We start from the raw sequence: 52,218 nt of genomic DNA, 5'->3' as shown, positions 1-52,218 counted from the left end.
GGGAAAATGGGAAAGAAGTGGCATGAAACACTTTTTAGGTAACCGTTAAAATGCCCTGTTTATAGGGATTGATGGAACATTAAGGACTCAAAAATGCCCTATAAACAAGGGTGGGAAACTTTAGTTATATGAGCCTACATCAGCATGACATTAACGCCATGCCTCTATGGACTTATTTCCAGAGCGTATTGCGTTGGGCTATGGATACCTTCAACATGAAGAAATTTAAGAAAATAATGAAGGGCTTGGATTGGGCGAAATTCTATGACGAATATCATGAGAAGGTACTCGATATCAAGGCGATGGAAAAGCAAATCATCGACTTGATAGGAGATGATGAAATCCAAAAACAGCAAGGCATCATCCCGTATGTTTTGACGGGTGATGAGCATTACCTCGACCTCCGTGCTTTTCCCGACAAGATTAAGCTTGCCGTATGGGAAAAGCAGAACCATAAGTGCGCCATTTGCGGCAAAGAGTTCGATTATCAATTCATGGAGGGCGACCATATTTCGCCTTGGCGTGACGGTGGAAGAACGGAGGTTAAGAATTGCCAAATGCTTTGTAGGGACTGTAACCGCAGAAAGGGAAGTAAGTAACGGTCTATAATAAAAACATCCTTCACCATAAGTCTTTGATATTTAGAGGTATTAAAGAAATGATGAAGGATGTTTTTATTTTGAGCTTATAAGGTAAAGTTGTCCCCTTGTCATATAACAATCCCTTCCCTTGTTACATTATGATTAAATAAGGTATGGCGGTTTTCTTCCCATTCTTTTTGTGAAAATAGTACAGGATTGATAGTTTCATCAATATCCCATCCTAATTCTCTTAGTGGATAGGAATACTTGTCGTAATCTTGCAGAGTGACCTTTGGCTTGTCGAGAAGAATAAGAATGTCCCAATCGCTTCCTTCGTGTTCTGTACCTCTGGCGCGAGAACCGAAAAGGATAGCCTTTGCGTGAGGGTCTATCTCATACAATTTGTTGTGCATCGCTTCTATAATTTGGTTCTTCTTCATACGCAATCATTCTCTATTTCACCGCAAATTTATATACTCATTTTACGCCTTGTTGGCCAATGGAGCTGCTTGGGTATAGACTCTTGCGCCAAGCTCCTTGTCGAGCATATAGAGACCATAGCCGTTGTCCTTGATCATGCGAAGGTTGTCGATGATGTTCTGGGCGTTCTCTTCTTCCTCCACCTGCTCATCTACAAACCACTTGAGCATGCTCTGTGTGGCATAGTCATTCTCCTGGGTAGTGAGAGCGAAGAGGTTGTTGATGAGGGAGGTAACCTTCTGCTCGTGCGCCAAGGTTGACTCGAAGACATCCAATGGATTCTCCCATGTGGTAGGAACGGCATCAATAGCCTTCAATTCCACGTGACCGCCACGCTGGATGATGTAATTGAACATAATCTTGGCATGGTCTTGCTCCTCCTGAAACTGAACCTGAAACCAGTTACCCATACCAGGGTTGCCGTTGGCATGGCAATATGCCGCCATAGACAAATATAGGTAAGCTGACCACATCTCTGCATTAATCTGGGCGTTGAGCGCCTCTTCTACTTTCTTATTTAGCATGGTTTTCTAAATTTAAAGGGTTAGACTTTTTGTTTGTACCATATATGAAGAATGGCAATTCTTTGCCTTTTCTTACAAGCACATCGCAAAGTTACGGATTTTATTTGAAATGACAAAAAGTATTAGGAAAATTTTATTCCTGGAAGATTCAATTTCTGAAAGTATGGTTACTCAACTTTCGCGTGTACGAAAGTTGAGTTAATTATCTGTAATAAAACAATACCATAGAGTGGTAATCAAATAAAATCATGTACTTTTGCAGACGAATATTCAGAATAGCTTATGAATAAAGAAAAAGACGATTTCTTCCTCCATTCCAACGAGGTGAATCATATCAACAGAGAAGATTACGAGAAGATTGAATTATTGGTGAATGCGGCAAAGGCCTTTGCCCGCAGCACCTACCAGTGTGTCTATATCATCGACTATTTTCATCAGGACTTCATCTATGCATCAGATAACCTCGCTTATCTCTGCGGATTGGAACCGGAGCAGTTGATGGACGCAGGCTATCAGATGTATATCGACCATGTTCCGGATGCTGACCTGCAGATGCTGCTCGAAGTGAACAAGAAAGGTTTTGACCTTTTCAACGAATTGCCCGTAGGCGACCGCCTGGACTATACCATCTCGTACGACTTTCATCTTACCAATGGTAGGCATAGCCGATTGATTCATCATCACCTTACTCCGATACTTCTTTCTGATGATGGAAGAATCTGGCTTGCCCTCTGCACCGTATCATTGGCAGCAACCGATGAACCGGGACATATCATCATGCAGAAGAATGGTGAGCGTAGCTATTTTGAATATTCCACATTGCGCCACAAGTGGGAAAAGAAAGAAGGCATAACCTTGAGCGAGACAGAGAGAGATGTTTTGAGATTGTCTGCCCAAGGTTACACGATGAATGATATTGCCGACCGACTATGCAAGTCGGTGGATACGATAAAGGCTTGCAAGCGCAACCTTTTCGCCAAGATGGGCGTGAAGAACATTGCCGAAGCGCTGTTTCATGCCACGAACTATCAGATGATATAATCGCAATCATATCTCTTCCAACAATGGCGAGAGATAGAACTTGGGGAAGTATTTCACCTCCTTGCCTTCCGCAAGGTTTGCGAGAATGTTGGCACAGTAGCCGGCGGCAATATATGCCCCGATGCCCTGTTGCGGGAAAGACTCCTCAGAATAATGTCTGATGGCTTCATCCACCCAAGGCACAGGCATCTGCCAGAACATACCGTACTGCGAGATATACTTGCCCAGTGAGCAACGGAAATCATCCGTTCCTTTTTTCACTATTTCGCTGAATGGATAGCCTTTCGGTTTCTCTACAGCGAGAAAGGCAGCCTTGCCAAGATTGACAACATGGATAACGGTGATGCCCCGTTCCTTGCATTTTTCATCGAAAGCAAACGAGGCTTCGTTGTCATGCAAGGTTGCATTCACCGCATACCGGATGCCCGACAAGTCGCATGCAGCCACATCTTCCATCGTCAGCGTATCCTTTTCTATGCGATAGATATGAAATCTATCTTCCTGCCGATGGCTTTCATGGAAGTCATAGCGCAAGGCACAGGAAGCTATCAAGCCTCCCATGTCTGCGCCACTAATCAACAATTTTATTGGGTTGTTCATTTATAGAGAGATTTATTGTCATTACACCATTACCGGATGCTGCAGACAGATTACATTCTGTTCTTTTGGCTTTCTCCAGCACCCGTACCCTTATATTTGCTTCTTGTAGTGTTGAACTTATACCGTACAGTAAGCGAAACTTTGCTTGTTGACAGTCCATCATACACCATTTCCTTTATTTTGCCAAAATGAGCAATCATGTGGCTATCGTTTGTCCCGAACAAATCATAGATGAAGAGCTGAAACGACAAATGGTCTTTCAATAAAGCCTTATATGCGGAAACATTCGTGCAAAACATTGGCTTGTACAGATACTGATTCTCATCATGGCCTTTCGTGATATACGACATCATCCACGTAAACATTCCTAATTTGGTGTTGAGCGTATTGTCAAAACGGAATGAAGCCATTGGCTTGTTGAGTGATTTTCCATCGTGCGTCTCCATGCCAAACCATTGCTTGTCAATGGATGCTGTAAGCGAAGGATACCAGATGCCAAACGAAGGGCGCAAGTTGATGGATGCAGCTACGTCATTATACGAATTCCCATTTACTGGCTTCATCAAGCCTATTGCAGGATTATCCTTATAAGTCTCCACTGTTGGCATAATTGGATGTGAAGTATGACTGTAGGTCATGTCGAATGTCAACCATTTGTAAGCCAACTCGTAGTTGAGATTTCTGCTTATCTGAGATACCAGAAATGGATTTCCCGTTTCATACGTGTATCGGTTATCATACTGAATGCCACTGCGCAAATTATGATAGGAAGGACGATTAATGTCGGCTGCATAGCTCAGCTGCATCTGTACCTTGCCCACAGGCATCGATAAGCTGAGCGATGGGAACCAATTGCCATACGACTTGCTTTGTCCTGGCACATACTTGCCATATTCATAGTAATTGAAGTCGATGTACTCGTATCTCATACCTGCCTCCAAACTCAGATTACCGAAATCTCTTGAATAGGTCAAGAATGAAGATGTCATACTTTCTGTAATACGGCTGTCGTCATCCGATACCAAGTTAGTTGGCACCACTTGATACTTTGAGGTACGATGGGTATTGGAATATTCACCACCCAAAGACAAATTACCTCCTGATAATGGGTAAGAAAGCACCAGTTTGGAAGCGAGCAGATGATAGTCCTTGTTAGTCAAGCTATGAGCCGTTTGGCTTTGTGCATTCATCCCCACTTCCTGGTATTGCTCTTTGGTAACATCGTTCTGGTATTCCTTCGACCATAGCCAATCTGTATTGAAATCGATGCTGAGCTTACCAATCTTTCCTACATAGTAAATATTGCTTGAAAGATTATTCTTCTGCCAAAAGAAATCAGCATGACTGTCAGAATTTTCAGACAATTCTTCGTCTTGCAATATAGAAGAACTCATATCGCCGTTCCATGTTTGCTTAGGATTTCTAAGAAAACCAAAGTTGGCACCTATAGAGTTGTTGGCATCCAACTGGTAGCTGGCATCCAGGCGAAAGTTCATGGCTTCGATAATACCTACTTGTCTTATCTCACTTTTCTGGTTCCAAGTCTTGTCAAGATAAGTCTTCTGCTGTAAGTCTTTATTGTCTGGCTGGTATTGTCTTGCTCCAAAGGCGTATGCACCCAGCTCTAAGCCATTCTTGCGATAGCTCATATTCAATTGGCTAAACCCGCCGAAGTTTTTCTTTTCATCATATTCACCAGTAGTCTTCGCATCGAATCCGAATCCTTCACCCTGTATCTTCTTCGTTGTGATACGGATGACCGCCTTGGTGCTGGCTGCGTAACGAGCACCAGGGTTAGTGATAACTTCCACCGACTTGATGTTGTCGGAATGCAAACGGTCCAGCTCGCTCTTGTCTCTCATCTGTCGTCCATTGATATAGATAACAGGCTCACCGCGGCCGAATACCTTGATGCTGCCATTCTGGGCAGAAACGTTAGGGATGCGGTCGAGCAGGTGCTCCATTGTTCCTGCCTTCTCAAGTACGGATCCGACAACGGTTGTCGTCATTCCGCCATTCTTCAGGATAGTCTTAGGCAGGGATGACTTCACGACAACTTCGCCGAGCATCTTACTGTCTTCTTCCATCTTGATAATGCCCACATTCTCACCTGTGCAATCCTTGCAGATTGTCTTATAGCCTACAGATGTCACCTTGATGATTCCGCCGTTGCAGGAAGAGTCGATGGCAAAGCTGCCATCCTTTCCACTCACTGCGCCCTTGATGAAAGCCGAGTCTGTTCTATTCAATAATACTACATTGGCAAACGCCAAAGGTTCTCCCTTGGTGTTCATCACCTTGCCGATGATATTCTGCGCCATCATTGGAGTCATAGCCGAGAGGCACAACGCTGTGGTAAAAATTACTTTTTCCTTCATATTGCTACAGTTTTGCTTGATTCTTTATTTTTCTGCTGCAAAAGTATAGCTTTATATGAAAAAGCCTTTGACACAAAAGTGTATTTCTCAAGAATGTGGCTTAAGAATTACACTTTTGTGTATAAAAAGAAAGGATAAATAGCGTTTGGTGATAGGGGATAAATAAGGTAAAAGCATTTTTATCTTATGCTTTTTCGATTACCCAATTTTCGATATTCCCAGTTTTACTGTCGAAGTTGATGCCGACCTTGGTTATTGGCTTGCCGCTTAGCGCAAATCGTTTGTGATAGTTCTTCAGGTTGATTTGCTGCATTGCAGACTTCGCACTCCTGTCCAGCTTAATCTCCAACAGGAAAAGGTCTGTATGGGTGAGCAATACGATGTCAACTCTGCCGTTGGGTGTATGAACTTCAACGTCCACCTGATAGTCTGTAAGCAGAGAGAATATGATGAAGAGCATCTGCTGGTAATGTCCCTCATAATGAGCGTTGTTGCAGTAAGGAACAGTTCCCAGGAATGTTTGGAGTAAGGTTAATGCCTCCTCCATATTCTGCTTATCCAATGCCTGTGCGATACGACGGGCTGTATTGGTTGTTGCAAGCGTATTCTGTGTGACGTATGATGGAATCAGTGCCTTGGTCAGTCCCATTTTTACCTCCTTGTTAGGAACATCAAGAACGTAATAGTTGTAGTCTTCATGATATTCCTTGATGGTGATATATCCACTTTGGTAAAGCAGCGGCATGATGGTTGGCATATTCTCCGTAGGAGCATCAAACTCACTGGCATCAGCCTCCACTCGTGTGATGACGTCTGTTGGAACTACCTGATATTTGCGCATCATATTGATGAGATAAGTTGGAGTGCCGGAAGTAAACCAATAGGATCCGAACTTGTTTTCTGCAAAGCAATTCAGCAGGCTATATGGATTGAAGATATCGGGTGAGAATCTTGTGAAATGATAGCCGTCATAATTCTCTTTTAGCTTGTCGATGACTTGTTCTTTCGTTATATTTCTTCTTCGGGCAAGTTCCTCAATATCTTCCGACATCTGCATCAGAAGTTCTTCTTTGGTGATGCCACAGATACCTGCATAATCATCATTCATGGATATGTTGGTGATGTTGTTCAGTTCGCTGAAGATGCTGACTTGCGAGAACTTGGTGATGCCCGTCAGGAAGACAAAGCGCAGTTTAGCTTCGCTGTATTTCAAAGGACTGAAGAAGTTGCGCATGATATTGCGCAAGGTATCCAACTGCTCTTGCTCGTGAGCCACATCCAGCATGGGCGCATCATATTCATCAATAAGCACGACTACCTGTTTTCCGGATTTCTCGTATGCAGTATTGATCAGTTCTGTCAATCGGTTATTGGCATCAATTTGTGGCTGTGTGATACCCCATTTCTTTTCTTCTGTTTCCAGAATGAATGCGAGATATCTCTCCAGCTGTTCTTTATTCATGTGTTTGCCTCCGCTCAAATCAAAGTGGAGCACAGGATATTCTGTCCACTCCTTTTCCAGCTTTTCGATGGCAAGACCATTGAATAAGTCTTTCTTGCCTTCAAAGTAACTCTGGAGGGTGGTGAGAAACAGGGATTTTCCAAAGCGGCGCGGACGTCCCAAGAAGAAATAGGTACCGCTGGTGTGCGTCAGGCGGTAAACGTATTCCGTCTTGTCGATATAGAGCTTGTTTTCCTTGCGGATTCGCTCGAAAGTCTGTATGCCTAATGGATATAACTTAAGTGCCATAATCTTCGATGTTTATATTTTCACCACAAATGTACAATTATTATTTGATATATGCAAATAATCAAGCGCTTTTATGTTCTTTAACAATTTTTCGTGCAGTATTCATGCTGGTTTCATATCTATATATGGATAAATTGTGCAAAATAATATACTCATGGATTCAAATATACAAACTTTAGTATTTAAAGCAAAACAAGGAGATAATAGTGCTTTCAGCACATTGTATCAGATATATTATCCTAAAATGAAAGGTATATGTATCAATATTCTTAAAGAGGACAAGGATGTCATTGATGACCTTGTCCAAGATGCATTTATACTAGCGCTTGTATCTTTGAAAGATTTGAAGAATCCTAACAGATTCGGTCAATGGCTTACAAGTATAACTTCTAATCTTGCATTAAAATACAAAGAAAAGGGTAATACATTTAGATATATTTCTTTATCAGATATAGATGAAAGTGTGATTGACAGCTGTGATGATTGTAGAAATACAGTATCTTCTATCCAATACGAGGATATTATGGCTGAAATTGATAAATTACCAGTTGGATACAAAAAGGTATTCAAGCTTTCTGTGCTAGATGGTTTGTCTCATCAGGAAATTGCAAAGTTGCTTGATATAGCTCCACACAGTTCTTCTTCGCAATTAGCGAGAGCTAAGGCTTTGTTGAGAAACAAATTGAGCAAGAGAACAATACTAATTATGGTATTGGTCCTCATCATTATTCCTGTATATAAGCAACTTATAACCCAAAAACAGCTTCTTTCAGAAAATGATACCAATATAACACGCAGACGTAAAATAAAAGGTCAAGTTAGTCCAGCATCAAAGAACGATGTTGACTCTACAAACTGTACCCCAAAGCAGAATCCATGTACTCATTATCACAAGATACTATCCATGGAGACTATAGCAGCAATGCGTGATGACACAACGGAAATAAAACATAATATAATTGCCAATATAACAGATACCTTGCAAGATGAAAAGCAGTTTGCTGTAAATAGAACTGATAGTATCTTGGTAAAAGATTCTATCATCGCCCCTAATCTCTATAAGGAATTATGGATTACAGAAAATATTGAGGTTCACAAAAGGAATAAGTGGCAATTACTGGCTGCAGGTTCTTTGGGTACGACTCTTGTACAGAGTGTATGTAAGTTTATGAAAAGTAACGATATTACTAATGATTTGCCTTCTGGTCCGGACCTGCCAACAGACCCAACCATCCCTTCTGGGAAGTATTTCACGACATGGGAAGACTATGCAAAAGAGCTACATCGCATATCCCAGGCAGACCCTACTACAGAAAATGTAGCCATGGCAGATATTGCAGACCACAATAGTGGAGAAATAGTAGAAGTAGAACATCATGACAAGCCAATAACATTGAGCATTGCTGTAAATAAAAACATAGGTAAAAGATGGAGTTTAGAGACAGGACTTCAATATTCTTATCTGAAATCATATCTCATTCTTGGTACTGGCAGCTATCGTGTTGACAAGGAACAAAAGCTCCACTATCTTGGTGCTCCTTTCAAACTGTCTTATCAATTTATGAAGTTCAAGAGATTGTCAACTTATGGTTCTGTAGGCACTGGAATTCTGATTCCTATATATGGAAAAACTGATGCAGATTATATCGTTGGAGATAAGTCTGCATACACAACAGATTGGAAACTGACGCTCCCGATACAGTGGTCTGTAAATACAAACATCGGAATCCAATATCAGTTTGCACCAAATCTGAATCTGTTTATAGAACCAACCATGAATTGGTACATTCCGAATGGTAGCAGTATTAAGAATGCTTGGACAGAACGTCCATTCACATTTACCGTTCCGTTTGGAATAAGGTTCTCTTGGTAAAAAGTCTCTTTTTGCATGCAGTCTTTTTGGCAAATTTGTATCTATATGATAAAAGGTCAAAACATTATATAGATATGCAAAAAAGACATACAGATAGAAAGATATACTTCCATGATTTGGAAATTACATCTAAAGAGTTTTACATCAGCTACTTGTCAACTTTCAAAAAGTTGACTTCGAAAAGTAGAGTATTAGAGGTGGGTTGTGGCGAAGGAGGTAATTTAGTTCCCTTTGCCCAACTTGGCTGTAGAGTTACTGGAATAGACATAGCTGAATGTAGAATAATAGATGCGAAAGCATACTTTTCGGAAATCTGCGAAAATGCCACATTCGTGTGTTGCGACTTTATGAAATACATTGCGCCAATCAATGAAGAGGAAAAGTTTGACGTGATTCTATTACATGATGTAATAGAACATGTTCCAACGAAAGGAGAATTTCTGTTACACCTCAAAAGTTTTCTAAAGTCAACAGGCGTTCTCTTTGTCGGATTCCCTGCATGGCAGATGCCGTTTGGTGGACATCAACAGATTTGCCGAAGCAAACTCTGTTCGCACTTTCCGTTCATACATCTGCTACCAAACTCTATGTATAATTCATTATTGAAACTATGCAAAGAGGAAGATGATACTATAAGCGAGCTGATGAGCATAAAAGAGTGCAGAACAAATATAGAGTTATTTGAAAAATTGATAAAAAGATGTGAATTTTCTGTTGTTGACAAGAAGTTTTGGTTTATCAATCCTCATTATAAGCAGAAGTTCAAGCTTACTCCAACGCTGTTGCCTCGTTTTGCTTGGAAAATTAAGTATGCAAGGAATTTCTTCACTACTTCTTGTTGGTACACATTGAATTTGAGCAATACGTAAAAGTAATACTCTTGTAGAGAGATAGAATATAAAAAGTAGAAAGAGAAATCTCATGCAAGTTTTGAAAACGATTTGCGTTTATTAAATAGTTATAACCCTTTAATATAAAGAAGCGTATGAAATTTAGAATGATTTTTATGGCATTAGCAGCTTTGCTTTGTTTGGCAAGTTGTAGCGATGATGATTCTGGAATCCAGCTCACTGAAGACGAAGTAACCGGTGATATAATTACTGGCAAGCAGATTGTTATTAACACTCTTACAACCTATACCGATGGTGGCTGCAAGGTGAATGTTAATGGAGCTAAAGGTAAAGTCTCAGCAACTTCTTCTGATGATAGTGTTGCCAAGGTTTCGTGTTCTTCAAATGAGTCAGAGAAGGAGATATACGTAAGTGGCGTTTCTGAGGGAAATGCTACTATAACCGTAACCGACTCAGACGGAAACTCTGCTATTTTAAAGGTAGAAGTAAAAAATTGGACTGCCCGTTGGAAGATATATAGAACGATGTATGTGGTAAATAGAAAATGTTTAGTTGAAGGCGTTTCTTCCGAGGATTCCGCTGCTATCGCAGCCGATGCCATAGAGAACGACAAGTACTATAAATATTATACTTTCCGTAATCCTACATACAACACTTTTTGTGTTAAAACCAAAAGACTTACCATAACTGACAGTGAAGGAAATATACGTATGGAGGGAGTTCTTAACATCCAACAAAATGCTGATAATACAGAAGTTTGGTATTTGTTGCCTTTCAAAGATTATAGAGCAGTTGTCTTGGCTACATTCTATAGTGACGGTGAGAGTATCTTTAAAAATGTGACAGATAATTATAAGAAGACTTATTCTCACATTAAAAAGGTCGAGCTACAAGCCATTTGCGCAATAGAGGAATTGGAGCCGGACAAATAAGTAAGAGTGTTTCTTGTAATATTTTTGTGGATAAATCCCGAGGAAAGATTTCTAAAGAAACGTTTCCTCGGGATTGTTGTATTAATACAATCCCAAGAGGCTTACGAGGATATCTTCAAGTCAGATTCATATGCCCCTAAAACTTTCCAGTCGTCTATGAGTTTGAACAGTCGGGGCATGGCTGGCTTGTAACTGTCGGGATAGGTGAGGGAATAGACGAAGAGTATTCTGCCACTTTTGATGAATTTATCGTAATGACTGTAGCCATCTACTCTTACTCCGTTTTCATAGACAGGACCGGAGAGGATGAATGCTTTATTCGATGCCTGCATCGTCCTCTCTGAATGAAGCTTCTGGGCAAGAGAATCGGCACAAGCCTGGAGGGTATTGCTATAGTTATGGGTAACGTAACTCTCCAGGATGATATTGGCATGATTGGTGAATGAGAAACGGGCATAGCCCTGGTATCCCGATACCGAAGTATCCTCCTGTTGGAAGAAGCAAGGATATTTGACAACATAGCCGAAGTCCGGATCATTGTATTCCTTCATGGGTGCCATCTCTACCTTGGTCTTGAAATCCGCCATCGGTGTATGCTTCTCTTTCGTAACCTCATGGTGATAGTTGATGATGAAGTTTATCATCATCAGCAAGACAACTGCTATCAAAAAAATCTTCTTCATTTTTTTGTTTCTTTGTTTTTAGTAGCAAAGTTATGAAGAAGATTGAAAAAAGCCAAATAACAAGTATGACATTTGGCTGACATTTCTGAACTTATCTGATAATCAGTCGGTAAGACTTGCCTCTTTCCGACTCAATCATGAGGTTGCTATTCTGCTCAATCACCGGTTTGATACGGCGAATCAAGGTATAGAGCGTTTCGCTGGCATCCGGTTTCTTGGGCCAAAGAGCATTACAAATCTCCTGTTTGGAGAGTTGATGATGCGTATTGTTGAAGAAGAGTTGCATCAGCTGGTGCTGCATTGGAGTAAACTTGATGGATTGTCCGTTTTCCTGATTGTAGAAGGAATCCTCGTTTTGAGAATAGCACATGGTGCCGAACATATCAGCCTCATGATTCCAGGGTTGTTTTCTGCGATGATAGTATAGCGATGCAATAGCCCAAATCATAGCCATGAGAGTAAGCGTCAAAGGTGTCCGCTGATTGCTCATGCAAAAAACATCTGCCATCGAACAATTGGCATAACTTTGTATGGAATGCTCGTTGAGGAGCATCTCTTTACTACTGAGCTGGTTGACGCTATTTACCAACTGGGAATTGTTTCTTCCTCTTCTTCTGTCTTCCATCACATAGCAGAGATTACTGGTCGATTTCAGCAGGTCGATGCTGAGATGTGAGCGGTAGCTCTGGATGGTATCAGGCGTAATCCATTGATATTTATTCTCTTGAAGTGTCTGAGCCAACGCTTTGTTCATATCTTGCACAATGGCATACTGAGCCTTGCGGTAGTTATTCACGCTGGAGAATACCGCAGACATCACGAGGATGGCGAAGATGAGAATGGAATGATATGCTTTCAACTTCATTTTTTATATCGTTTAAATCTGTTACTGTTTAACGAATCAATTGCAAAAGTACAGAAATTCAATGAAAGTTGGTGTAAGTTTTGATGTAATTTTCGTTAATTGATAAATGTCAGACTCATGTCAGTCATATTTTTCGCTTCGGTCTTCTCTTTTTGATACCTTTGCAACAGAAAACAAGTTTTAGAAAAGTATATGATGACAATGAAGAAAAGTAAATTGTTAACAGCCATGGTGATGCTGTGGGCATTGATCTCTTGTGCAGAAATAAGTGCCCAGGAGATTCAGCAGGTATCGAATGATTCTATAGCCTTGCAAGAGGTTGTTGTGAAGGCGGCACGAGTGGTCAACAAGGAAGATGGCAAGTTGATATTCCCAAGCGATATTCAGAAGCAGCGTTCTTTTTCTGGTTTTTCGCTTTTGGGAAAGTTAGCTTTGCCTCATATTAGGGTTGATGAGGCAGGCCGTTCTATTTCTGCTACCGATCATAAGGGAGAAGTGCAGATTCGTATCAATGGCATTCTCGCCAATATGCATGACGTGCAGATGCTGGATGTAGCTTCTATTATGAGTGTAGATTATATCGACAGTCCTGGCGTAAGATATGGAAAGAATATTGCATACGTGATAGATATTCATACCCGCAGGGCTTCATCGGGTGGCAGTTTGGGCTTCAACTTGACCAATGCGCTAACTACCAAGCTCGGTTCGAACGATGTCTATGCATCCGTCAACAGGGGCAAGAGCCAATTGAATATTTTATATGAGCAGACTTATGTGGATAATAAGGCATCCGAATATAATGAGAATGCTCAATATCTTCTACATGATGGTTCTGAGTATCAGATATCTCGAAAAATCATGAATGGGACAACTCAAAATTTTGATAATACATTGCAGTTGAAGTATAATCTGGCAGATTCTGCATTATATGTATTCCAGACAACGCTTAGCACGGATTTCTGCAATCAGCCTTATACATCGAATGAAATGTGGCTTTCTGAATCTGGAAAGCCTGCGTATCCTGTTTACAGAACCAGCAAGGGTAGGGATTTTACTCCTGCTCTCGATTTGTATTTCTATCATCAGTTGGGCAAGCATCAGTCTTTGTCGGCAGATGTTTTGGGCACTTATATTCGAACAAAAGGTGCCTATTCTGAAGATGAGGGCGAACCCTATCAATATCAGGTAGATGGAAAGACCTATTCGCTCATGGCCGAGGCTATCTATGAAAACCGGTTGAAACCCTTTATTTTTTCTGCGGGAACCAACTTGAACTGGAAATATATGGATAATCAGTATTTGGGTGATGTGGTTAGCGAGAATGGTATCCGTTCATTGGGTATTTATGGTTTTGCACAAATCAAGGGAAGTTTGGGACAATTCAAGGAAGGAACATCCCGTTTAACTTATGTGGCTGGCTTCGGGTTGAGTAATCAGTCTTATCGACAGGGAGATGAGAAATTTAGTTTTTGGCTTTGTCGTCCGAAACTCACATTGGCTTATTCCCTTTCTTCTTTGTTTCAGATCCGCTTGGGAAGTGAATTATCACAGCATATTTCGCAGATAGCTATGATTTCGGATACCCGTATTCGAAAGAACAGTATGGAATGGACTGTGGGTAATCCTTCGCTTAAGCCTAACAGTAGATATGAGAACTGGGTTGCGTTCTCTTTCAGTAAACCAAGGATAAATACTGATTTTACCTTGAATTATCGCATCAATCGTCATTGTAATTTGGCGAAATACACCCGCACGGAAGATGATCAGTTTCTTTATACCCAGGAGAATCAGCCCCATTGTAATATGTTGTATCTTACGAATGATACCCGGTTTGACATTATCCCCGACCACCTTATATTATCTGTGAACGCAGGTATTTACCGTTTTTTCAATAAGGGCGATGAGTACAGTCATTGTTATACCGCTTATAATTATGGTGGAACATTACAGGGGTATTGGGGAAAATGGACTGTGATGCTGTATGCTGATAATGGTTGGAACTTTATGGAGGGAGAGAAAATCGGGCATAATCCTCCTTCATTGGCAGCCTCAGCCAGTTATCATATAGGTGATTTCGATTTTACGCTCTATATGCATAATCCGTTTATGGCTCATCCGAAATCCTATTCTGCAGAAATCGTTAACGCATTACTCCGCAAGCAGGTTCGTGGTTATGACAATTCGGGAGGTAATTTGTTCCGTATCGGTGTTGCTTGGAATATCAATCGGGGAAAGGAATACCGTAAGATACAGCGGAATATCAACAATGAGGAGCGCGAAACGGGTATCTTGAAATAGGTGGCTTTGCTTTCTATATGGGTTGCATGGGCAATAGCCGGAATTTATTTCTTCCCTTTATTGATGATATAAATTCCGGCAGTAGCCAATGCGCCTGCTATCAGATACTTCCAGTAGAAGGTTTCGCCAAGACAGAGACAGGAGGTGATGGCTCCTACTACGGGGATGAGCGAATTGTATATCGCTACCTTTCCTACGGGATTGCAGCTCAATAGTTTGTTGTAGAGAGCGAAACTGATGGTTGAGATGGCAATGAGCAGCAGAAGGATGGTGATGCCCCAGAGGCTGATGACTGGCAGATAGCCACCCATTAACAATGCAGGAATCACCAGCAAGGCTCCACCGATGCTCAGCGAATAACCGGTTCCTACGAAAACATCCACCCTCTTGCTCAAGCCTCGGGTCAGCAGGGAAGCACTGGCTCCACACAGGGCATTGAGGATAATCATACCATCGCCCAGGAATGTGAAACTTCCGCTTTCCTTTCCGCCAAGGTTCAAGGCAAGGATGCCCAGGAAGCCGATGATGCAGCCTAAAGCCTTTCGCCACGTCATCCTGTCGCTCTTGAAGAAGATGCAGGCAAAGATAACCACCGTGAAGACGCTCATAGAATTGAGTATCGCCGAACGTGCTCCTGCATTATGCGAGAGTCCGAAATAGAAGAAGGCATAATGAAGGGTGGTGTTGAGGAGTGCATAGAGGAGAAGGAACCAGACATTTGTATTCGTCAGGAATTTGAAACTTCCATTCTTCTGAACATCATGATTCTCCTTCTGGACAGCTTTCTTCTTGAATCCGAATTTACGATGCGAGCTTCTGGCGATGGCAAGGATGATGATGCCGGAGATGAAGAAGCGGATGCCTGCAAAAAGCATTTTGCTTCCGGTCATGTCTGCTGTAATCTGATATTCCTCCATTCCCATTTTTATCAATGGGTAAGCCCATCCCCACGAGATCGCAGCCGTAAGGGCGAACAGGCTTACCCATACCGGGCGCTGAAATATACTGAGTGTATTTGTTTCTTTCTTTTCCATTATAACTTAATTGGTATTCCCTTGCTTCTGTGTTTGCTAAATGGCAATCTACAAGTCCCCCAGATGCCTTTCTATCGGAATTCCTCGGTTCTTGTCCTTGTCATCCTTGTTGATGTCTATCCAGTTGCGCAGGGTATCCATGGCGATGCGGGTGGCATGGCGAAGATGATCGCCATCCTTCAGTCTGCCCACGATGATGCTGGAGAAGATGTCGCCGGTGCCTGGGAACTGAACTGGGATTTCTTCGTAGGGCAGGAGAAAATACTCTTCTGTAAGATGATTGAAACCTACTACGGCATGCTGACCCTCTACGATGCACGAGGTGATGAGCACGGAGTGGGAACCGATGGCTCTCAGTTTATCTATCAGTTCATAGGCTTCCTTCTCCGAGATTCCCTCTTCCTTGTATTCAGAATCCGTCAGCAGGCAAGCCTCGGTATAGTTGGGAAAACAGAGATGCGATACGCTCAGCATCTCCTTCATGCATCTCACGGTACTCTCACTGGCTCCACCATAGAGCTTGCCGTAATCGCCCATCACGGGATCCACATAGATGTCGGTGCCCAGCGCTGCCTGTTCTCTGCAATAACGTGCCACTAACTTAGCCTGACGCTCCGAAGCCATGAAACCCGTGGTGATGGCATCGAAGTGAATGCCCAGTTCGTTCCACTTCTGCAGGGCTTCCTCGATATACGAAGTACATTCCAGAATGGCGTACTTGCCGTATGGGAAGGTATTGCTGATGAGCATGGTGGGCAGATTGAACACGTCGAGTCCCATATAAGAGAGGATGGGCATCTGAACGGCGGCTGATACCTTACCGTAACCACACATGTCGCTGATAATAAGGATATTACTTTTTGCTTTCATCGTTTTTTTCTTCTTTCTTTTCTTTGTTCTTCTTTGCTTCATCGCAAGTCTTTAACAAATATCAAATCCTAATTATCTTTTAATAAGAGGCTGTACACTTGATGCCCAATGCTTCTACTCGTTCCTTGATGGCATCGAGTACTTCCTTTGGTGCCTTTTCCAGCAACTTGTCTGGTGTTTCACGGGCGATGGTATAAACCATTACCTGCTGAGGCTGGATGTCTTTCACAGCCTCCAGCCAAGGAGCTACGAAATGCTCGCTGGTATTGTCCAATCCGTCACCTCTTAGGAACATGGTCTGGATGATGACGTGCCCCTTGAACATCTTCAGATATTTAATCACATCCTGCACGTTGTAGTTAGGTTGCTGAGGGCGGTCCAACTTTTTGATGTAGTCCATATCCACGGTATCCAGTTTCAGGATGTTGTTATCCACGAGCATCAGCGCCTCTCTCACTTCCTCCTTATATATATAGGTGGCGTTGCTGAGTACGGATACTTGTGCTTCAGGGAAATATTTCTTGCAGAGTTCCATCGTATCTTCCACGATTCCCTTGAAGTCTGGGTGTCCCGTAGGTTCACCGTTTCCTGCGAAGGTGATGTCGTCCAAAGGCTGGTTGTTGTCGTGGCGCTCTTTCAGAACCTTCTCCAATCCTTCTCTTACCTCCTCGCGGGTAGGGCGCTTCTTCTTAGGACGGAAGTCGGCGTTGAATCCGCATTCGCAATAAACGCAGTCGAATGAACAGACCTTGCCATCAGATGGCATGAGGTTGATGCCCAATGAAACTCCCAGACGGCGGGAATTCACGGGTCCGAATATCGGTGATGGATAAATAATCGTTGACATATTCTTATTTTCCTTTATCTAATCTATTCTTTTTTATCTTGGTAATACCTATTTTATACCAATCTTATTTACTTGTTTGTAATTTGGTGGGCAAAAGTACTAAAAAATGTTGGAATGAACAAATAAATCAACTGAAAATCGATTTATCCTTACCGTTAGTCTTCTATCTCCGATAGATTGTGTACTTTTGCATTCACATCCGGGGAGAATCTTGGTGATTTCGATTCGGATTTAAAGGAAAAAACAAAAAAGTTGATGTTTTGCTTAGTTTTTCGCTTGGCTCAACTGTATAGATAGTATATGAACAGAAAAAAGGACATAGAACAGTTATTCCGTCAGCATTATGCGAAGATGTACAATCTGGCCAGATGCATTCTTTCGGATGATGACGAGAGCAAGGACATCTCCTTGCAGGGTACGTATAATTTCAATGCCAAGCGCAGTAAGTATAAGGGTACGGGAGCCGGCAATGAAGAAAAGAGCCGCTTGTAGTTTTTGTTAGGAAGAAACTCTCTTAATACAACAATGAATATATGACAATCGGTCAAGCGAAGGCAAAACCATGTTGGTTTACTCTTTGCTTGGCCGATGTTTTTATTTTTCTTCAGTTAGATACTCCTTTATTTGTTGCTCTAATACCGGAAGGTCGTTTGTAATTACATCCCAAACAACGTTGTTATCAACTTGAAAATATTCATGAACGATATAGTTCCTCATGCCGTTCACTTGTTTCCAAGGAGTCTTAGGATGTGCTTGTCGAAATTCTTCGGTAAGCATATTCGAAGCTTCTCCAAGAATTTCTATGTTCTTGACTACTGCGTAATACATCATGTCATCTGCGATAAAATCCTCAAAGTTTTTACCTTTTTGTATATCGGCAGATTCTTTCTATCGCCTGGAGCATGTGCTATAGGCGGTTTTTATCTCTACTTCGTTCTCTCATATACTAAGATTTTATCACGTTCTACTGATTCCTGTGCAAAAGGGAGTAAGGTTCCTTCTGATACCAAATCAACTTTTCTACCTAAGAGTTCTTCCAAATCATTCCACATACCGAAGAATTTTAAACCAATAGGTTTGCTCTTGTCCAAAGAAACCATAATATCGACATCGCTATCCTTCGTTTCTTCTCCTCTGGAGAAAGAACCGAACAGCCAGGCTTTCAGTACGGGTTGGGTGCTGAAATAATGGCGTAAAGCTTCTATAATGGCTTGTTTATCCATATTGTAATGATGTTGTTTCTTAGCTGCAAAGATACACTTTTTATTCGAAAGTGCAAGCTTTTTCTAGTTTTTTATTACCTTTGCATCGGTTTTTCCAAAGGAAGTAGAAGATTTCTTCATTTTAGGGGTAATTGATTTCAGGAAAGCTTGTATATAAGAGTAGAAACAAGAAGAAAATGACTTGATGACAGAAGAAAATGAACAGCGGATGGAACGGCTGTTCCACGACCATTACGAGCAGATGTATCGCTTCGCCTTTGCCTTGCTCCATGATAATGAGGAGGCGAGGGATGTGGTGAGCGACGTGTTCTCCAGATTGTGGAATAAACAGCTGGTTCCAGACCGGGCTTACCTGATGCGGAGCGTGAAGAATGCCTGCATCAATCTTATAGCCAGAAAGAAGAGAGATGAAAGACTGAAACGGCTTCTCCCTTTCTCGGAAGGGAATTTGACGGAGGAAGAACCTTCTCGTCTGGAAGAGCGATGGCAGGCTGCCGTGGATTGCATCGACCACGACTTGACCGACCAGACTGCTTCCGTCATCCGATTGTGCTATCGGGAAGGAATGTCGTATAAGGATACGGCGGAGGAGCTGGGCATCAGCGTCTCGGCAGTGAACAAGCATATCGTAAAAGGTTTGCGAACGCTCAGAGAAAAATTGAAAGGAAAATAATAACCCTAAAATGAAGAAAGGAAAAGAAAATGAAAGATGAATTATCTGACATAGATTCTCAGAAGATGGATTCTCAGAAATGGGATTTGCTCCTCGATCTCCTGGAGCATCCCGAAAAGTATTCCGAAACCCAAAAGGATGAACTTCTGGGCGATGAGGAAGTGAACGAACTCTATCAGCAGTTGGTAGAGACCCGGCAGTCTCTGGATTTCGCCAAGTCAAAGGAAGGGATGAAGATGCCTTCGATTGATGCAGAATGGGAGAAGCTGAAAGATGAGATGAAGCTGAAAGAAGAAAAACAGCAGAAAGAAGAGATGAGTCAGAATGCAGAAACCCAGCAAACCGCCAAGTCGTTTCCTCTCTGGAACCCGATGAGAAAGGTGGCTGCCGTTGCAGCCGTCCTTGTCGTCTCCGGCATCACCTTTGCTGCCATTCATCTGGTAACCCGTTCTCATCAGGCATCAGATAAGCACAATACCGAACTCGTGTCATCCCGCAAGGATTCTATCCAGCAGGTTTCTGCTCCTCAGAAATCCAACATAGAAGAAAAGACAGATTCTGCAAGTCTTGCCCAGCTCCCATTGGTTTATGAAAACGCTGAGCTTCAGAATATCCTGACTCCTATTGCCGGGCATTTCCATCTCCAGGTAACTTATCAGAACGAGTCGGCTCGCCACATCCGTCTCTTCCTGCAACTGGAGAAGAACATGAGTCTGGATGATATCATCGAACTGATGAATCATTTCGAGAAAGTGAATATTCGTCATGAAGGTCAAACTTTAATCGTGGAATAAGATGAAAAGATTAAGATATATCATGCTGCTGGCAGGTCTGATGAGCCTTTCTCTTCAGACCATCTATGCCCAACGCATCACCCGCAACTTCCGCAACACTTCTATGTCAGAAGCGCTCACCATCCTTGCCAAGAGCACCAAGGATTATCGTATCAACTTTATTTATGATGAACTGGAAGATTTCACGGTTACCACGAGTATCGTGAAGCGAACTGCTCCGGATGCCATCCGCCAGATTATGGGCTTCTATCCGATGAAGATGACGATAGATGGCGAAAACATCTTTGTGGAGTGTACGCAGAAGACTCCCACCAAGATGATAGGCCGCATCATAGACAATAAGAAACGCCCTGTAGATTTCGCCAATGTAGCCCTGCTGAATGTTCGTGACTCTTCATTGATTAATGGCGGTGTGACAAATGAGAACGGCCAGTTCGTGATTCCCTGTGGAGCCAGAAAGGTGATAGTAAGAGTAAGTTGCGTGGGCTATATTACGACAAGCAATACATATAATACAGGTAAGATTGGTTCAATTACTTTGAAGGAGGCAACGATGAACCTGCAGAAGGTGATTGTGAAGGCGGTTCGCCCCAAGACAAAACTGACTCGCGAGGGATTTCAGACCCAGGTGCAGGGTACGATACTGAGTGATGCGGGTATGGTTGCCGACTTGTTGAAGCAGGTTCCAAGAGTGCGTGTGGATAAGGATGGAAACTGTTCGGTGTTTGGAAAAGACACACCGGAGATTTATGTCAATGGCAGAAAACTGACCGACAAAAATGAATTGCAAACCATATCTTCCAAGGATGTGAAGAACGTGACGGTTATCACGACTCCTGGTGCGCTGTATGATGCCCAGGTCAATTCGGTGATTCGTATAACCACGGTCAAGAAGCAAGGTTATGGATGGAGTGGTAATTTCCAGGCAAAATATGGTTTTGCCATAAAGAATACCTGGCAAGAGCAGGCTAATCTCAATTACCGTGTGGGTGGACTGGATGTATTCGGTGGATTGATGTGGTCAGATTCGTATTTCTATGATAAGTTGGGATTGGATGAATATATCAATGGAAATCAGCATCAGATATATCAAAAATCAGTAGGGCGCATTGATTCTAGAGATTATGGACCTGATGCCAATCTGGGTTTCAATTATGAATTCAACGAAAATCATACCATCGGTCTGAAATATAAGTTTGGTTCTGGCTATACCAAGTATTTTACTGTTAGGCAGAACTATTCCATCTTTCAGGATGGAGTTCACCAGGGAGATGTAAATTATCTCAACGATGAGTCAGATACCAAGCAGACTCCTATTCATCAGGCTGACTTTTATTATGATGGTAAGATAGGCAAGTGGAGTATAGACCTGAATGCATCAGCGTTGTGGAGGACGAAAGACCAGATACAGAAAGCCACCGAAACCAGTTCTGAGTTGGGCGACCAGATTGTATGTTCAGATAGCCATACCAAAGGAAAGTTGCTTGCCGGTAAATTGGTTGTTTCTTATCCTTTGACCGACCAGTTGAACATAGACTTTGGTTCGGAATACACAAATTCTGATAGTCATACCAACAACAAGAACGAGGGTGGTGTGGCTGCATCCAATGATTCCAAAATCAAGGAACAGAACATTGCCACCTTTGCTGAGGCTGCATGGTCGTTGGGAGATTATTCTCTGAATGCCGGTGTGAGATATGAGCATGTAAAATCAGACTATTATGCCGAAGGAGTGCTCAACCCGGATATGAGCAGAAAGTATGATAATGTATTTCCTAATGTATCCTTGGGATATGACAAGGGCAAGTGGCATTCTTCGTTGAGTTTCACGGCAAAGACCTATCGACCAAGTTACTTCCGTCTTTCCGGTTATACCCGATATACGAGTCGTCATTCCTATGAAAGCGGTAATCCTAACTTGCGACCAACGGATGCCTATCATCTGGAATGGGATGCGCAATATTCCTGGCTGAGTTTCTCTGCTGAATATATCTACAACAAGAATGCCTCGGTATATATGATGAAACCGTTCCAGGGCAATAAGGATATAGCCCTGTCATATTACGAGAATGTAGATAAGATTCAGAACCTGAAGTTCTATCTTGAGGCTACTCCGGTGATAGGCTTATGGCATCTTGACTATACGGTAGGTCTGGTCAATCAGTTCTTTGATGCCAGCAAATACGTCAGCAACTATAATGCCAACCGTCCTTCTCTCTATCTGGATTTGGAGAATACCTGGGTATTGCCGCATCATTGGAAGGCTAGATTGGAATACTCTTACCAGTCGCGTAATTATAGCGAATTGGGTGTCAACTATGCATGGAATTCCCTGGATGCGTCTATTTCCAAGTCGTTCCTGAACAACCGATTGGTTGTGAGATTGGAAGCTGAGGATTTGCTTCATGGACAGAACGAGAGTTGGAAATATAATAATTCGTATGCGCACTTCACCAGAACCGGTATAGATAATACCCGCATGTTCTTGGTCAATGTAACTTATAACTTCAATGCCACCAAGAGCAAGTATAAGGGTACGGGTGCTGGTAATGCAGAAAAGAGCAGATTATAGCTTCAATTTAACAGGATTTTTCCTCTGTTTCTTTGCCATCTCCATCTTTTTCCTTAATTTTGCAGCGGAAATTCTATAATAGATATTTGTAATGGCAATAAGAATGAAGATGAAACAGGAAAAGATGAGAAAGATAGGCATCGCTTCGGCTCTGGTCCTGGTGGCGCTCGTGATATTGGGACTGTATGGCGCCAGCAACTATATGCTCAATTATTCGCTCAACTATCCGAAGGAGGAGAGAATGACAGCCGAGCATTGGAAGAACAGAATGAAGAACGAGTGCCCCTGGATGATTGGCTGGATGGACTCCGTGTATCAGCACCATTGCGTGAAGGATACCTTTGTCACGATGCCATCGGGCTACAAGGCCCATGCCATCTATCTCTATGCACCGAAGACTACGGAAAAAACAGCCGTGGTGGTGCATGGCTATCAGGTGCGCTCCGAGGGAATGCTGCACATCGCCTATCTCTATAATCACGATATGGGGTATAATGTGCTCCTGCCAGATCTGTATGGACATGGAGAGAGCGAGGGCGACCATATTCAGATGGGATGGAAGGATAGATGGGATGTGATCAGGTGGTCGGAAATCGCCAATGAGATTTTTAAAGTGAAGAGTGAAGAACGAAGAGTGAAGAATACCCAGCAGGTGATTCATGGTATTTCGATGGGTGCGGCAACCACGATGGCAGTATCGGGAGAGAAGACTCCCGATTACGTGAAGTGCTTTGTGGAGGACTGCGGCTATACCAGCGTGTGGGATGAGTTTTCCGCTCAGCTCAAAGACCAGTTTGGCTTGCCTTCCTTCCCGCTGATGAATACCACTTCTGCTCTTTGCCAGTATCGCTATGGCTGGTCGTTTGCCGAGGCGCAGCAGATAGAGCAGGTTCGCAAGAGCACCAAACCGATGCTCTTTATCCATGGCGATAAGGATGCCTTCGTGCCATACGCCATGCTTCATCCGCTTTATGAGGCAAAGACGAAGGGCAGAAAAGCCATCTTCATCGCTAAAGGCTCCGTTCATGCTATGGCATATCACGACCATCACGAGGAATACACCCGCATCGTGAAAGACTTTGTATCGAAAGAGGAATAGCATTTGAATGGACGAAAAATATCAGTTCATTCTAAAGAACTCAATAAAAAAGGAGAAGATTCTTGTGAGTCTTCTCCTTTTTTATTGAGATATCTTGAAGTGTGATATCAGTAAAGTTATGCTTTTTCGATAATCCAATCTTTGATGCTGCCTGTTGTGCTGTCGAAGTTGATGCCTACCTTTGTGATAGGTTTGCCACAGAGAGCAAAGCGCTTGTGGTAGTTCTTCAGATTCATCTGGCGCATGGCAGCCTGGGCACTCTTGTTGAGCTTTAGCTCTATGAGGTAGAGGTCGGTCTGGGTAAGCAGAACCATATCCACTCTTCCTCTTGGTGTATGTACTTCCACATCCAGAACAAATCCCGTGAGCAGGGTGAAGATGATGTAGAGCATCTGCTGATAATGTCCCTCGTGATTGGTTACATGGCAATACGGAATGGTTTCGAAGTAATCCTGCAGGAGCTGCAGAGCCCCATCCATATCTTGCTTGCGGATAAGGGATGCCATCTTTGCGATGGTAACGCCTCCTTGCTGGGCACTCTTGCCATCCACGTAGTTGGGCAGGAGATTGTCAAACAGTCCTACTCTTATTTCCTTGTTCGGGATGTCGAGGGTATAGAGCTGGGTATCCTTGTTGTAATCCTTGATGGTGACGTATCCGCTCTGATAGAGCAGTGGGGTGATGGTCTTCATCTTTTCCGTCGGGGCATCGAAGGCAGATTCCAGTGCTTCTGTAGGAGCTATTTCGTTGGGAAGTATCCCAAACTTATTCAGCATATTGATGAGATAGGTAGGGGTGCCCGAACTGAACCAATAGGCACCAAATTCTTTTTCTGCAAAGCAATTGAGCAGACTGTAAGGATTGAAGACATCTGGTGATACCTTGGCAAAATGATAGCCATCGTAATGTTCCTTCAGTTTGGCAATGACAGCTTCTCTCGTCATGTCCTGTGATTGGGCAAGCATATCAATATCTTCCTGCATTTGTGTAAGCAGTTCTTCCTGGGTGATGCCGCAGATGCCTGCATAATCTTTGTCCATAGAGATGAGGGTGATATTGTTCAATTCGCTGAAAATGCTTACCTGCGAGAACTTGGTGATGCCAGTAAGGAAGACGAAACGGAGTTTTGCTTCGCAGAATTTCAGAGGACTGAAGAAGTTGCGCATGATGTTTCGCAGAGCATCCAGTTGCTCCTGTTCGTGTGCCACGTCAAGCATGGGTGCATCATATTCGTCGATGAGTACAACCACCTGTTTCCCTGTTTTCTCGTATGCCGTATAGATGAGTTCTGTCAGTCTGTTGTTGGCATCAACCTGCGGTTGGGTGATACCCCATCTTTTCTCTTCCATCTCCAAGATGAAACCGAGGTATCTCTCCAGTTGGTCCTTTTCCATGTGCTTACCTCCGCTCAGGTCAAAATGCAGCACAGGATATTCTGTCCATTCTTTCTCCAGATTTTCGATGGCAAGTCCTTTGAACAGGTTTCTCTTTCCCTCAAAATAGTTTTTAAAGGTGGAAACCAATAACGACTTTCCGAAACGGCGTGGTCGGCTCAAGAAGAAATATTTACCGTTGGTGTGAGCCATGCGGTAGATGTATTCCGTCTTGTCGATATACAGTTTGTCTTCTTCTCGAATTCGTTCGAAAGTCTGTATGCCTAAAGGATATAGTTTTATTGCCATAATCTTCTTTTTAAAATCTTACTGCAAAATTACAATAATTATTTGATATGGCAAGTTTTTTAGGGGAGAAAAGTTTTTGAGAAAGTGATAGAAAGCCCGAAGGCGAGGAAATCCCCCGCCTTTTATTCTCCGATATGTTGTCCCACCACATATCCCGTGGTCCAGGCGGCCTGCAGATTGAAGCCGCCGGTGATGGCATCGATGTCGAGCACTTCGCCGGCAAAGAATCCTGCGGCACCCCCACCGATGATTGCAATATGTAGTGTTTGTGGCATATTGTATTTTTGATGATTAGGATGCAAAGTTAGCATAAAAAGAAGACATGGCAAAATAAAACCGGATTTTTTTTGTCATTCCGATTTTTCTTCGTAACTTAGCGGCGCAAATATAATATCATGTAATCTGAAATATGGCAAAAAGAGAATATGTAGAGGCCAACAAGCGTTGGCTGGAAGAAAAGGCTCAAGAGGAAGGTGTGAAAGCACTCCCTCGTGGTATATATTATAAGGTGTTGAAACAGGGAGATCCAAATGGAGCACAACCAGGCAAGCGCAGCATTGTGACTGCTCATTATACGGGTTGGACCATCAATGGCAAGAAGTTTGATTCCAGCCGTGGCGGAACTCCGTTTGCGATGCGATTGAGCGATCTGATAGATGGTTGGATTGTGGCGATGCAACAGATGCACGTAGGCGACCAGTGGGAACTTTATATTCCTGCCGAAATGGGATATGGAAAGTTCTCTCAGCCAGGAATACCAGGAGGTTCTACTCTTATCTTTGAAGTTGAGTTGTTGGGAGTGGGATAAACGCACCTGTTGAAATCCCAAAGGTTTCTATTCCATCTTTAAATAAAAAAGTCCCATACGATTCCAGGTATTGCCAGATGGCATTCTGCGGATCGTATGGGACTTCTTTTATTGTCACTTTTTGTTGTGGCAATTATTTCTGCTGTGATTTCAGCAAGTCGCGAATCTCCATCAGAAGTTTCTCCTCAGCACTTGGTTCTGGTGCTTTTGGTGCCTCAGGCTCCTTAGGTTCTTCCTTCTTCTTAGCTAACTTGTTGACCGCCTTGATGAGCATGAAGATACAGAAAGCCACGATGAGGAAGTCGAAACAGGTCTGGAGGAAACTACCATAGTTGATGGTCGCAGTCTTGAATTCCTCACCGGCAACCTGTACGGTAGGCAAGGTCAACTTGAGGTCAGCGAAGTTGACGCCACCAATCAACCATCCGATAGGAGGCATGATGACATCATTCACAACAGAACTTACGATTTTGCCGAAAGCACCACCGATGATCACACCGACAGCCATGTCAAGCACATTGCCACGCATGGCGAATTCCTTGAATTCATTCAAAAATTTACTCATAACTTAATTCTTTTACTTTTGTTTATTTAAATGTTGATATAATTTTAGTATTTATACTTTGTCATTTCTTGCAGAATGATGATTTTTCCAATATATATAATAAGGTGTAAGGCATCATAGGGTTTGATTTCTTCATCCGATATGCATTTTTCATTCTTGTGAAAGGATTGAATTTTGCAATATGGAGTTGTCAGTCTGACATGTTAACTGCTTTTTTTATAGCAAGATTAAACCTCAACTATCCTTTTTTAATTTATTTAATACTCTTTTCGTGTGCAAAGTTAGAAAAAAATTAGTAACTTTGCGCTCGGAAAAAGAAAAAAATGCTTGAAAGCTTATTTTTTTGAATGTTTCAGCACTTCAGGATTGCTTGAGAGCTTAAAATATGGAATTATTTTAAACCATTAATTTTAAATATTAAAAAAAATGACAAAAGTTGCTATTAACGGCTTCGGCCGTATCGGTCGTCTGGCTTTCCGTCAGATGTTTGAGGCAGATGGTTATGAGGTAGTTGCAATCAATGACCTTACATCTCCAAAAATGTTGGCTCACCTTCTTAAGTATGATACAGCACAGGGTGGCTTCGCTGGTAAGTATGGCGAGGGCAAGCACACTGTAGAGGCAACAGACAACTCTATCATCGTTGATGGTAAGGAGATCACTATCTACGCTAAGCCTAACGCAGCTGAGCTTCCTTGGGGTGAGCTTGGTGTTGACGTAGTACTTGAGTGCACAGGTTTCTATACATCAAAGGAGAAGGCTTCTGCTCACCTTACAGCAGGTGCTAAGAAGGTAGTTATCTCTGCTCCAGCAGGTAACGATCTCCCTACTATCGTTTACAACACAAACCACAAGACTTTGACTCCAGCTGATACAGTTATCTCTGCAGCTTCTTGTACAACAAACTGCTTGGCTCCAATGGCTGACACTTTGAACAAGTACGCAGCTATCCAGTCAGGTATCATGTCAACAATCCACGCTTACACAGGTGACCAGATGATTCTCGACGGTCCTCAGCGTAAGGGCGACCTCCGTCGTTCTCGTGCAGGTGCTCAGAACATCGTTCCTAACTCAACAGGTGCTGCTAAGGCTATCGGTCTTGTAATCCCTGAGTTGAACGGTAAGTTGATCGGTTCTGCACAGCGTGTTCCTACTCCAACAGGTTCTACAACTATCCTCGTAGCTGTTGTTAAGGGTAAGGACGTTACAGTTGAGGGTATCAACGCTGCAATGAAGGCTGCTTCTAACGAAAGCTTCGGTTACAACGAGGATCCTATCGTTTCTTCTGATATCATCGGTATGCGTTTCGGTTCTCTCTTCGATGCTACTCAGACAATGGTTAGCAAGATCGACGACGACACATATCAGGTACAGGTAGTTTCTTGGTACGACAATGAGAACTCTTATACTTCTCAGATGGTTCGTACTATCAAGTACCTCGCTGAGTTGAAGTAATACCGCTGAAGCGATTTACGACAATATATATAGCCTGGCATTTTACAATGCCAGGCTTTTTTATTATTTATTTTTTGTCTAATGGCTTGAAGTTTTATAGCATAAAGGCATACTGATTCTCCTTTTCTTGCCTTGTTTTCCCATTTTTTTTATTTCTTTGTTTGTCTGTATCGGAAAAATTTGTATCTTTGCGCCATGAAACATTCTATGATTACCATATTGGGTCCTACTGCCAGTGGAAAGACTAATCTTGCCGCTGCACTTGCCTCGCATATCAATGGCATGGATTCTTCCATGTGGGGTGGCGATACGCATGGGGCTGAGATTATCAGTGCCGATAGTCGCCAGGTCTATCGGGGCATGGATATTGGTACGGGAAAAGATCTTGAGGATTATACGGTAGGGGGTAAATTGATTCCTTATCATCTGATAGACATCTGTGATGCCGGTACCAAGTATAATCTCTTCCAATATCAGCAGGACTTCTATGATGCCTATCAGGACATTACTCATCGTGGCGTACTTCCGATACTCTGTGGAGGTACCGGACTCTATATCGAGTCTGTCTTGAAAGGTTATCATCTTTCACCAGTTCCTCAAAATCCTGTTCTTCGTAGTTCCCTTGAAGGTAAAACGCTGGAAGAACTGACAGATATGTTGGTGGATTTGAAGGCGAAGAATGGTTCTAATATGCACAATCGCACAGATGTAGATACTGCGCAGCGCGCCATCCGTGCGATTGAGATTGAAACTTACAATCTCGAACATCCGATGCCAGAGCGGGAATTGCCTGCGGTTGATTCTTTGGTGATAGGAGTGAGTATCGACCGTGATGCCCGCCGTGATAAAATCACCCGCCGTCTGAAACAGCGTCTGGAGAATGGGATGGTAGAGGAAATCAAGGGACTCCTCGATCGTGGTATTCCTGCAGAAAACCTGTTGTATTACGGGTTGGAATACAAGTTTATCACAGAATATGTGATAGGAAAAACTTCTTATGAGGAGATGCTGAGAGGATTGGAAATCGCCATTCATCAGTTTGCCAAAAGGCAGATGACCTGGTTCCGTGGTATGGAGCGCAGGGGTTTTACCATTCATTGGATAGATGCACTTCAACCGATGGACCAGAAGGTAGAGCAGGTTCTTGAACTGATGAAATCTAATCAGTAGCAATTTATATGATTGATAGATATTTGGATAAGTAATAGATGGATTTCTGATTGTATATACATTATTTAATATAGAGAATATTATTATAGGAGAATAATCGACGTGGCTGTAAATGAAAATAAATGGGGCTTGCTCTATTGCCCTCGAGGAGGATGGAGGAGCAGTGCGCGCTGGACTAAGATAGAGAAAGTTTTGCGCCAACTTCATGTGGACTATGATTTCGTGCAAAGCGAGAATCAGAAAAGTGTAGAGCGTCTGGTTAAGATGTTTATCAACAATGGCTATAAGACAATCGTTATTGTGGGTGGAGATTCTGCCTTGAATGATGCAGTAAACTGTCTGATGCAGGTAGATGCTTCCGTAAGAAATCAGATTGCGCTGGGTATTATTCCTAATGGACTGATGAATGACTTTGCTCATTTCTGGGGATTTGATGATAGTGATTATGAACAGACTATCAAATGGCTCCAGCAGCGTCGTGTGCGTAAGATTGATTTAGGTTGTATCCGTTATCAGAACAAGAAGGGGGAAAACTGTCACCGCTATTTTCTCAATTGTGTGAATGTTGGTCTGATAGCTGCTATCATGAATCTGCGTCGCAAGACCCATCATGTATTTGGTTCCCGTACCCTGTCGTTCCTCTTCTCATTCGTGCTGATGATTTTCCAGCGATTAGACTATAAGATGCATATCCGCATCAATTCAGATGTCATTAAGCGTAGGGTGATGACCATGTGTGTAGGAAATGCATCGGGATATGGACAGACTCCTAATGCGGTGCCTTATAATGGTCTGCTGGATGTCTCTGTTGTTCATCATCCTGGTATGACCCAGCTCTTTGAAGGCTTTTATCTTTTCGTCAAAGGTAAATTCCTCAATCATAAAAGTGTGCATCCCTATCGCACGAGAGAGGTGGTGGTAGAGGATTCTTCTCATGCGATGATTGGTGTAGATGGTCGATTGATGAAGACGCCAGTTGGACCTTACCGCATCACGGTGGAGCAGGAAGTAATCAACTTCCTGATACCGCAGTAGTCAGATTGATCTTCTTTCAAGAATAATAAGGTTTTAAGAATAATAAGGTGTATCGGAATACAAGTTCCGGTGCACCTTTTTTCGATTGTGCGATTGTTGTAAAGAGGCTACACAAAACTGTGTGTATTCATCTAAGTGACTTAAAAACGGGGAATATTTGCCCTTTAAAAGCTTATAAAACATTAAATATAGCGATTTTCTTAAATTCTTTGCCAAAAAACTTTGTCGTTTCGCTTTTTTTCCTTACCTTTGGATGCAATAAAGTCAACAAAAAATATTAAAAACCTTAATATAGATCTATGAGTTATCTAAAATTCGAAAAGGCCCTGATGACCAACCTACAGGAGTCATTGCCGAAGGAGTTGCTTAGAACCAACCGCTCGGGTGCTTATTCGTGCTCTACGATTGTTGATTGTAATACTCGAAAGTATCACGGTTTGCTGGTTGTCCCTATTCCAGAACTGGATGGCGACAATCATGTATTGCTGAGTTCTCTCGATCCTACAGTCATTCAGCATGGCGCTGAATTCAATCTCGGATTGCACAAGTATCAAGGCAACAACTTTAGCCCGATGGGCCATAAATACATTCGTGAGTTTGATTGCGATAAGGTGCCAACAACGCTTTACCGTGTAGGTGGTGTCATCTTAAAGAAAGAGGTCGTTTTTCAGCATTATGAAGATCGCATCTTGATCAGATACACCATGGTGGATTGTCATTCAGCTACCACCTTGCGTTTCCGTCCATTCTTGGCATTCAGAAGCGTGCGTCAGTTTACCCATGAGAATAGTACAGCATCCCGTGAGTATTCTGCAGTGGATAATGGTATCAAGACTTGTATGTATGCAGGTTATCCTGACCTTTATATGCAGTTCTCCAAGAAGAATGAGTTTGTTTTTGCCCCAGACTGGTATCGTGGTGTGGAGTATCCTAAGGAGCAGGAGCGTGGCTATGCTTCCAATGAGGACCTTTATGTACCTGGTTATTTTGAGATGCCAATCAAGAAAGGTGAGAGCATAGTCTTTGCTGCATCTACATCTGAAATCAAGACCGGTACATTGAAGAAACTTTTTGATAAGGAAGTGGCAGAAAGGGCCCCTCGTGACAATTTCTTCCATTGTCTTGTCAATGCTGCCCATCAGTTCCACCGTCGTGAGAAAAATGATGACCGATACATTCTGGCTGGTTATCCTTGGTTCAAGTGCCGTGCGCGAGATACATTTATCTCTTTGCCGGGTCTTACCCTCTCTATAGAGGAAAATGACTACTTTGAACTGGTGATGAAGACTGCCATGAAGGGATATCAGGAATTCATGGAAGGAAAGGATATCACTGTGAATATTACCGAATTGGAACAGCCGGATGTTCCTCTCTGGGCAATCTGGGCTCTTCAGCAGTATGCTAAGGAAACCAGCAAGGAGGAATGTCTGAAGAAATATGGTAAGTTCATCAAGAGTGTCATGCTCTTTATCGAAGGCAATCACCATCCTAACTTAGAATTGCATCCTAACGGACTCCTTTACGCAGATGGAAAGAATAAGGCTGTGACATGGATGAACTCTACTGCCAACGGAAAACCTGTAGTTCCAAGAAGTGGTTATATTGTTGAGTTCAATGCGTTGTGGTACAATGCATTGTGCTTCTGTGCTGCTCTCTGCGAACTGGAAGGCAAGCAAGAGAGACAACAGCATCTTCTGGAATTGGCAGAGAAGACCAAGCAGTCTTTCCTCGATACTTTCCTCAATGAGTATGGTTATCTCTATGACTATGTAGATGGTAACATGATCGATTGGAGTGTTCGACCTAATATGATTTTCCCAGTCGCTTTCGACTATTCTCCTCTTTCTCAAGACCAGAAGAAGAAAGTGCTCGATATCTGTACACGTGAACTCCTGACCCCTAAGGGATTGCGCTCTCTTTCTCCTAAGAGTGGCGGTTATAATCCTGTCTATGTAGGTCCTCAGAGCCAGCGAGATTATGCATATCATCAAGGTACTGCATGGCCTTGGCTCGGCGGTTTCTATATGGAGGCAAGTTTGAAACTCTACAGAAGAACCCGATTGAGCTTCATTGAGCGCCAGATGGTGGGATATGAAGAAGAAATGTCTTATCATTGTCTCGGTACCATCAGCGAACTCTTTGATGGTAACCCTCCATTTGCTGGACGTGGCGCCATTTCCTTTGCCATGAATGTGGCAGAGATTCTGCGTGCACTCGAATTACTCGATAAGTATCAATATTAATAAGGAGGACTGCTATATGAAAGTATTAATGTTTGGATGGGAGTATCCTCCTCATGTATTTGGTGGTTTGGCTACTGCTAACTTTGGTATTTCTCAGGGTTTGCATGCCCAGGGTGACATTGAAACCATACTCTGTCTTCCTCATCCTTTCGGTGATGAGGACCGCAGTGCTTGTAAGATTGTGGCCATGAATAGTGTGCCTATCGCCTGGCGTGATGTCAATCATGATTACGTACAGCAGCGAGTAGGCAATATTATGAATCCGGATGACTATTTCCGTTATCGCGATCATATCTATGCCGACTTCAACTATATGAATGTCAACGACCTCGGATGTATGGATTTTGCAGGTGGTTATCCATCCAATCTCCACGACGAGATCAACAACTATAGCATCATTGCCGGTGTGGTAGCTCGAAGTGAGGAATTTGATATTATCCATGCTCACGACTGGCTGACTTTCCCTGCTGGTATTCATGCCAAGAGGGTGAGTGGTAAACCATTGTGCATTCACGTGCATGCTACCGATTTCGACCGTAGTCGTGGTAAGGTAAACCCTACCGTTTATTCCATCGAGAAGGATGGTATGGACAATGCCGACTGTATCATGTGTGTATCTGAGTTGACCCGACAGACGGTCATCAATCAGTATCACCAGGATCCACGCAAGTGCTTTGCTATGCACAATGCGGTATATCCATTGAAGCAGGAGTGGCAGGATATTCCTCGTCCTGATCATAAGGGCAAGGAGAAGGTGGTTACATTCTTGGGTCGTCTCACCATGCAAAAGGGACCGGAATATTTCGTTGAGGCTGCCAATATGGTGCTTCATCGTACCCGTAATGTGCGTTTCTGCATGGCTGGTTCAGGAGATATGATGGATCAGATGATTTATCTTGCAGCAGAGCGAGGTATTGCCGATCGTTTCCACTTCCCTGGTTTTATGCGAGGTAAGCAGGTGTATGAGTGCCTGAAGGATTCTGATGTCTATGTCATGCCTTCTGTGAGTGAGCCTTTCGGTATCTCTCCTTTGGAGGCCATGCAGTGTGGTACACCTACCATCATTTCCAAGCAGAGTGGTTGCGGTGAGATTCTTACCAACTGCATCAAGGTAGATTACTGGGATATTCATGCCCTTGCAGATGCCATCTACAGTATCTGTCATAATGAGAGTCTTTTCGACTATCTTTCTGTGGAGGGCAAGAAGGAAGTTGACCAGATTACCTGGGAAAAGGTGGGTGCCCGCATCAGGGACTTATACCTTAAAACCTTAGGATGGAAGTAGGTTAAGTGAAGAGTGAAGAACAAAGAGCGAAGAACTCTTTGTCTTTGCTTGTCATAAAGTTAAACGTTCAAATATCAAGTTTCAAATTATGAAGACAATTTGTTTATATTTCGAGATACATCAGATTACCCATCTGAAACGCTACCGCTTCTTCGACATCGGTACTGATCATTATTACTATGATGATTACGAGAATGAGCGTTCTATCAGCGAGATAGCTGAGAAGTCATATATGCCAGCGCTCAATGCCCTGTTGGAGATGATCCATCAGAGTAACAAGTATTTCAAGGTAGCCTTTTCACTCTCAGGAGTCGGCATGGAACAGTTGGAAATGCATGCTCCTCAGGTATTGGAAAAATTGCAGGAACTGAACGCTACCGGTTGTGTAGAGTTCCTCGCAGAGCCATATTCTCATGGTCTTGCCTCTCTCGTCAATGAGGATAGCTTTGCCAAGGAGGTTAAGCGTCAGGCTTCCAAAATCAAGGAATATTTCGGTAAGGAGCCAACTGTGCTTCGCAATTCATCACTCATTTACAGCGATGATATTGGTTTGCAGGCTTCTCAGATGGGCTTCGAAGGTATGTTGACCGAAGGTGCCAAGCATGTATTGGGCTGGAAGTCTCCACACTATGTTTATCATTGTCCGATAGCTCCAAATCTGAAGCTTTTGCTCCGTGATATCCGTTTGAGCGATGATATCTCTTTGCGTTTCAATAATAGTAGTTGGGATGGTTATCCACTTTTTGCTGATACCTATATCAATGAGATAGCAGCTTTGCCACAGGAAGAGCAGATTATCAATATCTTCATGGAACTGTCTGCACTTGGTATTGCCCAGCCATTGTCCAGCAATATCCTCGAGTTCTTCAAGGCATTGCCAGAATGTGCACGCCAGAAGGGCATCACCTTCTCTACACCTTCAGAGATTTGCAAGAAGATGAAGTCTGTAGGCGAGTTGAATGTACCTGATACATTGAGTTGGGTGGATGAGGAGCGTGATGTCAGCACATGGCTCGGAAATCCGATGCAGCGTGAGGCTTTCAACAAACTCTATAGTGTAGCCGACCGTGTACGTATTGCCAATGATCCTCGTATCAATCAGGACTGGGATTACTTGCAGGCAAGCAACAACTTCCGTTTCATGACTACCAAGCCAAGTAATGTGGGTCTTGACCGTGGTATCTATTCAAGTCCATTTGATGCTTTCACAAATTACATGAACATTCTGGGCGACTTCCTCAACCGAGTAAACTCTCTTCATCCAGAAATGGACAATGAGCAGCTCGATAATTACATGACCAGTGTCACCAATATGGAGGAGGAGATAGAGATGAAGGATAAGGAAATCACTCGTCTCCAGGCTAAGTTGGACAAGATAGAAAAGGAAGTAGAGAAACTGCGTGAAGCACAGAAGCCTGCCAAGACTGCGACAAAGAAGGCTGCGACAAAGAAGGCAGCTGCCAAGACAGCAGCAAAACCTGCTGCCAAGAAAACTACTGATAAGTAGGAATGAGATTCTTCAGGAAATCCCTGAAGAAAAAAAATATAAAACAAGGAGGGTGTGTCATAAGTCTGTGACGCACCCTCACGTTTTTTGAGTGATATAGTGTTTTATTACTTTGCAATATACTTTCTGTTGTTGTGGATATAAATACCCTTGTTGAGAGCCTGCAAATCGCTTGTAGAAGCGTTCTTGATTACCAGGCGACCGCTGAGGTCATAGACGTTGTTGTCATTCTTAATCTTTACATCAGATGTAATACCTTTGATACCATTAGTGTTATTTTTTGTTCCTTTGAGGGTGATAACCCATGCAGCTTGAGCATCCTGTGGAGTAAAGGTCATGACTCCTGTTGCAGGTGTAGCTAATGTGATATCGTAACTGGTATCTGTGCTTGTGGTTGTAGTACGGCTTGGAAAGCTGTATTTGTTAGAAGCATAATTGGCACCATCTAATTCGGACAAGTAGCAGATCTTATTATCTTCGTTAGTATAACCAGCAAATGTAGCAGAGGTAATTGTTACGTTTTCTGGTAAGTTGATTGTGAATTTTACTCCTTTGCTATACTTGATAGTATTGCTTTTAGCTGTGGCATAACCTTTGCCGGAAGTGATGGAACAACCATTGTTGAAGTTCCATGTGGTTTCTGTTGAACCATTTGACAAATTGCAGGTGTTTGCTGCCAAAGTATAGGTAACGTTTCCTGCTTCTCCTGGAGTTGGATCTACAGTTGAACTACCTGTATAATCACCTGTGAGATTTTTTACTTCATATTGGTTAGCAATAAGCTTTCCATCCTTGCTATTTGTAATCTTGCAACCATTTTTAAATGTTATACCATCCACAAATGCAAGGAACATACCTTTTTGGGCTTCTACTTGAACATTATCTAAGGTTATGTTCTTGACATAGCTTTCCGGTAAACCATAGATATAGATAGGGAAATATCCCTTAGCACTTGTATTGTATGGAGTACCTGTAGATGTCACATTCTGAATAAGAATGTCGCGGAAGGCAGGTGTCTTTGGGGTTACTTCTGCTGCTGTGGCTTCAGATGGAATTGGCTTTGTACTCAGATTGTACCAAGTTTCGATATAAATAGGGTTTCTCACTCCTGTCATTGTACAATTACGGAAAATGAGATTATATACATCGCCACTTCTATCACGTTGTGATTTCAAGCGGAATCCACTATCTGTATTATTGAAAGTGAGGTCCTCATAAATAATATCATGCATGTTATTGGTAAAACTGCCAAATGATGCACCATGTCCTGTACCCATTTTAGAATTCCAGACGTGTACATTACTGGGCATTATCATCGCAAACTACGTTGTCATCACCCGTACTGATGAAACAGTCGTAGATGTTTACATGGTGCCCCCAGATAGAGATTCCGTCTGTGTTGTGTGATGGCTGTTCTGTCTTAGTATCTGAGGCTGGATTATAAATCGTCACATCATGGATAGTTGCATGGCTTGCCTTACCACTATTGCTGACGGTAAGATTTACACCTGGGGTGTTCTGAATTTTTATATTTCTAACCATGAAACGAGAACCCTGTTCGAAGCGGATCATGGCTCCTGGATTGAAAGTCTCCTTGTTATCGCGAGCCTTCCACCATCGAGTTCCTTGTCCATCAATGATAGATGTCTCGCCTTCACCCTCAATAATGATATCATTTTGTTTTCTGTTCTTACAACCAATAAAGATAGTCTTGTTGTTAGGCGCCTTACCATATTCCACGAGCTTCAGGGTGGCACCTGCGCAAAGGTGGAGTACTGTTTTTGACTTGATGCTGAGCACCTCTGTCTTGCTGGTCATCTGGTCTGTGCTACCAAACATCCATGTACCAGCAGGTATTACGACCATACCGCCAGTAGTAGGAACAGCATCCAGGGCTTTCTGAATAGCTTTGGTGTTATCTGCTGCCGATGTAGATGCACCATAGTCTTTGATGTTAAACGTATTAGCTGATGTGATGGCTGGCATTTGTGGTAATTCAACTGCTGTCCATCCTTCAGGAGTATTCTGGGCATTTTGCTCAGAAGTAATACCAGTAAAAGTCTGGGACTTGGCAATGCCTGGCAGAGCCAAGAGTGCTGAAAGCACGATAGTTTTGATGATTGATTTTCTCATTGTAATTTAGGCTAAATTTTATTTGTGGCAAAATTACAACTATTCTTTATAAAATAAGGTATAATCATCTCAAAATAATACGAAAACGATTGCGTAGTAGAAAAAAGCGCAACGCACAAGTCGAACATTGCACTTTCTATGTGTTTATGAATTTAACTTTTTGATTTCCTCTATAGATAATCCTGTAGATTGGGAAATGATGTCTATTGGTGTATTTAAAGCAAGAAGTTTGAGGGCGATTTCTTTGGTCTTTTCTTTTTCTCCTTCTGCTCTTCTTTCAGCTCTTCCTTCAATTCTTCCTTCTGTTAGTCCATCTTGATAACCCTCGTCATGGCTGGTGTCAAAGAGACTCTTCATGTGTCTAACCGCTTCTAAATGACGGAAATAGGCTTGTTTGTCTTTTTGAGAGAGTGAATCTACACGCAGGCGTTCGCGTGTCTCTGGTAATCCTGCTGCAGTGGCTTTTGAACTGATAGAACCTGTTTTTAGAAATTCAATCCATTCATCAAGTGGAGTAGTTGCTACCTTGTCAAAATCATTGACTCGTAGTATGTAGTATTCTGGGAATAAGTCTCCCGCCCCCTTCCTTAGTTTTAAATCTTTATCCTTGATGCCAAAGAATTTCTCATTCTGTCGGATGGAGAGCTTAAGAGTATCATGTGGTTCGTGCTCACCGATGAACTCGGTTTTGCCATGGTAAACATAATCTTTGCCTTGTCCCAGTTTAAAATACACAATATAGATAGAATATACCTTGCTGACAGCTTCGTATGGTTTGACAAAACCAATATACTCTGTTATTGCCTTAGATGCACCATAGCGTATACGGTGGTAATAGGTTACTTCACGGCTATTTTGTACTTCAATGATGCATAATTGCCCATCTTCGCTTTCTGCCAGAATATCGGCTCGGTTATATTTATCGTATTCGTCTTCTTGGTTGCTTTCGCTTTCCAGAAAGCGGTGAATCTTAAATTTCTTTCCAAGTAATGAAGATAAGAAACCTTCAAGCACAACATAGTTTGCCTTGTTGCGCAGCAGACGTTTCATCGCCCAGTCGAATCTTATATAGTTTTCTCCGCTCATTGTCATTTCTTATTTGCTTAATACTTCGCTGCAAAGATACGCTTTTCTTTCGTGACTTCCAAGAAAAGTTTCAAAAAATATAAAGATGAGTATTTTTAAGATGTTCGCTGAATATAGTTTTGTTCAAAAACAAAAAAAAGACTATACCCATAGGAAATATACTCCAGAGGTATAGTCTTTAATTATCTCACTTTGTATGGTCTGGTCAAACGATACAATAACTCATCTTGATTTTTGCTTAATACCATCTTGGATCACCAAACTGGTATGTTTGCAAGATTTCATCTGTGATTGTGAAATCACCATTGCTTGGGTCCTTGAATGGATTTGCATCCAGAACTTTACCTTCCTTGTCGAATGCAGTCAAGCCTGTTTCTGTATTGTTTGGATCTTGTTCAAGCATATTCAAGCAATTATAATAATAGTTGTTGCTATATGTTGGAGTTCCCAATGCAGATGTATTGCTAAATCCACGTTTGTTGATAAAGTTGGCAACTACGTTGTTTGTAAAGGTATTTGTATTACCCTTGAAACGAATGTAGAAGAACATGTGGTTTGAACCACCATTACCAACATTATAGAATGTACACTTATCAACGTAAGTTTCCATCTTTGCATTAACAGAAGAAGATGCATCGTCGCCACGGAAGATCTGACGTTTTGGAGCACACTCATAGAAAGTAGAATTTGTTACGTTCAAGCTGTTCCAACCGCCCTTACGGCTATCGATGAAATCCTGTCCATTGTTTGTATCCATGTGGTGAATGAGACAGTTGTCAATTGTGATATTGTCAATAACAGCAGCAACATTGTTGTAGATAAAACTCTTGTTTTCGAAGTTGCGGATTTCACAACCCTTGAGGGTCAACTCGCTGTAGCTGCCTGCACCCTTAAACTCGATAGCAGAGTTTGAATTACCTGTACCATCCAAGATAACCTGATAGAGCATAAGTGATGCCTCATTGGTCAAGTGGATGTTTGCATTCAATATTGGTAAGCTTGCTGAATTCTGAGCACCAATCTTTACACTGTTTGAAATGACCAGATTAGTACCTGACAATTCGTAAGTACCAGGAGCCAATGCAATCTTGCTACCTGGAGCAGCATTCTGAATAGCACTTACCCAATCATCAGATGGAGTGATTACTGTAGCATCACTGAAATCGATGTTAGTTGTAAATGTAGCATAACCACGAGTCTTTTCACCCAACTTCAAAGTTACCTTATAAGTAGTTTCTGGGTCAAGACCAGATACCAGAGCAGAACCAGCTGCAATATCATCAGCTGTCAGAGTATAGGTAACTTTTTCTGCGGTAGAACCAGCACTTGATGGAGTGCAGATAATCTTATCAACCTGAAGACCAGCTAACCATGTCAACTTAACAGCCTTGCTTTGGATATCGCCAGACTTTACCTTGTTCATGTTTTGCTCAGGATTAGTTGTCTTCATAATTTCAACCCACTTAGAATTGCGGTTTTCATTATTTTCATCGAGAGCTCTTACACGAATGTAGTAATCAGTTTCACCGATTAATGAAGTCAGTGTACATGTGTTGCTTGTAGTTGTTGTCTTTACAGCTGGTTCGTTGTTGTCGTAATCATTGTTGTCTGCATAGGCTTCAATTTCATACGCTGTAGCACCTGTCATTTCATTCCAGTCAACAACAATATCAGTGTTGTTGGTAATACGAGCAGTGATACCTGTAGGGGAAAGTACTCTGTCAAGTACTAAGTCCTGGATATCATCAGGATCGCTGCATGAAGTAAATGCCGTGGTGCCGAAGCACAAGGCTGCGGCAAGGGCACTTATATAGAAAATATTCTTTTTCATTTTTTTATAGTCTTGAAGTTATTAATACCAAGAGTAATTTTTAAGACTTGCATTGTCATTGAGGTTGACATTGAAGATAGGCCAGTACTGACGCTTGTCAGGATCCTGTACGTAAAGATAATCCTTGACATCATCAAGCGAAGTAGCCTTAATCCATGTAGCAGCATCACCCTTACTGTCAGCATACTCTGTGTAACCTTCTGGATCCAATTCAGTTTCACCATAGTTCAAACCATAGATAACCAATTTGGCATTAGCAGTTGTGTAAGATACATCTCCACGTGACCAGCTATATGGTACACGCTTGTAGTAAACATGACCTGATAATTGGCTATATGGATGTTCTGCATCGTAATCCGCCAAGTTGACAATTGCGTTCATCTTTGCCTTAGCTTCGTCCATCTTGGTCTTCAAAAGTCCCCAGCGAATCAAGTCAGCCTTGCGGATAAATTCACCAGCAAACTCAAGACCACGCTCTTTTACGATAGCATTAAACATGGATTCTTTACTTGCAGAAACTTGATTGATATATGAGCTGACGTCACCACCCAAGGCACGCTTGTGAATTTTTTCGAGATAAGGAGCTGCAGCGGCAGGACCATTCAACTCATTTTCCAATTCAGCACGCATCAGAACAACATCAGCATAACGCATATAGAGTCTGTTGATACCATCATCATTACCAGCTGGGATCAAACGGTTGGTCCACTCATAGCGGAGTTTACCAAAGCTCCAACTCTTGAATGACTGCAACTCTTGTTTACCTTTATTCCATTGGAAAGGACAGCAGGTAACATCACGACGGGTGTCGTTCTTGTCATACTCAAAATAAAGAGTAGGAACAGGACCCACTTGGCTACCTTGCTTCATGGTTGTCATTTCATCTTCTGAGTTATGCTTGATACCGAATGTGTACATCATACGGCCACGAGCAGGAGCGTTGCTGTAACCAATCTCAAACAAAGATTCACTACCAGCTGCGATGATGTCACCAGAGATACCATTGTTGTTCCAGATATCTTCAAAGTTAGACTTCAAGGCAACATACTGTCCTTCAACACCCATTACATCCTTACAAGCTTGGAGGGCAATAGGATAAAGTACTTCCTTACTCAATTCTGGGTCTGTGCTTAAACGGTTTTCACCATCCATGCGTTGTGCATAACCTGCAGCCTGCATACAAACTCTTGCTAAGAGACCTTTAACAAAAGCCTTATTAACACGTTCAACGGTTTGAGTAGCCTCCAATTCGTTAGGCCATGCGCATAAGTCCTGAGCTTCTTGCAAGTCAGCTATAATCTGCTTGTAGATAATGTCACGATCAGAACGTTCTGCGTACATGTTTTCAGAATTTACAGGCTCAAAACGAGCAGGAACATCACCCCACATGTTAATCAAATCTACATACTGGAGAGCACGGAGAGTAAGAGCCTCACCTAAAAGCTGCTTGTTTTTTGCATCAGACAAATCTGCATGTTCTCTTAAACCTTTGATGGCAAGATTTGCACGCTCGATAGCTGCATACATTTTAGCCCAAAGGTCAGTACCTGTTGCTGTATTCATCTGGTCGTTAGCAGTTTGTGCATTGTATGTTGCCAAATCAGCTTTACCATCAGCCTTATTTGAGTTACCATAGAATTCAACATCGGTATTATAGCCATACCATACAGAACGAGCACGATAATTCTGCTCACCGAATTCTTGGTAGATATTAGCGATAGTTCCTTCAGCATACTCATAAGTGCTGAAAATATTCTTTCCATCCAAGGAAGAATCTGAACTTTGATTCAGAAAATCGCTACATGAAGTTAGACCGCCTGCCATCAATACAGCGGCAAAAGTTTTAACTATGATATGTTTCATTGTAGTGTCTTATTAGAAATTCAAGTTGAAACCAATAACAAACTGACGGCTCTTAGGATATGCAGAATAATCTACACCTGGTGTCAGAGCGGTCTTGTTACGAGAAGATACTTCTGGATCAAATCCAGAGTAACCTGTAATGCAGAATACATTGTATGCTGTTGCGTAGAAACGCAAACTGTTGATACCTACACGCTTTGTTAAAGTCTGTGGCAAGGTATAACCCAATGTGATTGTTGCAAGGCGGAGGAATGAACCATCTTCAATAGCCCAGTCTGTCAATACATAATTGGTATATGGAGACCACATTGTTGTGTTTGCATTCATAGCAGCTAACTGCTCAGGATCATTGCAGAGAGTACCGTCTGCATTGAGGTTGGTCCAACGCTTGCCATCAGCCATTATATCCAACATGTTACGATAGTAATATTGTGAAGCTGAAGTGTATTCAATCTTGTTTGCATTGTAAACATCATTGCCGATGCTATAAGTGAAGTTAGCATTCAAGTCGAAACCGTAGAGACGACCTGAGATATTGAAACCACCAGTTGCAACAGGATTAGTATCACCAATCTTAACGCGATCATTGTCATCTACACGATAATCTTGGTTTTCACCATCACCTTCGTTTATGTTTTGGAGTTTCAATGCACCTGGACGAAGGTAGCTTGCACCGATTACCTTGCTGTCATCAGATACACCTTCTTTGAGAATCCATTTTTTCTTAACTTCGTCATAGCCCTCAAAGTCACTTACTTCATAACGGCCTGCAACCTTATAACCATAGATTTCACCTACAGCACGACCAGGTTTAACAATGTAGTCGTCCTGAATCTGGGTAGAAGCCCAGTTTGAAGAAGCTTTGTATTGATCCAAAGAACCTAAGGTCTTCACCTTGTTCTTGTTGAAACCGATATTTCCACTGATGCTCAATGCATAATCTTTCTTGTTAATGGCGTTCCATGTAAGAGAGATTTCTAAACCCTTGTTCTCTGTTTCGCCTAAATTGCGATACTGGTAGTCATAACCAGAACCAGATACAGGGAAAGCAATCAGCAAGTCTTTGGTTGTATTCCAATATGCTTCAATGCTACCAGTCAACTTACTCTTGAAGAGTGTAAAGTCAAGACCGATATTGCGGGTAATCGTAGTCTCCCAAGTCAAGTCAGGATTTGAAGCAAATGTACCAGACTGACCAGATGCAAGACCGCTTGTCCAAAAAGAATTAAACTGGTTCAACCATGTAGAGTTGCTTGAACTCCAGATAGGTGATGTCTGGTCAGCAGGAATGTTGTTGTTACCAGCAGTACCATAAGAGAAACGGAGTTTCAAGTCATCAAGCCAGTCATTTGTCTTCTTCATGAATGGCTCAGATGAAATACGCCAAGCAACAGCTGCTGATGGGAAGTATCCCCAACGATTTCCTTCAGAGAATTTAGAAGAACCATCGGCACGGAATGTTGCACTCAAAAGGTACTTATCCATAAAGTTATAGTTAGCACGACCGAAGAATGACAAGAGGTTGTCATCTGCATTATTGTACTTGTTTACAAAATATGGCGTACCCTGTGAAGACATTGCCCAAGCCTGAGCGGCAGTAAATGTAGTTGGGAATAAATTCAATCTATCCTCGTTGACGTTACTCTTTTTATTGATAGTTTCTTCACCCAAGAGAATGTTCAGACTATGATCTTTATTCTTGATAAGATTCTTAAAGTCATAGTTCAATGTATTGGTATTGCGGACTGTCTTACGCTGAGTGTCGATGAAGTAAGCCATAGGGTGGGTACCCTTTGTGTCAACACTATTAGTACGTGCATTGTAGGTTGATGTACCATAGTATTTCTTGTCAGTATTGTAGTACCAGTCCAAACCGAATTCACTCTTGAACTTCAAGTTCTTGATGATTTCCCATGTGAAGCTACCATTCATGTTGAAGTTCTGGCGGCTCTGCTTTCTATCTGTATCATATACAGAAGTAATAGGGTTTGTCAACTGAAGATCTGGATCGTATCCGTCACTCAAGTCAGCAAAGTTGAACATAGGGTAAATCATAACGTTCTTCATACGAGAGTCTGCTGTTGAAACCTCGGTCTTGCTCTCATTAGCACCTGCACCATTGACAAGTGTATTAGAATAACGCATAGAGAAATCTACAGAAACCTTCTTGTTTACCTTGTGATTTAATTTCAAACTCAAGTTGTCACGGCGATAAGAAGAACCGAGCATGATAGCCTTATCATTTACGTGTGCATAACCGAAATTGAATTTTGTCTTTTCGGAACCACCAGTAATAGAAAGGTTGTGGTTGAATGTGTTACCTACACGGCCGAATACCTGATCTTGCCAGTCATTCTCAGCTGCATTTTCATAAAGGTCACGATCTTCCCAATTACCGAAGAGGTTGGTATATTTATCTTCATTGTCACGCAAGAGTGCATATTCACGCTGCCATTTTACGTAATCACTACCTGAAAGAGTATTTAAGGTCTTAGCCATTTTCTTCCAAGAATAGTAAGCATTGTAAGATACGTTTACCTTGCCCTCTTTACCACTCTTAGTAGTAACGAGGATTACACCATTTGCACCGCGGGAACCATAGATAGCTGTTGAAGAAGCATCCTTCAAAACTGTAATATCTTCGATTTCAGAAGCAGGGATATCGCTGATACTTTCTACAGGGAAACCATCTACAATGTAGAGAGGAGTATTATCGCCAGTGATAGAACCACCACCACGTACTCGAATCTTCATTTCTGCATCAGGAGAACCTTCTGTTGCTGTAATCTGCACACCTGCCATTTTACCTTGAAGAGCTTCTGTAGCATTGGCTACAGGTACAGCCTCAAGAGCTTTGTTATTTACTGTAGCTACAGAACCAGTCAAATCCTTTTTCTTAACAGATCCGTAACCGATAACCACGACGTCATTCAATGTTGTAGCATCGTCCTCAAGTTTGATGTTTACAACGGATTTGCCAGATACGTTAACAACTTGTGGTTTCATACCTACGTAAGAAACCTTCAATTTTTTACTGTTGCCTTTCAGCGTGATGGTGAAGTTACCATCGATGTCAGTAACACCGCCGTTGCTAGCAGAGCCGTCTTCGATGACAGAAGCACCGATGATAGGCTCACCAGTATTGTCGGTGACATTACCTTTGATCACTGTTTGCGCAAAGCCATTGGCTGACATAGTCAATGTAGCTGCAAAGAGCGCAAATCTAAGTTTTTTAAAATTACCAGACATACACTTTTGGTTAGATTAATATTTAATAGTTTTCTTTTTTATGATTTTGTAGACTAGGCAAAAACTAAAATTACAATTAGATTGCTTCGTTTCGTATGCAAATTTATGAAAAATAATTCTAATAATCATGCTTTTTTCAGAAAAAAATGACGTAAACGTTTGCGAAATTAAAAGAAATATATAGAATTACATTTGATAAAAAACATAAATCCCCAACAAGAGTACGCCGATTTTTATTCGGTTTCCTCTTATTGAGGATGCTTATGGTCTAATATATTTCAATAACTGTTTCAGTACCGCTTACTTGACAATCACCTTGCTTGTCTTCTTGCTTCCATCCTTGAAGGTCTTTACAATGATATTGATGCCTTTTTGGAGGTTAGAGAGTTGAGTGCCGTCAGCTGCAAAGATTGCTGTCTTGATGGCGGTTGCTTCCGTTGCCATGGTGCTATTGATTCCTGTACTAACAGTACCGTTTGCTGTACCGAAGCCACCCATATCATTTGCAGCACGAACCGTGAAGGATGCTTTGTTGTCATTTACAGTCAATGAATTCTCTGTTGTCAGCGTGTAGAATTTTCCATCTTTTGCTACGAGATACATCTTTGCATCACCAGTCCATGAAAGTTTGTCGTCCTTTAATGTTGTGACTGTGGCAGTTGCCTGAGCTGCTTTAGCTTCTGGTTTCCAGCCGCCGAATACCGCATCGAGGGTGTATGTTGCTGCTTCTTCAGCAGTCAGGATAATGTTCTCTTCTGCCTTCTGCTGAGTAGCACCAGAGTTCTTGAAGATTACTTTCTTCTCTGCAGGAGAGAATACGTTACCTTCTGCGTCCTTCAATACGTCGAGGCGGAACTTGTCTGCCATCGCATCGCCCATCGCGTTGATGGTGAAGTAAGCGTACTTCTTGTCATCGTTCAGAATCTCATCCTTTTGGTTCACGGTTGTGTTGAGCCAGGTAAGACGGGTGATATTGTTCCATGAACGACCAAGACTGAAGTTTGCAGCTTTGTTTTCAATGGTACAATCTTTGAAGATGTATCCCCATTCACTCTTGCTGTTAGGAGCTGCAATCACATCCTCACCGTTCTTTTCGCCTTCCTTGCGACTCTCGTTTACGAAGAGTACACGGTTGAAATATACATCGCCGCCACCACAAACGTAGTCCACGGTGCCGTGAATCTCTGAATCCTCAAAGTAGAACTGGCCCTTGCCGTTTGGCTCATTGCTATAGTAGGTATCCTGGTAAGAGAGCATCTTCACATTCTTGCAGATGGTCTGGGTACCACGATCCTGGAGGCAGACAGCACGACCGGCTGAACCGCTCTTGTAGTATTCCAGTGCATTCTGTAGGGTGACGTCCTGCATATAGAGGTTGTTGCTTGTGTTGAGAAGGGTAGCGGTGGTACCGATGCCCTCGTTCTCGATAGCAGGCTTGTTGACGATGATGGTCTTGTCCATGCTCTCACCGATGATAGAGATGTTGTTACCGCTAATCTGAGTGAGGCACTTGTCTCCCAAATCGTATGTTCCGTCTGGTAAGAAAATGTATGAACGTGGAGCGTCTGTTGCTGCGTTAGCTGCATTGACGATTTCCAATGTTGTGCTGAAACTCTTTGCATTGCCTGCCTTTACTGTGTACCAGTTACCATCTTGAGCATAGGCTGGTTCTGTCATGTTCACAATGCTAAGGCTGTGGAGGTAAGCATTAACGGCGAATGTAAGTGTGTACTCGCCACTTTCTGTAGAGCTGTTCTGCAGGATTGTGCTGATACCATCCTTGTTTGCCTTAGCCTCTACACTTGCAATCTTATTACCTTTAGGGTCTGTCAATGTGATTTCGCCTGTGGTTGAATATTGGCAGAGATCCAATTTGAGGTAACCCTTGCCACCCATCAAGATTTTAATCTTGTCACCAGCAGCAAAAGTCCAGCCATGTGTTTTATCGTGCCATTTACCATTGCCTTCTACACAGAATGCTTCATGGTCGTCTGCACAGAAACCTTCCTTCTGAAGATTGAAGTCGTAGCGAGCTGTTGTGTTGGCTGTTTCGATGTCGGTAACGACTGCATAGAGTTTTGTATCTGATGTAATCACTGATGATGTCGTATATTTCTTTTCATCCTGCTTTACAGATGTTGCCCAGCCGCGGAATTTCTTTCCGTCAGTTACGGTCACCTTTCCTTCTGCCTCTTTATCGAAAGAAGCGATTGTAGCATCCTGCTCAACCTTTTGGGTGCCGATAGCTGTTGTTTCGTCTATATCATAATAGGTGAGGGTGAAGTCTGGCTTGAAGCCTACAGTCAACTCGTATATTGCTTCATCACCATTAGCTTCTACCACGATTGAAACGACTGTTTCCTGATTGTTGCCCTCTCCGGTAGTAGTATAGGTTGTACTCTTGATGGTTCCGTTGTTTGCTGTGATTTCTGTCAGAGGGTTGGTCTCTGAAATGAGATTCGCCTTCTTTGAGACAAGAATAGTTGCCAATTGCTTGCCTGTAGCATCCTCGTTGAAGATATCTACTGCTTGATATTTTTCTCCGTTGAGGCTGAAGCTTCCGAGCATAGGGGTTTTGCTCATATCGACATTACCATAGATAGCAAGGTCGGTAACGAATGCATTCTGGTTCAATGTAAAGCTCTCGAACTTGATTTGGCAGTTGGTGCGATTTACATCAAGAGACAAGTCCTCTCCTTTGGTAGTTACGATGCTTTGGTTGTGAATTGGTACCCAATCTGCATCTCCATCGCCCTTTACTGATACTTTAATGCCACGTTTGCTACCTGTTGCAGCCTGATGCAGGGTGATTTTTGTGATATTGGCCAAAGCAGAGGTTACTGCGCTTGGTTCGGCTGTGCTATACTCCCCCGTGTATTTTAGGGTCTTCATATAACCAGTTCGATCAGGAAACTTTGTGTTTGTTCCTTTTGGGTTAATCTCAACGCCATTAAGTGTCATGGTAAATGCCTCTTTACTGTAGAGTGTCTTGAGGTTTACCGCAGTGTTGTTGGCTGTTTTGCCATCTACATTCTCCCAATTAGTGAAGTCGGTAGAGTAGAGTGTCTTTTCTTGAATAGCACTTGCTTGTACTACCTTTATTTGATAGAGGTAACAGTTGGCTGTTGCTATTACTTCAACATAGCCTTGAGCTACTTCTGCAGAAGAGGCTTTGTGGTCTGTGATATCTGCTGTCGCTGCAATACCACCTATTGTATAATTGTGATAGTTGGGATAACTTGTCACAGTAACTACATCTTTGGCAGACTTCACTGGAATCTGAAGTTTTGTACTTGTATTAAACTGGGCATCGCTTGTTCTTCCCTTTAGTTTGCCTGTAGATGCATCGACGTGCATAGAGATACCGTCAACTGTTGATTTTACCTCACCAGTTGCACTTTGAATATTAGTCGCGGTATTGATACCTTCAGGCAAATTATTCTGAAAGTCCCAAATCGCCGTAACATCTTGTGCTTTTGCTATGCATGCAAAGACAAGTAACAGACTAAACAGTCCGAATCTCAGTAGATTTCTTTTCATTGTTTGTTACTTTTAGGTTTAAATTTATAATGTTTTATATTTATACTTGTATAGTTTTACTTGTTTGTTTCAAGTATGATGGACTTACTTGTTTGCTCAAGTAGATTTCCGTGGCAAAAATACAACAAATATCTGTAATATGTATGTAAGATATTGATGAAACGCACGTAATCGTTTGCGTGAGATTTCTCTACTTTTCTGTTCTATTTTATCAGATAATGTGTTACTTTTGCAAACGAAAATATGCTAATAATATAATTTTTCAAACAACTTACAAATTAAAAACTTAAAACATAACGATTATGAAGAAATTCTTTACTCTTATTGCCGCTGTCGCTATGGCAGCAAGTATGAACGCTCAGACTTTGTCGTTCGATACAGATTATGCAAGCGGTTCTGTGCCAGCCACTTTTTCTGCAAATGGTTTGGTCTTGTCTATTGTTGATACAGCCAGCAAACTTTCTGTAGATAAAAATTCTGCTTATTTTGGTACTGATGATTCTTATCAGAAGTTTGATAAAAGATTGAAATCTGGTGGAAAGTCTTCATCTAACAATAATTTGACTCTTACTTTGCCTTCAGATGGTACTCTTAAAGTATATGCTCGTACAGGATCTTCTTCTGCTACAAACCGTAATGTTATATTGACACAGAATGATGCAGAATTGGCTAATAAGATACTCTTAGAGTCAGAGGCTGTTTCTGTTAACATGATGGTTGATGGAGAAGAGGTAGCTAAGAAAGTTTATCCTGCTGTCTCTGTTGCAGTAAAAGCGGGTGATGTGTCTATCACTTATCCAATAGGTAGTATCAATTTCTATGGTTTTGAATTCGTGGCTGCTGGCACTACTGGCATTTCTGATATCCAAGCTCCAAAGTCTTCTAAGAATGGCGCAACATTAAATCTCTTAGGTCAGAAAGTTGCAAATGATGCTAAGGGTATTGTTATCAAGAATGGTAAAAAGTTCATTAATAAATAATTTCCTTTTGAAAGCGTAAAAAGGTTAATCATAGGTTTAAGGATATAGTTTAATTACCCCCTGTTGGCAATATGCTGGCAGGGGATTTTTTTCTGATAATTTGTTTTGAAACTAATATTTTGACAAAGTTAAGCATAAAATATGTAATAAGTGTAGTTTTTCTTTCCTTTTATATATTTTTATGACAAAATGAGTTTTCTTCAAGCGGTTCTGTTTTTCCAACCCTTACCCCACTTTCATTTTTGCGTGGGCAAGCAATAATTTCTCCTTGCCCACGCAATAAATTTTCCTTGGGCAGGGAAGAAAAATTCGGCTTCAATAAAAAATGCAGTTTATGGAAAAATTAGTTTACATAGGATTATCAGTTTTAAAGATGAGAGAGTGATGCGTTATGATGAAGTGTGAATGGTAGTGATTGAATGTAGAGAATAAAAAATCCCAGTTTCTCGTCTGTTACAACGTGAAACTGGGATTTGATGTTAGGGAATCTGATAAATGGAATTGTATCCTATCAGATTATTTTGTTTACTTTTACTTCTGGATAAACTTCTTGCCAGCCTTAATAACGACACCCTTGTATTCCTTACCTACCTTCTGACCAGCGAGGTTGTAAGCAGGAGCATTAGCGTCTGTTGCCTCGGTTGTAATGTCTTTAATGTTTGTAGTCTGGCCATTCAGAGAGTAGAGCTGATTGTTCATGTCAAGCTCGTATTTATTATTGAATTTCTTCAACTTGCCCTTTATGATAACAACATCACCAGCCTTGAGTTGGTCTGCAGATGTGAAACCTTCTCCGCCAAAATATTTTCCGCTGTAAACTTCCAGTTCGTTGGTTGCTTCACCATTATCTGAAATTTTGTATGATAAGCTATTGAATTGGGTGTTGAGTGTTCCGACACTTGTGATAATACCCTTTACGTAAACCTCAGTAGATAAACCTTTTCCTGCATCAATCAGTTCCTTTGCCTTTGCAACAGTATAAGCTGTTTCTGGTGTGTTAGAGATATCTACAATGTCAGGATTAGTTCCTTTCTTGTAATATTCTACCTTTTTTACGCTTACTAAACCATTTTTTGAGGCATGTTTTTTGCAATCAATTGCCAATTTGTAGTAGCAGTTCTCTTTAGGAGTCTTTATTGTAAAGACTGCGTCTCCTGCGGCAATCTTTTCGAGGTTGACTGTCTCGAGAACAGTTTTTCCTTCTTTGTCTGATGTAACTTCGAGTTTGATAGAGTTTACGTGATCAGCTACGATATTGTCTATGTCTACTACAACAGAAGATATCGCTTCGTCAATAGCAAAATCCGTAGTGATGGTTCCTACTAATGCAGCTTTCTTTCCACCGCATTTTATCCATTTCCAATTGTTGTTCCAATTGTTGTTGTTGAAGTTAACAATAGACCAGGTGTCTGTACCGATTTTTGCTGTCCATGTCTTGTCGTAACCTCCTACTTTGTTGTCGGCTTTGTTGTCGTCAGGGAATGTCAACGTTTTGTAAGCCTGACCGAATGCCATGTTGGCGATAAATGCCAATACGGCGATAAATGCATAGCGTAAATAATTCTTCATAAACTTTAAGATTTAAAATTAGTAAACCTGTTGGCGGAATTAAAAAACCGCCTGAAAATTAGTATATTTTTATGGAGAAAAAGTTGTGCATCTCGTTGATTTTTAGTAACTTTGTAGTGTCCAATTATAAAGTTATATATTTCACGCTATGCACAACTTGTATGCAAATTTCGTAAAAATTCTTGAGATATGCAAGGATTTCTCCAAAAATTTAGTTAATGAGCTAGGAAATATTCCTCGCCCAGGAGT

At 42.0% G+C, this 52,218-nt stretch carries 42 protein-coding genes and 1 pseudogene; 20 read left to right on the top strand and 23 right to left on the bottom strand.

Annotated features, from left to right (window positions below):
* Positions 1–110: 110 nt before the first annotated feature.
* Positions 111–599, top strand: a complete 489-nt coding sequence (locus EXN75_RS10340; protein ID WP_246031366.1) for an HNH endonuclease — start codon at positions 111–113, stop codon at positions 597–599.
* A 110-nt stretch (positions 600–709) separates the two neighbouring features.
* Here EXN75_RS10340 and EXN75_RS10335 read toward each other — a convergent pair whose 3' ends face one another.
* Together EXN75_RS10335 and EXN75_RS10330 are read right to left on the bottom strand one after the other, a co-directional pair.
* Positions 710–1,021, bottom strand: a complete 312-nt coding sequence (locus tag EXN75_RS10335; protein WP_134843745.1) for a nucleotidyltransferase domain-containing protein — start codon at positions 1,019–1,021, stop codon at positions 710–712.
* A 42-nt stretch (positions 1,022–1,063) separates the two neighbouring features.
* Positions 1,064–1,585, bottom strand: a complete 522-nt coding sequence (locus tag EXN75_RS10330) for a ferritin (RefSeq protein ID WP_134843744.1) — start codon at positions 1,583–1,585, stop codon at positions 1,064–1,066.
* Between the two features lie 282 nt (positions 1,586–1,867).
* On the opposite strand from EXN75_RS10330, the gene EXN75_RS10325 reads away from it, so the two are divergent.
* Positions 1,868–2,626 (top strand): helix-turn-helix transcriptional regulator, encoded by a 759-nt coding sequence (locus EXN75_RS10325; protein ID WP_117663653.1) that lies wholly within the window; start codon positions 1,868–1,870, stop codon positions 2,624–2,626.
* A gap of 6 nt (positions 2,627–2,632) precedes the next feature.
* Here the strand turns inward: EXN75_RS10325 and EXN75_RS10320 are convergent, their stop codons facing one another.
* The 3 genes from EXN75_RS10320 to EXN75_RS10310 all read right to left on the bottom strand — a co-directional run bounded on the left by EXN75_RS10320 (position 2,633) and on the right by EXN75_RS10310 (position 7,354).
* Positions 2,633–3,226, bottom strand: a complete 594-nt coding sequence (locus EXN75_RS10320) for a hypothetical protein (RefSeq protein WP_134843743.1) — start codon at positions 3,224–3,226, stop codon at positions 2,633–2,635.
* Between the two features lie 50 nt (positions 3,227–3,276).
* Positions 3,277–5,604 carry a TonB-dependent receptor domain-containing protein gene (locus tag EXN75_RS10315; protein ID WP_134843742.1) on the bottom strand — a complete coding sequence of 776 codons (2,328 nt, stop codon included), beginning with the start codon at positions 5,602–5,604 and terminating at the stop codon, positions 3,277–3,279.
* A 184-nt stretch (positions 5,605–5,788) separates the two neighbouring features.
* A complete protein-coding gene (locus EXN75_RS10310; protein WP_134843741.1) occupies positions 5,789–7,354 on the bottom strand; it encodes an ATP-binding protein in 1,566 nt (521 codons plus the stop codon).
* A 154-nt stretch (positions 7,355–7,508) separates the two neighbouring features.
* Here EXN75_RS10310 and EXN75_RS10305 point away from each other — a divergent pair, with 154 nt between their 5' ends.
* From EXN75_RS10305 to EXN75_RS10295, 3 genes are all read left to right on the top strand, one after another.
* A complete protein-coding gene (locus EXN75_RS10305; RefSeq protein ID WP_134843740.1) occupies positions 7,509–9,227 on the top strand; it encodes a sigma-70 family RNA polymerase sigma factor in 1,719 nt (572 codons plus the stop codon).
* A 74-nt stretch (positions 9,228–9,301) separates the two neighbouring features.
* Positions 9,302–10,096: a class I SAM-dependent methyltransferase gene (locus EXN75_RS10300; protein WP_134843739.1), complete on the top strand. Its 795-nt coding sequence runs from the start codon at positions 9,302–9,304 to the stop codon at positions 10,094–10,096.
* Positions 10,097–10,233: 137 nt separating this feature from the next.
* Positions 10,234–11,010 carry an Ig-like domain-containing protein gene (locus EXN75_RS10295; RefSeq protein WP_167639491.1) on the top strand — a complete coding sequence of 259 codons (777 nt, stop codon included), beginning with the start codon at positions 10,234–10,236 and terminating at the stop codon, positions 11,008–11,010.
* A gap of 101 nt (positions 11,011–11,111) precedes the next feature.
* On the opposite strand, the gene EXN75_RS10290 is transcribed toward EXN75_RS10295, so the two are convergent.
* Positions 11,112–11,693 carry a hypothetical protein gene (locus EXN75_RS10290; RefSeq protein WP_134843737.1) on the bottom strand — a complete coding sequence of 194 codons (582 nt, stop codon included), beginning with the start codon at positions 11,691–11,693 and terminating at the stop codon, positions 11,112–11,114.
* A 91-nt stretch (positions 11,694–11,784) separates the two neighbouring features.
* Entirely contained in the window at positions 11,785–12,558 is a 774-nt protein-coding gene (locus EXN75_RS10285; protein ID WP_246031365.1) for a winged helix-turn-helix domain-containing protein, read from the bottom strand.
* Positions 12,559–12,759: 201 nt separating this feature from the next.
* Between EXN75_RS10285 and EXN75_RS10280 the strand changes: the two genes are divergently transcribed.
* A complete protein-coding gene (locus EXN75_RS10280; RefSeq protein WP_134843736.1) occupies positions 12,760–14,856 on the top strand; it encodes a TonB-dependent receptor in 2,097 nt (698 codons plus the stop codon).
* Positions 14,857–14,900: 44 nt separating this feature from the next.
* Here EXN75_RS10280 and EXN75_RS10275 read toward each other — a convergent pair whose 3' ends face one another.
* The 3 genes from EXN75_RS10275 to EXN75_RS10265 all read right to left on the bottom strand — a co-directional run bounded on the left by EXN75_RS10275 (position 14,901) and on the right by EXN75_RS10265 (position 17,607).
* Positions 14,901–15,890: a DMT family transporter gene (locus EXN75_RS10275; protein ID WP_134843735.1), complete on the bottom strand. Its 990-nt coding sequence runs from the start codon at positions 15,888–15,890 to the stop codon at positions 14,901–14,903.
* Between the two features lie 48 nt (positions 15,891–15,938).
* A complete protein-coding gene (locus EXN75_RS10270; protein ID WP_117663641.1) occupies positions 15,939–16,760 on the bottom strand; it encodes a bifunctional hydroxymethylpyrimidine kinase/phosphomethylpyrimidine kinase in 822 nt (273 codons plus the stop codon).
* 79 nt (positions 16,761–16,839) lie between these two features.
* A complete protein-coding gene (locus EXN75_RS10265; protein WP_134843734.1) occupies positions 16,840–17,607 on the bottom strand; it encodes a radical SAM protein in 768 nt (255 codons plus the stop codon).
* 300 nt (positions 17,608–17,907) lie between these two features.
* On the opposite strand from EXN75_RS10265, the gene EXN75_RS18260 reads away from it, so the two are divergent.
* On the top strand, positions 17,908–18,099 hold the full coding sequence (locus EXN75_RS18260; RefSeq protein ID WP_246031364.1) for a hypothetical protein: 192 nt from the start codon (positions 17,908–17,910) through the stop codon (positions 18,097–18,099).
* Between the two features lie 102 nt (positions 18,100–18,201).
* Here the strand turns inward: EXN75_RS18260 and EXN75_RS10255 are convergent, their stop codons facing one another.
* Entirely contained in the window at positions 18,202–18,480 is a 279-nt protein-coding gene (locus EXN75_RS10255) for a HepT-like ribonuclease domain-containing protein (protein ID WP_281279466.1), read from the bottom strand.
* A 53-nt stretch (positions 18,481–18,533) separates the two neighbouring features.
* The gene (locus tag EXN75_RS10250) at positions 18,534–18,830 is read right to left on the bottom strand and encodes a nucleotidyltransferase family protein (RefSeq protein ID WP_134843732.1); all 297 of its coding nucleotides are present in this window, start codon (positions 18,828–18,830) and stop codon (positions 18,534–18,536) included.
* Positions 18,831–19,014: 184 nt separating this feature from the next.
* Between EXN75_RS10250 and EXN75_RS10245 the strand changes: the two genes are divergently transcribed.
* From EXN75_RS10245 to EXN75_RS10230, 4 genes are all read left to right on the top strand, one after another.
* Positions 19,015–19,503, top strand: coding sequence for an RNA polymerase sigma factor (locus tag EXN75_RS10245; RefSeq protein WP_246031363.1), 489 nt, complete (start codon positions 19,015–19,017; stop codon positions 19,501–19,503).
* A gap of 29 nt (positions 19,504–19,532) precedes the next feature.
* Complete coding sequence (locus EXN75_RS10240) at positions 19,533–20,297, top strand: DUF4974 domain-containing protein (protein ID WP_134843731.1); 765 nt, start codon at positions 19,533–19,535, stop codon at positions 20,295–20,297.
* Between the two features lies 1 nt (position 20,298).
* Complete coding sequence (locus EXN75_RS10235; protein WP_134843730.1) at positions 20,299–22,869, top strand: outer membrane beta-barrel family protein; 2,571 nt, start codon at positions 20,299–20,301, stop codon at positions 22,867–22,869.
* A gap of 91 nt (positions 22,870–22,960) precedes the next feature.
* Positions 22,961–23,968: an alpha/beta hydrolase gene (locus EXN75_RS10230; protein WP_134843729.1), complete on the top strand. Its 1,008-nt coding sequence runs from the start codon at positions 22,961–22,963 to the stop codon at positions 23,966–23,968.
* Between the two features lie 116 nt (positions 23,969–24,084).
* Here EXN75_RS10230 and EXN75_RS10225 read toward each other — a convergent pair whose 3' ends face one another.
* Complete coding sequence (locus EXN75_RS10225) at positions 24,085–25,650, bottom strand: ATP-binding protein (protein ID WP_134843728.1); 1,566 nt, start codon at positions 25,648–25,650, stop codon at positions 24,085–24,087.
* Between the two features lie 122 nt (positions 25,651–25,772).
* Entirely contained in the window at positions 25,773–25,925 is a 153-nt protein-coding gene (locus tag EXN75_RS10220) for a hypothetical protein (RefSeq protein WP_371318239.1), read from the bottom strand.
* A 134-nt stretch (positions 25,926–26,059) separates the two neighbouring features.
* Between EXN75_RS10220 and EXN75_RS10215 the strand changes: the two genes are divergently transcribed.
* Positions 26,060–26,458, top strand: a complete 399-nt coding sequence (locus EXN75_RS10215; protein ID WP_022110708.1) for an FKBP-type peptidyl-prolyl cis-trans isomerase — start codon at positions 26,060–26,062, stop codon at positions 26,456–26,458.
* Between the two features lie 133 nt (positions 26,459–26,591).
* On the opposite strand, the gene mscL is transcribed toward EXN75_RS10215, so the two are convergent.
* Complete coding sequence (gene mscL, locus EXN75_RS10210; protein ID WP_134843727.1) at positions 26,592–27,023, bottom strand: large-conductance mechanosensitive channel protein MscL; 432 nt, start codon at positions 27,021–27,023, stop codon at positions 26,592–26,594.
* Between the two features lie 426 nt (positions 27,024–27,449).
* On the opposite strand from mscL, the gene gap reads away from it, so the two are divergent.
* The 6 genes from gap to EXN75_RS10180 all read left to right on the top strand — a co-directional run bounded on the left by gap (position 27,450) and on the right by EXN75_RS10180 (position 35,718).
* Positions 27,450–28,478, top strand: a complete 1,029-nt coding sequence (gene gap / locus EXN75_RS10205) for a type I glyceraldehyde-3-phosphate dehydrogenase (RefSeq protein ID WP_022110706.1) — start codon at positions 27,450–27,452, stop codon at positions 28,476–28,478.
* Positions 28,479–28,673: 195 nt separating this feature from the next.
* Entirely contained in the window at positions 28,674–29,648 is a 975-nt protein-coding gene (gene miaA, locus EXN75_RS10200) for a tRNA (adenosine(37)-N6)-dimethylallyltransferase MiaA (RefSeq protein WP_134843726.1), read from the top strand.
* Positions 29,649–29,750: 102 nt separating this feature from the next.
* Positions 29,751–30,683: a diacylglycerol/lipid kinase family protein gene (locus EXN75_RS10195; protein ID WP_134843725.1), complete on the top strand. Its 933-nt coding sequence runs from the start codon at positions 29,751–29,753 to the stop codon at positions 30,681–30,683.
* 299 nt (positions 30,684–30,982) lie between these two features.
* Positions 30,983–32,926 carry a glycogen debranching enzyme N-terminal domain-containing protein gene (locus EXN75_RS10190; protein WP_134843724.1) on the top strand — a complete coding sequence of 648 codons (1,944 nt, stop codon included), beginning with the start codon at positions 30,983–30,985 and terminating at the stop codon, positions 32,924–32,926.
* A 16-nt stretch (positions 32,927–32,942) separates the two neighbouring features.
* Positions 32,943–34,211: a glycosyltransferase family 4 protein gene (locus EXN75_RS10185; RefSeq protein WP_118118803.1), complete on the top strand. Its 1,269-nt coding sequence runs from the start codon at positions 32,943–32,945 to the stop codon at positions 34,209–34,211.
* Between the two features lie 88 nt (positions 34,212–34,299).
* Positions 34,300–35,718 (top strand): glycoside hydrolase family 57 protein, encoded by a 1,419-nt coding sequence (locus tag EXN75_RS10180; protein ID WP_134843723.1) that lies wholly within the window; start codon positions 34,300–34,302, stop codon positions 35,716–35,718.
* 107 nt (positions 35,719–35,825) lie between these two features.
* On the opposite strand, the gene EXN75_RS18505 is transcribed toward EXN75_RS10180, so the two are convergent.
* The 7 genes from EXN75_RS18505 to EXN75_RS10145 all read right to left on the bottom strand — a co-directional run bounded on the left by EXN75_RS18505 (position 35,826) and on the right by EXN75_RS10145 (position 49,420).
* Positions 35,826–37,028, bottom strand: a complete 1,203-nt coding sequence (locus tag EXN75_RS18505) for a glycosyl hydrolase family 28 protein (RefSeq protein ID WP_167639490.1) — start codon at positions 37,026–37,028, stop codon at positions 35,826–35,828.
* Complete coding sequence (locus EXN75_RS18500) at positions 37,018–37,851, bottom strand: glycosyl hydrolase family 28 protein (RefSeq protein WP_134843721.1); 834 nt, start codon at positions 37,849–37,851, stop codon at positions 37,018–37,020. Before EXN75_RS18500 ends, EXN75_RS18505 begins: the two co-directional genes overlap by 11 nt.
* A 144-nt stretch (positions 37,852–37,995) precedes the next feature.
* Entirely contained in the window at positions 37,996–38,937 is a 942-nt protein-coding gene (locus EXN75_RS10165) for an Rpn family recombination-promoting nuclease/putative transposase (protein WP_134843720.1), read from the bottom strand.
* Between the two features lie 238 nt (positions 38,938–39,175).
* Positions 39,176–40,768, bottom strand: a complete 1,593-nt coding sequence (locus EXN75_RS10160) for a DUF4957 domain-containing protein (RefSeq protein ID WP_134843719.1) — start codon at positions 40,766–40,768, stop codon at positions 39,176–39,178.
* 21 nt (positions 40,769–40,789) lie between these two features.
* Positions 40,790–42,631 (bottom strand): RagB/SusD family nutrient uptake outer membrane protein, encoded by a 1,842-nt coding sequence (locus EXN75_RS10155; RefSeq protein ID WP_134843718.1) that lies wholly within the window; start codon positions 42,629–42,631, stop codon positions 40,790–40,792.
* Positions 42,632–42,643: 12 nt separating this feature from the next.
* Positions 42,644–45,880: a SusC/RagA family TonB-linked outer membrane protein gene (locus tag EXN75_RS10150; RefSeq protein WP_134843717.1), complete on the bottom strand. Its 3,237-nt coding sequence runs from the start codon at positions 45,878–45,880 to the stop codon at positions 42,644–42,646.
* Positions 45,881–46,180: 300 nt separating this feature from the next.
* The gene (locus EXN75_RS10145) at positions 46,181–49,420 is read right to left on the bottom strand and encodes a pectinesterase family protein (protein ID WP_134843716.1); all 3,240 of its coding nucleotides are present in this window, start codon (positions 49,418–49,420) and stop codon (positions 46,181–46,183) included.
* Positions 49,421–49,722: 302 nt separating this feature from the next.
* Between EXN75_RS10145 and EXN75_RS10140 the strand changes: the two genes are divergently transcribed.
* Positions 49,723–50,400, top strand: coding sequence for a hypothetical protein (locus EXN75_RS10140; RefSeq protein WP_134843715.1), 678 nt, complete (start codon positions 49,723–49,725; stop codon positions 50,398–50,400).
* Between the two features lie 531 nt (positions 50,401–50,931).
* On the opposite strand, the gene EXN75_RS10135 is transcribed toward EXN75_RS10140, so the two are convergent.
* On the bottom strand, positions 50,932–51,969 hold the full coding sequence (locus EXN75_RS10135; RefSeq protein WP_134843714.1) for a single stranded DNA-binding domain-containing protein: 1,038 nt from the start codon (positions 51,967–51,969) through the stop codon (positions 50,932–50,934).
* A 71-nt stretch (positions 51,970–52,040) separates the two neighbouring features.
* Between EXN75_RS10135 and EXN75_RS18250 the strand changes: the two are divergent.
* Positions 52,041–52,218, top strand: a pseudogene (locus tag EXN75_RS18250) (IS982 family transposase); the annotation flags it as partial.

The organism is Segatella hominis (assembly GCF_004535825.1).
Lineage (GTDB): Bacteria > Bacteroidota > Bacteroidia > Bacteroidales > Bacteroidaceae > Prevotella > Prevotella hominis.
The sequence above is the reverse complement of the archived record's forward strand: the minus strand, read 5'-3'. Positions and strand labels throughout refer to the sequence as shown.

Excerpts from the sequence above, each read along its gene's own strand:
- EXN75_RS10335 (WP_134843745.1), bottom strand. The coding sequence starts at position 1,021 with ATGAAGAAGAACCAAATTATAGAAGCGATGCACAACAAATTGTATGAG.
- EXN75_RS10330 (WP_134843744.1), bottom strand. The coding sequence starts at position 1,585 with ATGCTAAATAAGAAAGTAGAAGAGGCGCTCAACGCCCAGATTAATGCA.
- EXN75_RS10325 (WP_117663653.1), top strand. The coding sequence starts at position 1,868 with ATGAATAAAGAAAAAGACGATTTCTTCCTCCATTCCAACGAGGTGAAT.
- EXN75_RS10320 (WP_134843743.1), bottom strand. The coding sequence starts at position 3,226 with ATGAACAACCCAATAAAATTGTTGATTAGTGGCGCAGACATGGGAGGC.
- EXN75_RS10315 (WP_134843742.1), bottom strand. The coding sequence starts at position 5,604 with ATGAAGGAAAAAGTAATTTTTACCACAGCGTTGTGCCTCTCGGCTATG.
- EXN75_RS10310 (WP_134843741.1), bottom strand. The coding sequence starts at position 7,354 with ATGGCACTTAAGTTATATCCATTAGGCATACAGACTTTCGAGCGAATC.
- EXN75_RS10305 (WP_134843740.1), top strand. The coding sequence starts at position 7,509 with ATGGATTCAAATATACAAACTTTAGTATTTAAAGCAAAACAAGGAGAT.
- EXN75_RS10300 (WP_134843739.1), top strand. The coding sequence starts at position 9,302 with ATGCAAAAAAGACATACAGATAGAAAGATATACTTCCATGATTTGGAA.
- EXN75_RS10295 (WP_167639491.1), top strand. The coding sequence starts at position 10,234 with ATGGCATTAGCAGCTTTGCTTTGTTTGGCAAGTTGTAGCGATGATGAT.
- EXN75_RS10290 (WP_134843737.1), bottom strand. The coding sequence starts at position 11,693 with ATGAAGAAGATTTTTTTGATAGCAGTTGTCTTGCTGATGATGATAAAC.
- EXN75_RS10285 (WP_246031365.1), bottom strand. The coding sequence starts at position 12,558 with ATGAAGTTGAAAGCATATCATTCCATTCTCATCTTCGCCATCCTCGTG.
- EXN75_RS10280 (WP_134843736.1), top strand. The coding sequence starts at position 12,760 with ATGAAGAAAAGTAAATTGTTAACAGCCATGGTGATGCTGTGGGCATTG.
- EXN75_RS10275 (WP_134843735.1), bottom strand. The coding sequence starts at position 15,890 with ATGGAAAAGAAAGAAACAAATACACTCAGTATATTTCAGCGCCCGGTA.
- EXN75_RS10270 (WP_117663641.1), bottom strand. The coding sequence starts at position 16,760 with ATGAAAGCAAAAAGTAATATCCTTATTATCAGCGACATGTGTGGTTAC.
- EXN75_RS10265 (WP_134843734.1), bottom strand. The coding sequence starts at position 17,607 with ATGTCAACGATTATTTATCCATCACCGATATTCGGACCCGTGAATTCC.
- EXN75_RS18260 (WP_246031364.1), top strand. The coding sequence starts at position 17,908 with ATGAACAGAAAAAAGGACATAGAACAGTTATTCCGTCAGCATTATGCG.
- EXN75_RS10250 (WP_134843732.1), bottom strand. The coding sequence starts at position 18,830 with ATGGATAAACAAGCCATTATAGAAGCTTTACGCCATTATTTCAGCACC.
- EXN75_RS10245 (WP_246031363.1), top strand. The coding sequence starts at position 19,015 with ATGACAGAAGAAAATGAACAGCGGATGGAACGGCTGTTCCACGACCAT.
- EXN75_RS10240 (WP_134843731.1), top strand. The coding sequence starts at position 19,533 with ATGAAAGATGAATTATCTGACATAGATTCTCAGAAGATGGATTCTCAG.
- EXN75_RS10235 (WP_134843730.1), top strand. The coding sequence starts at position 20,299 with ATGAAAAGATTAAGATATATCATGCTGCTGGCAGGTCTGATGAGCCTT.
- EXN75_RS10230 (WP_134843729.1), top strand. The coding sequence starts at position 22,961 with ATGGCAATAAGAATGAAGATGAAACAGGAAAAGATGAGAAAGATAGGC.
- EXN75_RS10225 (WP_134843728.1), bottom strand. The coding sequence starts at position 25,650 with ATGGCAATAAAACTATATCCTTTAGGCATACAGACTTTCGAACGAATT.
- EXN75_RS10220 (WP_371318239.1), bottom strand. The coding sequence starts at position 25,925 with ATGCCACAAACACTACATATTGCAATCATCGGTGGGGGTGCCGCAGGA.
- EXN75_RS10215 (WP_022110708.1), top strand. The coding sequence starts at position 26,060 with ATGGCAAAAAGAGAATATGTAGAGGCCAACAAGCGTTGGCTGGAAGAA.
- mscL (WP_134843727.1), bottom strand. The coding sequence starts at position 27,023 with ATGAGTAAATTTTTGAATGAATTCAAGGAATTCGCCATGCGTGGCAAT.
- gap (WP_022110706.1), top strand. The coding sequence starts at position 27,450 with ATGACAAAAGTTGCTATTAACGGCTTCGGCCGTATCGGTCGTCTGGCT.
- miaA (WP_134843726.1), top strand. The coding sequence starts at position 28,674 with ATGAAACATTCTATGATTACCATATTGGGTCCTACTGCCAGTGGAAAG.
- EXN75_RS10190 (WP_134843724.1), top strand. The coding sequence starts at position 30,983 with ATGAGTTATCTAAAATTCGAAAAGGCCCTGATGACCAACCTACAGGAG.
- EXN75_RS10185 (WP_118118803.1), top strand. The coding sequence starts at position 32,943 with ATGAAAGTATTAATGTTTGGATGGGAGTATCCTCCTCATGTATTTGGT.
- EXN75_RS10180 (WP_134843723.1), top strand. The coding sequence starts at position 34,300 with ATGAAGACAATTTGTTTATATTTCGAGATACATCAGATTACCCATCTG.
- EXN75_RS18505 (WP_167639490.1), bottom strand. The coding sequence starts at position 37,028 with ATGCCCAGTAATGTACACGTCTGGAATTCTAAAATGGGTACAGGACAT.
- EXN75_RS18500 (WP_134843721.1), bottom strand. The coding sequence starts at position 37,851 with ATGAGAAAATCAATCATCAAAACTATCGTGCTTTCAGCACTCTTGGCT.
- EXN75_RS10165 (WP_134843720.1), bottom strand. The coding sequence starts at position 38,937 with ATGAGCGGAGAAAACTATATAAGATTCGACTGGGCGATGAAACGTCTG.
- EXN75_RS10160 (WP_134843719.1), bottom strand. The coding sequence starts at position 40,768 with ATGAAAAAGAATATTTTCTATATAAGTGCCCTTGCCGCAGCCTTGTGC.
- EXN75_RS10155 (WP_134843718.1), bottom strand. The coding sequence starts at position 42,631 with ATGAAACATATCATAGTTAAAACTTTTGCCGCTGTATTGATGGCAGGC.
- EXN75_RS10150 (WP_134843717.1), bottom strand. The coding sequence starts at position 45,880 with ATGTCTGGTAATTTTAAAAAACTTAGATTTGCGCTCTTTGCAGCTACA.
- EXN75_RS10145 (WP_134843716.1), bottom strand. The coding sequence starts at position 49,420 with ATGAAAAGAAATCTACTGAGATTCGGACTGTTTAGTCTGTTACTTGTC.
- EXN75_RS10140 (WP_134843715.1), top strand. The coding sequence starts at position 49,723 with ATGAAGAAATTCTTTACTCTTATTGCCGCTGTCGCTATGGCAGCAAGT.
- EXN75_RS10135 (WP_134843714.1), bottom strand. The coding sequence starts at position 51,969 with ATGAAGAATTATTTACGCTATGCATTTATCGCCGTATTGGCATTTATC.